The organism is Mucilaginibacter sp., assembly GCF_039925265.1.
GTDB lineage: Bacteria > Bacteroidota > Bacteroidia > Sphingobacteriales > Sphingobacteriaceae > Mucilaginibacter.
Genome location: NZ_JBDSZG010000015.1, coordinates 1 through 45,471 on the forward strand (window position 1 = coordinate 1; position 45,471 = coordinate 45,471).

Consider the following 45,471-nt stretch of genomic DNA (forward strand, 5'->3'; position numbering starts at 1 on the left):
CCCGAGCGAAGCTGCTCCAGGGCTTTCTTTTTCATTTGCTCGTACTCGAGCGACTCTTCTTGTTTCATCTTAAACTATGTTAAAGGTAATTAATTACACTTTGACACAGTTTATTTTACACCCTCAATTCGTGAGAAAAAGACGAAAGGTAGTTGATTCCCCCGCTCCGTCAGGCGTCCACGCTGACGGGTTTAATAAATAATTCAGCCCTTGGTTGGTGTTATAACTGCATCACCTTCATTTAAGCCGTGTAAAGTATAATACCAACCCGGCTAAAGACTTATTGTATTAGCTTATATCTATTTTCATCATCACCCCCCCCCAGCTCTTTAATCAAACTTTCTGTCATCGATTTCTGTGTTTCGTTATTTGCGAGTTGCAGTGCAGATTTGGCGAATTTTATAGCCTTTGCTTTTTGCTTGCTCTCTGCATACATTTTGGCTAAACTATAATTAGTGACAAATACAGAAGGATATTTATTGTAGTTCAGTAAATAAACGGCAGTAGCTTCGTTCGTTTTTTTCTGTGCCATTAGCGAATTGGCATAGCATTCAGCTGCGGGAAGGTACCATAACTTACGGCTTCCCCGCCTGACTGTAAATGTTTGTCAGCGTCCGCGCTGACGGGTCTCGATAAATTAATCCTCCCCCGGATGGGCGGAAAAAGTTGAATGATTCGGTACCTGGCTGTTGAATTATTAAATGCAATGTTATTATTTAAATAAGTTATGTACATTTATTTATTTATGAGGTAGCTTACCGCGAGATACACCCCTTCTCTCCGGATGCTCCTGGTTCACCTAAATCGCTTTTATGAACAACATCTTCCTGGCACCCGACAAAGAAAAGAACTATCAAAGCTATATGGTTTACGCGTTGGCCATTATTTGGTTGATGGTAACCGGATTGGTTGTTTTTATAGAGTTCTTTTATTTCCCTCAATTGTGGTTGCGATGGGTGTTATTAATGAGTATCACCCTTTTTATAGCCGCCTTTAACCTTACCCTGAACCATCTTGGGCGCACCCGCACTGCAAGTTGGTCGCTAACTGTTATGCTGTGGCTATACATTACTATTCCCTGTTACTCCGCCGGAGGGATCTTTGCACCGGGCATTCTATCGCAAATGAGCGTGGTACTCACCGCCGGGTTTTTACTTGGCCGCAGAGGTGGGTTGATCATCGGCTTATTAACGATTGCTACGGACTTGGGACTGGCCTACCTGGAGGTAACCGGTCATTTGCCGGCCGCTACAGTAGTACATGATCCTATCAGCCGCTGGTTTAGCGCCATTATTCCTTTTGGTACCGTCCTTGTATTGCAGTATTACGCTATCAATCACCTGCGCACCAGTTTAATTTCACTGCAACGCCAAATTATAAAGCGGAAAGAAGCGGAAGCGGTAACGGACCAAACCGTTCATGATCTTAGAGAACGGGAAAAAGAACTGAAAGATTATAAGTATGCCTTAGATATTTCTTCTATTGTAGCGATCTCTGATGTGGACGGCTCCTTTACTTTTGTGAACGAGAATTTCTGTAAGATCAGCAAATACAGCCCCGAAGAATTATTAGGCAAAGAGCATAGCGTTCTCTGGTCGGGTTACCACCCAACTGAGTACTTCACCGAGTTAGGAATTGCCATGCAGGAAGGGAAGTTTTACAGGGGAGAATTTTGCAATAAGGCAAAGGATGGCTCCTTGTATTGGGTAGATACCACCATTGTGCCGTTTTTGAATGACGAAGGAAATGTATACCAGTATATGTCCATCAACCGCGATATTACACGGAAGAAAGAAGCCCTGGAGAAACTAAGGGCAAGTGAGGAACGCTATAAATCTATTATCGCGGTTTCAAATACCGGCGCGTGGGAGTACGATCTGGATACGCAACGGGTGTGGTACAGTGCACAATATTTCGCGATGCTTGGCCTGGACAGGCCCGATGGCGTTTGGGAGGATACACAGGGCATGTCCTGGGTAGAGCGGCTCCATCCGGATGATCGCGAACGTGCTGTAAAGATCTTCGATGACTTTTTAATGGGTGGCACAACAGAGTTATATGAAAGTTTTTTCCGGATGCGCCATCAGAACGGCGACTGGGTTTGGATCTGGTCTCGTGCCAGGAGACTGCACGACAATAATGGAAATATAACCAATGTAAGCCTGGGTACCCACACCGATATTTCTGAACGGATAAAAGCGGAGGAAAAAACCAGGGAAAGTGAACAATTGATAAAAAAGATCACCAGCCAGGTTCCGGGGGATACGTATATGTTTGAAATTGAGGAGAGCGGGCAAACCAACATCATCTTTTGCAACCGTGGAACGGATAGATTGAACCATTCGCACAATCCGGAGAACCCGGCCACAGACCCTACTAAAATAAGGGAAATAGTGCACGATGATGATAAGGCTAAATTTGATGAAGCGATGAGGGCAGCCTGGCTGACGGGGGCTATAATTAGTTTTCAATACCGAGTAGTTATAAATAGCCATGTAAGTTGGCGCTGGATGCAGGCTGTTTCCGAAAAAAGCACGAATGGGAAGATATTGTGGTATGGAGCTATAAGCGATATTACGCCGCTTGTGGACTACATCGTATCTATTGAGCAGATCATTTTTGATATCGCGCATGTTATTCGCAGGCCTATCGCTTCTATGATGGGCATAACCGCGCTAATTTCTGATAATGAATTTAGCGAGGAGGAAATTAAGGAGCTTTCGGAGAAACTGCACCTGATCTCAGACGAAATGAACAAATTTATTCTGGAGTTGAATCGTGTTTATCATGAAAAAAGGGAAAATACGGCGCTTAATATTGACATCTCGTCGTTAATTGATGAAAGGAATTCTTTGTTCAATTGAAAATCAATTCTTTTTAAAACATACGTACACCTGGTGCAATTTCATTCTTACTTCGAGTAGATCTTTCGCAAGTTAGTCGTTCTACTTATCATCAATACAGGAATGCTATCCCGATAGTCTATCTTGAAACCGGATATCAGTTTGATTTTTTTAAAGTCGAGGGCGTTGCCGGCTATCAGGTTGGTTTGTAGTTGATGCCTTACCTTCTTTTCGGGGATAAACCTTGAAGCTGTTTTTATGTAATCATTCAAAGTTAAATTCGCCGTCGGGTTTGCAGTGTGTATCTGCTGGTTTATCTTAAATAACGCGAGCAGAAAGTCCCGTATCGACCTTTTGCCACCAGACGCAAGGCGGATCTGGTTGTCGAAATAGAACGCGTAAATAAAACCTCGTTTATACGGCAGGGTTTGATAGTTTTTATCCACCCAAAACTTCGCGGCGATGGAATCGTTCGGCGCATTTTTTACCTTGCTGCTGTAGTGCGCCAGCAAATTATCGTTATTTACGTAATCTAAAAACGCGGCCTTATCCTGTATGCCCGAACTTACGAGGTTGATCATGGTAACATAATCGTTAAAGCCTTCACCAAACCATTGGTTGTCGAACTCGTCGTTACCAATTTGCATACTGTTTCCTATCCAGGCATGTGAGGTTTCGTGTGCAAGTACCCGCTTTTTATTATTGTCGAATTTCCCGGAGTATCGCATCACAAAGCCATGTTTCTGACTATAACCCGTTGCCCAGGGTTTGTCGATAGATAGTAAGGGTAATACACTGATATAGTAATAGGGTGCATTGTCGTCTTTCCAGAAATTGCGCAGTCCGGGAAAGTAATCCTTAAAAAAGGGCTCCAGGTCGGCCTTTAAGTTATTCAGGGTATCAGCTTTAGAAGTAATGGCGTAATAAGGGATGCCATGCACTTTATAGGTATCAATTATTAGGTCTGCCCCCATCAGGATAAGCACATCCTGCTGTTTGTTTAGCGGTATGCTTTGTTTTACGTTAGGTGCCGTACCCGCGGCGGTTGAAATGAAGTACGGTAACCCGGGCGGGAACGAATCCCATTGGATAGTTGCAGCCGCTGCAGGATGCCCCACAGGGTTGATCATGAAAAACTGCGGCACCAGGTATAACAGATTCGGCGTTATCAGGGGCCTGAATAATTCATCCAGCGTTGCACGCTTTGGGTTACCAACCAGCTGTCCGTTAATGGTATAACTTATCTTTTTAGGCCCACCATCGGTATGGTACACCGTAATTTTCCTTTCGGTGGGTGTGAGTTTTATTTTGTCAGTGGTCTCGATATTTTGCAATACTTTAAAGATCTCCTTCTGCCCGCCAAATTTTAGGTCACCGTAAATAAATACGGTACTGTCTTTGGTTGCAGGCGTATAATCGAGGCTGACTTTTAGCAGTGATGAGGTTCCGTCCCAACCCAGGTGATAATTTAAGTAGGCAGCAGGTTGTATGCTTTTGGTTTGAGCGTTTGCAAATAACGTTATAGCGAGAAGCAGGCAAGTGGCGAGTAGAGATCGGGTCATGAGCTATAGATATGACCGCAATTTATGAAAATAGCGCCTGATTTGAAGGATTGCTAACTGAACCGTGTCACCTCTATAAAAAACAAAACCCGTATGCTTATGGCATCCGGGTTCGTTATTCTATTTGGGTGTTTTATCTGTGTCGGTGTTGGTGGTCATTTGTTTCGCGGATCCAGTTATCTGCCGAAAACTTGCCCGAGCCCACTATCCAAAACAATACCAGCAGCATGAAAACGATGATGGATAGCCATAGTTCGGTGTTCATGAACGATAAGCCTTTGGTGATGTTCACAAAAAATATGGCGCCTAAAACAATGGGCATCTGCATAACCACCACCATGCGGGTAAGCAACCCCGTTAGTATCAGCAGCCCTCCTATTACATGTACAAAGGCAATAATATGTATCAGCACTACAGCCATCAGGCCCAAACCACCAAAGGTTTTGTTCTGGAAGATCCAGTCCTGTTGCACGCCTGTACTACTAATGAAAATTACGCCCTTAGTAAAAATGATCAACCCCAGAAAAATACGTACAATATCCAGCCACCTCGGATGATGAAGATCACCCCAATGTTCTACTTTTTGGACCATATTCATGATGCCTCCTTTTTAAGAATGTTAATAATTGGTAATAATGAAGTTACAACAAATAAAACTGAAATTAAAATAAATTATTGTTCTTTTTTGATGACTTAAAACCAATAAACGCCTTGTATCGAAGGCGTTAAACCGGACGTTGCATTAGCCGGGGGGGGTAATTTTCAGCAATTGCATCTCTCCATCTTTTAACTGGTTTTATTTGATATTGTACAGCGGGTAATGGCTATTAAGGCTAAAACGCAGATTGAAAGCCCCGGCGGTGCCAAAACCCTCATTTACCATAAATAACCGATCAGGCCCGCGCCCTATTGATGGATGTAGCTGTGCAGCTGCTCTATGGTTTCCTGTTGCGAGTGGATGGTTTCGTACACCACATCGTTGATGGATATGATACCGCAAAGGCTATCAGCGTCGTCAAACACAGGCAGGTAACGAATGTTGTTCTCGCTCATGATGATCATACAGCTTTCTACCGACGATTTTGGCGTAACATGCGGCAGGTTTGTGCTTATGATATCGCCGGCTGTTGTCTCATCAGAATGTTTGCCCATCAGTATTATTTTACGGGCGTAATCGCGCTCGGTAACAAGCCCTATGTACTGGCCATTATCAGTAACCACCACCGAGCCGATGTTTTTTTCGGCCATAAGTTTAAGCACATTTAATACAGTGGTATCGGCAGGTACGGCAATAACCGCACTACCCTTACGGGCTAAGATGTGTTTTACGCTTTTCATAAAATAACAGGTTTATTTGGGTTTATGAATTTACGAATAACTATTTTAAAAACAATAGGTTGGTGTTATTAAATAATAAATACGCCGTGTTTTTATTTTACATCAGCTTACACTTTGTAGGTGCGCGGGAAAATATGGTAAGATTTTTCCTAAAGCAAAAAGCCCCAACTTAAAATAAGTCGGGGCTTTTTTTATTGGGCGGCGTTATATTACAAATAAGATTGCAATAAGTTCGCTTTTGAATTTTGCCTTAAACGCATCAGCGCTTTGTCTTTTATCTGGCGAACACGTTCGCGGGTCAGGCTGTATTTTTCGCCTATCTCTTCTAAAGAATGAGCTGCATTGTTATTCAAACCGAAGAACAATACAATAACCTGCCTGTCGCGTTCTGCTAAAATATTCAGCGAGCGTTTTATCTCCTGTGAAAGGGAATCGGTCATCAGTTCACTATCTGTGCTTGCATCAGTACTTTGCAAAACATCAAGCAGGGTGTTTTCTTCGCCGGTAATAAAAGGCGCGTCCATAGAAACCTGGCGACCTGAATTTGATAACGAATCAGAGATTCGCTCGGTGGTAGTTTCCAGGTCTTCGGCCAATTCTTCCGGAGTTGGCTGGCGCTCCAAAGTTTGCTCTAATTTAGAAGCAGACCTGTTTATTTTACTTAGCGAACCAATTTGGTTCAATGGTAAACGTACTATACGGCTTTGCTCTGCAACGGCCGATAAGATCGACTGGCGGATCCACCACACGGCGTAAGAGATAAATTTAAAGCCTTTTGTCTCATCAAAACGTCTTGCTGCTTTTATTAAGCCCAGGTTGCCTTCGTTAATTAAATCGCCTAAGGTAAGCCCCTGGTTTTGATATTGTTTTGCAACGGATACCACAAAGCGCAGGTTTGTTTTTGTTAAACGTTCTAAAGCGGCCTGGTCGCCCTCGCGGATCTTCTGTGCCAGTATAACCTCTTCCTGTGCGGTAATAAGGTCTACTTTGCCAATCTCGGTAAGGTATTTATCCAGAGATTGCGATTCGCGATTTGTAATGGATTGTGATATCTTAAGCTGTCTCATATAAAAAAATGTTCAACTGTTAAGCCAATATTAAAGCTGTATTGGCAAGTGAAAAAGAAATAAAAAAAGAAAAAATGTATTGAGCGATTCGGAGATAAGTTGTACTCATAAACGAAAAGAGCAAAAGTTTGTAATGTTTAATATATAAACCTAAATTAAGAAGTGTTTGTGTTTCGCTGCTCCAAATCAATCTGCGAAGATACACAAAGATTTGTAGTTACAGTGTAAAACAAACACTTATAATTTATTCACACGATGTTATTAACTATGTGTATGTAAAGTCATTTATAGTTTGTTGACAATTGTTACAACCCGTAAGATGTAATTTTGATTTGATAAATAAAAATTATGTCATCTACATTATCAAACATACTCTACTCCGTACTCGACCTTGCTACCGTTGTAGAAGGCAAAACGCCTATTGATACCTTTCCCAACAGCCTTGCACTGGCCCGGCTTGCCGAGGAATGGGGCTATACCCGCTATTGGTTTGCCGAACACCATAACATGATGAACGTAGGCAGTTCGGCCCCTGCTATACTTATTGGCTATATTGCCGGCGGCACAAAAAGCATCCGGGTTGGCTCGGGTGGCGTAATGCTGCCCAACCACGCACCGCTTGTAGTAGCGGAGCAATTTGGCACACTGGCCTCGTTATATCCCGGTAGAATTGATTTAGGCCTTGGCCGTGCGCCGGGCAGCGACCAGCTTACGGCGCTTGCCATCCGCGGCGAGAATATGAACGCCGCTTTTAACTTTCCGAGGGATGTGGAGAAGCTGCAAACTTATTTTTCTGCCGATAACGTGGACAGCAAGGTTCGCGCAATCCCGGGCGAAGGTTTGGAGATCCCTATTTGGATCTTGGGTTCCAGCACCGATAGCGCGCGTTTAGCAGCCGCGAAAGGTTTGCCATATGCTTTTGCCAGTCACTTTGCCCCTGCTCATTTTTTAGAAGCGATAGAACTTTACCGCCAAAACTTTAAGCCGTCGGAGTTTTTGGATGAACCTTATGTAATAAGCTGCATCAACGTAGTAGCGGCTGATACCGACGCGGAAGCAAATCGTTTGGCAACATCGGTTCAGCAATTTATAAAGGGTGTGGTAACAGGTAAAAGGCAATTGCTGCCACCTCCTATTGATACCATGGACGGTGCCTGGAATTATTTTGAACAGGAAGCCGTAGAACAAATGTTGGCTTACTCCATTTTTGGTAGCCCCGAGACTGTAAAAAACAAAATGCAGGCATTTGTGGAACTAACCAATATTGATGAAGTAATGGTAACCTCGCATATTTTTGATCACCAGGCGAGGCTGCGCTCATACGATATATTTGCGGAGGTGATGAAGGGCAACTAATGAGCGTTTATCCCAAATAATCGGGCGGGAAGAGTTTTTGTCCATACTTTTCGGCTACGGCTGCCATCTTTTTGGCGGTCTCCGGATCCATTGTTGGCGGCGGTAAAAATTCGCCCGATTTTACCGGCTGCCCCATTTCTAAAAACATTTCCTCCAATCCGGCAGGGACAACCATACAAAGCAAATGAGCCATTTTATCGCTTTTGTTTTTAAAGCCGTGCACAATGCCACCTTTGGGTATGCTCACAAACGCGCCTTTTGCAGCGATGTAGGTAGATGCTTCTGATTTTACCTCGACTTCGCCGTCTACAATGTAAAAAGATTCTTCAAATTGGGGATGAGCATGCGGACCTGGGCCGCCTCCGGGTGGTACCATCATTTCGATGGTAGCAAACGCACCACCTGTTTCTTTGCCCGATGCCAGTATGCGATAGTTACCGCCCATTACCGAAAGGGTTTCGCTATCTGTTGCTCCTAAAGTTTTTGGTGCCTTTTTTTCGTTTTCCATAGTGTTGATATAGATTACTGTAACAAATGTAAATGCCTATTAGTTTAAGTTAATAGCCGGAATACTTTCGGGGTAATATTTCGGTATTAACGCGACGAGTTCAGCTTTTTATTCACCACCCTATCGGCATAATCCTGTATGAATGCTTTGCAATCCATCATGCCTTTTTGCATTTCGGGGCTTAGTTCGCCCGTCATCAGGTTTTTTGCCAGTCCTTTATCGGCCGCTGCAAAAATTCCGGTGATGGTTTTTCCATCAAACAAATAAGTGTAATTGCCCTGCATAAACTGGTAAATATTACCGGTAGAATTGATCACCCGCGGTGTTTCTGCCGGCAGGTTGCTTATTAGGCTCCTCCCCCAGGAACGGAACGGTTTGTTGTAGCCTATCAGATCGGCAACCGATGGATATATATCCATTTGCGAAGCGAGATCGGTACGGGTGCCCTTTAGCGCATAGACCGGGTTGGCGCTGTAGAATAATACAGGTACCGCAAACCGGTTGATCGCCTTGCTGTATTCGGGGTAGTGGGTTTGGCTTGTATGGTCGGCAGTTATTACAAAAATGGTATTGTTGTACCAGGGTTGGCTTTTGGCATAATTGAAAAACAAGCGTAGCGCGTTATCAGAATATTGCACGGTTTTGTGTATCGGCAACGGCCCGCCGGTGAAACGCTTTTTATACTTTTCCGGCAGTTGGTACGGGTCGTGCGAGGATAGCGTGAACAGCGTGGCCATAAAGGGCTGTTTTTGTGTGCCAAGAGTTTTGCCCATAAACTGAAAGAACTGCTCATCCCAGATGCCCCAGATGCCGTCAAAATCCTTGTCGTTATTATATTCTGTACGGCCGTAATAGTTTTTAAAGCCCAAAATGCTGCCAAAGCCCTGGAAACCCATCGACCCATTGGCAGCGCCATGGAAGAAGGCAGTTTGATAACCCAGGCTATCACACACCGAAACGATAGACGCTATCTTCTGCTTGGCATAGGGTGAAGAAGTAAAGGCTGTTTGAAATGACGGTATCCCCGCCAAAACCGAGGACATGCCATGGATGGACTGCCGGCCGTTAGCATAGGCATTGGTGAAGATGAGGCTGTTATCGCTCAGCGAATCTAAAAACGGCGTGTACGATTTAAAATCGGCTATCGCGGTGCCTCGATTCATGCTGCCCCAGTACTCGCGGGCCATGCTCTCTAATATGATGATCACCACATTTGGTTTTGAAGCCGGGTGACTATTATATTGTTTTATGGGTTTAATATTACTATCAATGTAAGCTTCATCGGTAAAATGCTGCAGCTTAAAATTGTTGCTGTTAAGTGTACGGAAAATAGCAAAGGGTGTATTCAGCACCACATCGCCCTGGTTGGGGACGGTAACGTGTTTGTAAGCATCCACCATATTAATGGGGCGCGTACTGTGTTTAAAATCACCCCGTATACCGCCAATTATGAGGGCAACGGCGACGAGCAAAACCGCTATAGACGAAGCGAAATAAACCCAGCCAGGCTTAACATTAACAGGCTTAAGTTGTACACGTTTATACAGCCAAACCCACAAAACGCAGCATAAAAAGTAAATAACAATTACATACCAGTAAGCAAAGGCAAAATGACTGGCAAGCGCTTCCTTATTACTTTCCTGCGATACCACATCCAGCGTGGCCCTGGTAGAGCGTACCTGGCTGAAACGGTAATAAATAATATCGATAAAGCTGGTGGCGTAAGTCAGAAAGTTGGTTACGAAGTACAAAATGCATAGCCCCTTTTGGTAAGCTGGCTTAGTATTGATGGTTAGCGGGAGAATGCTTAATACGATGAACAGGATGTTGATATACATCAGCGCGGCGGTATCAAAGGCTACCCCATAGTAACATAGTTTTAGCAAGGTGCCCAGATCATCCACCGCAAGCAGGTTGGTGTTAAAAGCGAAGAACAATACCCTTGCGATAAAGTAGAAAAGATAGCCTAAAAAGAGGCGGTATAAAAGTGCTTTATATTCGGTCGGTCTGAATTTGGGATCCATTGGTGTAGCGCTTTTCCTTATATAGCTGCCGGTTGACGGAAACGAAGGTAATGAAAAGCAGATAATTGTTAAGTCAGGGTTAAGCCATTGTTTTGGCTTTTAAACTTAGTGTGGAAAGGGACTCAAACTCCAGGCCAGTAAATCATTAGGTAAATCACTCCGGGCCTAATTAATCAGTTTAACATATTCCATTATAAATTGTAACTTAGTGTATCATGAAACAGCAGGAAAAAACTTTGCCCACAGCTGAAAGTTTGACACTTATTAATGAAAGCGAGCGACTAAAAAGGGATATCGAAAGACCCGATATGGAAAAATTTCGCTTGTTTACACAAATGCTTCGTACCAATCTATTGCTCAAAAAGGCTATCATCCGCCATAAATAACTTATGGATATTTTGGATGATGAACTGCTGAAATTTTGGCGCTCCCTGAATAATAATCACTGAGGTATATTATGGTTGGTGGTTTCGCAACCCGTTTTCATGGCTTTAACCGCAGTACTGATGATTTAGACCTTTGGCTGGATGATAATCCGGTTAATCGGGGAAATTTGCGAAAATCATTCGTAAACCTTGGTTATGGCGACTTTCCCTCCCTTGAAACAATGGAATTCATACCCGGATGGACAAGTTTCTATATCGGCCAAATAATAGAACTGGATGTCATGACAAAGATGAAGGGGTTGGACGATTATACTTTTGAGCAATGCCTCGAAATAGCCTCTATTGCCGACCTGGATGGAATACATGTACCGTTTTTGCATATCGATCAATTAATCGCAAATAAAAGAGCCGTTAATCGCCCTAAAGATCAGGTTGACGTTTTAGAACTTGAGAAAATAAAAACGTTAAGGAATGAGGCCAACAAAAAAAGCCGTTAACTGAAAAAGTTAGCGGCTTTTAAACTTAAGTGCGGAAGAAGGGTTTTTTTAGAACCGCTTGAGTTATTTTATTCAACTCACGTGACTATGAAGAAAACTCTAACCATTTATTTTTTAGTCTTGATCATTAGTTTATAAAGATCAAGCCTCCTGTCCTTCAAGTTTCTTACAGCTCCAAAACTATGCAACTCCTTTAGCAGGTCTACGTCAACATCGGCAATCAGCGTCATCTCTGCATTCGGCGTAGCTTCGGCCTTAATGCCGTTACTCGGAAAAGAAAAATCAGATGGCGTAAAAACCGCCGATTGCGCATACTGGATATCCATGTTGTGTACTTTTGGCAAATTGCCCACGCTTCCGGCTATGGCTACATAACATTCATTCTCAATAGCCCGTGCCTGTGCACAGCAGCGTACCCGCGTGTACCCGTTCTGTGTATCGGTCATAAAAGGTACAAAAAGAATCTGCATACCCTGTTCGGCCAACAAGCGGGGCAGCTCCGGAAATTCTACGTCATAACAAATCAATATCCCTATCTTCCCGCAATCTGTATCATAAGTAGCCAGTGAATCGCCACCTACCATACCCCAGGCACTTTTTTCCGCAGGCGTTAGGTGTATTTTTCCGTACATCTCGTAAGAGCCGTCCCTTCGGCAAAGAAAACCAACGTTCCGCAAAACCCCGTCTTCCATATAAGGCATGCTGCCGGTGATAATGTTGATGTTATAGCTGATAGCGTACTCCATAAACTTGTCACGTAGGGGAATTGTGAACTTCGCTATTTCTCTCATAGCCTCCGCTCCGCTTAAATGATTGTAAGCGGTCATTAAAGGCGCGTTAAACAGTTCAGGAAACAAGACAAAGTCGCTCTGATAGTCGCTCACCACATCAACAAAAAACTCTATCTGCTCGCACAACGAGTCCAGGCTCGGGAACGGCCTCATTTCCCATTGTACCAATCCTAATCTGATAACAGACTTTTTAGAATTGATATGTACCGCCTCTTCATTATAGTAAATGTTGTTCCACTCTAACAACGACGCGTATTCGAGAGATTGAGTATCGCCGGGTAGATAGCCCTTTAAAATCTTTCTTACGTGAAAATCATTAGCGAGTTGAAATGACAAAGTGGAGTCGTGTATTTCTTTTCCTTTAACTTTCTCCAGGTATTGCTTGGGGCTAAGTTCGCCGGCATAATCTTTATAGTTAGGGATCCGCCCGCCTGCAATAATGGCTCTCAGGTTATGCCTTTCACATATTTCCTTCCGGGCATCATAAAGCCTTCTCCCTATGCGCATACCGCGAAAATCAGGATGTACAAAAAAGTCGATACCATATAGTACGTCTCCTTTAGGGTTATGGGTAGAGAACGTATAGTTTCCGGTAATTTGACCATACGTGTGATTATCTCCAAACTGATCGTAATCTACTATTAACGATAAGGCACATCCTGCTATGGCACCGTTTACTAATATACAGATCTGCCCTTCCGGGAATATCTCCACCAGTTTGCTAATATGTGTCTCTCCCCAAACGGACGCCCCGGCCCAGTCCGAATAGGCTTCCATCATGGATGATTTTAAGCCCAGGTAATCATCTTTAGTGAGTGTGCGCAGTTCTATCTTTAAGTCTTCGTTCTTTGTTTCTTTTTCCATTTTTGGTAACTATTCCTGGTTATTAGTATATAAATGACCATCAAAATTAAGTAAAAAAAAAGCACCCCCCATTTGGAGAATGCTTTACAATAAATTTATAATAGGTATTAAGCTACTTTTACATTTACGGCATTAGGGCCTTTACGGCCTTGTTCAACATCATAATCAACAACGCTATTTTCGCGAATGTTGTCGATCAGACCTGAAGAATGAACAAAGATTTCGCTGCCACCGTCGTTAGGTGTGATGAATCCGAAACCCTTAGCTTCATTAAAAAATTTTACTGTTCCTTGTTGCATTATATTAATTTAAAATAAGTCTACAAGGTACGCATAAATAATGGAATATCTGGCTTTTTGTTGAATTACTTAGAAGCGCCCAGCATAACATATTCAGAGAGAGTGGATTTTGGCGGGGCGAAATAAATTCATTGAATAAAAAAAGCCGTTAACTTTTTCGGTTAACGGCTTTTAAACTTAGTGCGGAAGAAGGGACTCGAACCCCCACGCCTCGCGGCGCCAGATCCTAAGTCTGGTGCGGCTACCAATTACGCCACTTCCGCGTTTTGGTTTTTTAGAGTGTGCAAAGATAGCTTTTATTGATAAATATTAAAACACAATTTTGGTTTTTTAGCTATCTGCCTCATTTGTTAGCTTTTAAATTTACCTATGCTTTCTACAAGGCCTGTAAAATAGGCCGGCACCTCCAGTAAGCGGCTTCCATACCACGAAAACATCTCCCCATCAACCAGCAAAACGCGGGCATTGGGTAACAGCGCGCTGATCTCAGCTATATGTTTTTCTGCAAATGGGTACGGTTCGGATGATAGCAACACTAATTCGGGGTGGGCGGCTATCAACGCTTCTGCTGTTATTTCTGGATAACGGGTTTGGCTAAACACATTTTCAAACCCGCATTGCTGCAGCATACAATCAATAAAAGTTTCTTTACCAGCCGCCATGTACGGTTTGCGCCAGATAAAATAAGCAGTGCTAATGGTTGCCGCCGGTGTTTTTAGTTCATCAAAGCGTTGCCGGATGATAGCATTAAGCCGTGAGGCCTCTTCTACCCTGCCGGTTATAGCGCCAATACCGCTTATCATTTGCATTGCCCCCGGCAGATCTTGGATATCGCTGATCCAAACCGGGTAATGCTTCATCAGCTCTTCTACCTGGCTCTGTTCATTTTCTTCCTTATTAGCGATGATAAGATCGGGGCGTAACCGATGGATAGCTTCCAGGTTAAGTTGCTTAGTGCCCCCTATTTTGGGCACCTGTAATACTTTAGCTGCCGGGTGGATACAGAATTTGGTAATGCCTGCTATTTCATCACCTAAGCCCATATAAAAGAATAGTTCCGTTTGCGACGGAACTATGGAGATTATTCTTTTTGGAAAAGCAGGTACCGAAACAGCCCTGTTCAGCTGGTCGTAAAATACGGGCATGGGTTATTTACCTTTACCTTGTACCATCACCTTAACGGTCTTCAGGATGATGTTCAAGTCTGAATTAAGGCTGATATTTTGCAGGTAAAGCAGATCGTAACGTACACGATCACACATCTGGTCAACGTTCTCGGCATAACCGTAATGCACCTGGCCAATGGAGGTCAATCCTGGTTTTACGCGAAGCAGTTTCCTATAGCTTGGTGTTTTCTCAACAATTTGCTCAATGTAGTACTGGCGTTCTGGCCGTGGCCCAACAACCGACATATCACCTTTCAATACATTCCAAAATTGTGGCAATTCATCAAGGCGTGCTTTACGCATAATCATTCCCCATTTGGTGATGCGCGGGTCGTTATCCTTTGATAGTTGCGGGCCTGCCAACTCGGCATTAACACGCATGCTACGGAATTTGTATATGTAAAATGGTTTTTCGTTTTTACCTATACGTTCCTGACGGAAAAAGGCCGGACCTTTAGAAGTAAGCTTGGTTATGGTGTATAATACAAAAAACACTGGTGCCCCTGTTACCATTACCGTAGTGGAGAACAATATATCGAAGCTTCTTTTCAAAAGCCTTATTTTTAAACCTATCTCGGGATGTGAATTTAAATGCAGAACCGGCACATTATCGTAGTTTACCAGCTGCGCATAATTATTACTCAAAATAAGATCAGACACCACCTTTATTTTTATCAGGTATGTATCTCCCATTTTAACAAGGCGGTTTAACAGTTCGGTATTCATTTGTTTGTAGCAAATGAATATCTCGTTAGGGCCTTTCTCTATGAGTAGTTGCATTAGGGCATCTTCGGTCATGCCGGCCATTTGTTCTTCCGATATAAAATCATTCAGGTCGTAACCATACTCCGGATGCTGAGAAAAAGATCTCACCAGCCTTTGCGCTATGTTTTGATCGCCAATAATAACTATCTGGCGATGATTGTATCCTTTTTTACGAATATAGTCCAGAAAAAAGAACAGTGCCGATCTTTGCGCAACTACCAATATAAAGAATATGCTATAGCTAAGCATTACTTCAGCGCGGGAGATATTAAATATTTTGAAGAAATAAATGATTCCGAAAACGCAAAGCAGATGATAAATAAGCGTAAGCAAAAACTTGTTGATGTTATCTCTAAGAAGCAAGGGCCTGAATACATAAAAACTTCTTGACAAGGCAGAAACCACCACCCACGCTATATTCACTAATAGAATAAAAGTTACAGATGTATTCTCCGGACGAAAAGTGTTGAATTTGATGAAGTGAGAATTATACAGCGCAACGTTTAGCAGCAGTAGATCACTCAAAAAAACAAACCCCGGAAGGTGTTTAGAGTAGCGTGTTGTCATAGATATTTATCCTGGTAAGATATTGCAAAAGTACATTTTTTATAACAATTTATTACAAAAAATGGGGTGATTAATAATTGTTAACAATTATATTACTAAAACAATGCCAAAATCTTAATCAAGAATATTTGAAGGGGCAATTAACCTGCTGCATTTTACTTATGTAAAATATTGTATGCCCGCTTAAAAAGCGTCGTCTACTGCGCCGCATATAATATGTCCTATCAGGATATGCATTTCTTGTACGCGGGCCGTTACATTTGACGGTATCACAATGTTTATATCGCAGCAGTTGTTCATCTCGCCGCCATCCCTGCCGGATAGCCCTATGGTTTTGCAGCCAGCTTCTTTACCCTTTAAAAGCGCCTTTATCACATTTGGGCTGTTGCCGCTGGTAGAGATCCCGATCAGTACATCGCCTGCAACTGCAAACCCTTCCACCTGTCGCTCAAACACGCGATCGAACCCATAATCGTTACTGATAGCCGTTAAAGCCGAGGTATCTGTTGTAAGCGCTATTGCCGGCAGCGAGCGGCGTTCTTTCACAAACCTGCCTATAAATTCAGCGGCGATGTGCTGGGCATCAGCAGCGCTGCCGCCATTGCCAAATAGCAATACTTTTTTGCCGCTCTTGCTGCAGGCTACTACAATTTCGGCTGCTTTTGCGATATCATCTTTTAAGTGCGCGAGTGTTTTTTGCGCTACCTCTATATGTTCTTCAAAAAGCGAAGTGATATATTGTTCCATCTTAGTAAAATGCTTGTGTTGATAGATAGTTGCGCACATAATCGTCTACGCCTTCTTCCAGTGTGTAAAATTTATCGTTGTAACCGGCCGCGTGCAGTTTTTGCATGTTGGCTTCGGTAAAATATTGATACTTGTCGCGGATATCTATCGGCATATCAATAAACTGCACTACCGTTTCTTTATCCAGGCCGCTAAAGGTGGCGGCAACCAGGTCGTAAAAGCTGCGTGCCTCGCCGGTACCTAAATTATAAAGCCCGTTTTGGCTTTCGTTCCATTGGCCGTCAACCATGGTTACGGTCATCCAGTACATTACTTTTAGCAAATCTTTCACGTAAACAAAATCGCGAAGCTGTTGCCCGTCCTCAAAATCATCACGATGACTTTTGAACAGCTTTACCACGCCGTCTTTATTGATCTGGTTAAAGGAGTGCCATATCACGCTGGCCATGCGGGCCTTATGATACTCGTTGGGGCCGTAGATGTTAAAGAATTTTAACCCCGTCCAGTTTGGTGGTTGTGCTTCCTGTTTAAGCGCCCATTTATCAAATTCGTTTTTGCTGATGCCGTATGGGTTCAGCGGTTTCAGGTCCTCCACTACCTCGTGGTTGTCGTCGTAACCCAATTCGCCGGCACCATATGTCGCAGCAGATGAAGCGTATATTAAAGGCACCTGCTTGGCAGTACAATAATTCCAAACATCGGTAGAGTAGTCTACATTGAGTTTTTGGTGTACGGCGTAGTCGAACTCGGTAGTATCGGTACGGGCGCCCAAGTGTATAATAGCGGTGATATCGCCTTCGTACTGATCCAGCCAGCCGAAAAGCTCTTCCCTGTCAATAAGTTCCGAATATTTTTTTGCTTCCCAGTTACTTCGTTTGCCTGGGGTATCAAAATCATCTACTAAAATAAGGTTGTTAAAACCTTTCTCGTTTAAGTACTGCACCATGCACGACCCAATGAATCCTGCGGCGCCAGTTACTATAATTGCAGAATTACTATCCATTTATATAAAAATTAATCTTCAAATTTTTCTTTTACTTCGGCAAGAGTAGCGGTTGCGCTGCCTACCTTGTTTACTACAACAGCCGCCGCGTGGTTGGCAAAATCGCAGGCATTATACAGCGTGTTGCCCGATGCCAATGCAACGCCAAGTGATGCTAATACAGTATCGCCCGCACCGGTTACATCTACTACATCAAGCGCCTTTGTTGGGATGATCTCTAATTTCCCGCTGTTGTACATGGCAATCCCATCTTCCGACATGGTGATGACCACGCTATCGCAACCCGTAATTTCCTGTATTTTTATGCAGGCTGAGGTAAGGCTTTCTGTATCGGTTATGCTGATGCCTGATGCAATTACCGCTTCTTTACGATTCGGCTTTATTACATTTACGCCTTTGTATTTAGAGAAATCGATCCCTTTAGGGTCAACAATGGTTTGGATGTTTTGCTCGCGGCAAATGCTGAAAATACCGTTAAGCAGCGTAGGTGTAAGCAGCCCCTTGTTGTAATCGGATATTAAAACAATATCGTGCTGCGCCAGGTACTGCTTTAAATAAGCCAGTATCTCCTGTTCTTTGGCGGGTTGCAGCGGTTTGGTTATCTCGCGATCCAGCCTTATCAACTGATGATTGGTTACCAAAACTCTCGATTTCATGATGGTGCAGCGATCTGTGTCTTTTATAACGCCATGGCCACTAATATTGTTAGATGCCAGTTCATCAAATACGATGGCTGCATTTTCGTCATCGCCTACAACGGCAACAATATCGGCTTCGCAGCCGAAGGTTATCAGGTTTTCCAACACGTTGCCCGCGCCACCAAGCGTGTACGATTCCCGGGTGATCTCTACCACGGGTACTGGCGCTTCCGGTGAAATGCGGTTACAATTACCATAGATGTAGTGGTCAACCATCAGGTCGCCTATCACCAGTACTTTTAAACCATCTTTAATATCAAAATTCATATTTTTATTTAAAGGACGATCACTCATCCATTATAGGTCTATTCAAAAAACTCTTTAACCCAGTTATTTACAAAATATTTGTCAAACGCCGGGTTGATTGTTAAAATGCTGCCCTTTAATGCCGCGGTTTTACTTTCTATTTCTTCGATATTCTTTACGTCGTTAATATCATCAACCACCACGATGTAATTAGGGTCGAAAAACTCCGCCTGGCGGATAGATGTATTCGTAGTTACTAAAACAGCGCCCGCGGCCAATACCTCAAAAGTACGCATTGTTAAACCGCTTTGTCCAAAGCGCTGAATATCCAGCACGCTTTTAGATTCGCCGAAGATCTCCGCCACATCCTGCTGGGTAAGTTTATTAAAGCTTACATCACTCCATTGTATTTTGTTGTAATAGCTTTTAAACGTTTTCTCAAACCAAAAGAACCATTTGGCAGGCGAAAAAAAGAACACAAATGTATCGGTAAAGTTGGCGAACAGCGCTTTTATTACCGAATAGCGGTTGGAATGCAGCGTGCCCACAAACGAGATGGTATACTTCCGCTTCTCCGGTGCCTTTGTTTGTTGTTGGTATTCCCTGGTGTAGAACAGGTGCTTTAATTTCAACACGGGGTTAGCTGCTACGTCCTTAAAATCGAAGCTAAAGCACTTATCAAAATGCTTTAAAATATACACCGAGTTCTTGTTGTTGTTATTAATTGAATCGTAGGTGTAGTAGATCAGCTTCGCATTGGGGTTATTCTTTTTAAAATCACTAATAAAGCTTTGCGGTACCACCTCCCCTTTTATCAGAAAAAAGAAATCGTACTTTTTATCTTTTATCTGCCGGGTTATGTTTTTGTAATACTTTTCTACTATGGTGGTCAGCAAGCTCTTCTTCACCCTAAAAACCGCCTTCATCAGCGAGTTATTGGAGGTGCGCTCATCAAAAAAATCCACGCCGAAACCATTAGCCTCCAGAGCGTCGCAGATAGACACTTCGTATCCAAAAAACCTGGGGCCAATAAAAAGTACGTTTTTGGTAGCGGCTGCCATTATTTAAATAAGCCTTTATCTTTCATTTCCTGTAATGACTGCTGGTACTTGTCCGTTTTAATTTCCTGCGTATTTACCCATGCGGCAAATTTAGCTATCCCGGTTTTAAAATCAACCTTAGGCGCAAAACCTAATACCGATTTGATCCTGGTAAGGTCGGCATAATTATGCCTGATATCGCCCAGGCGGTAATTACCCGATATGGTTACCGGTACCGTGCGGCCGTAATTTGCCATTAGTTCTTCTACCACGGTATTCACCTCTATAGCTATCCCGGTGCCCACGTTAAATACCTGGTTATTGGCTTCGTCTTTTTCTATACCGAGGATGGTAGCATCAACCACATCATCAATAAATACGAAATCGCGGGTTTCTTTGCCATCTTCAAACACGTTAATATCCTTATCGTTTTTGATACGGGTAGAGAAAATAGATAAGATACCGGTATACGGGTTAGAAAGCGACTGGCCGGGGCCATAAACATTTTGGTAACGGAAAGCAACCGGCGCAATACCAATAGTTGGGCAAACCGTCATGATCATTTGCTCCTGGTTTTGCTTGGTGATACCGTAAACAGATGACGGGTGGATCTTCGAATCCTCATCAGTAGCTACCAGCGTAAGCGGTTTTTCGCAACCGGCGTACTTCACTTCAAAATCGCCGGCTTGCATGTAATCATCGGTACGGTGTTTTGGGTATACGTAACCAAGCTCTTCGCTCAGGTATTTACCCTCGCCATAAATAGAACGCGACGAAGCGATAACGATCTTTTTAACCTGATGAGGGTTGTTCGCCAAAATATCGAGCAATAAAGCCGTACCGCCAATGTTTACATCGGTGTAGCGTTTTATTTGGTACATAGATTGGCCGGTGCCGGTTTCTGCTGCAAGATGTACTATTACATCTTGCCCGTGGATGGCCGCAACCAAGTCGGCTTCAGCTTCTACGGTGCCTTTTATAAATTTAACCTTATCGGCTATTGATTTATATAGCGGAGATTCTTCCTCCGGGTTTTCGCCGTGGATTTGTTTCGAGAGGTTATCAAGAATGGTAAGGGTATGCCCTTTTGAGATAAGTTTTAGCGCGAGGTTTGAGCCGATAAAGCCTGCCCCGCCTGTAATTAGTATATTCATTTGGTAAAATTGCCTTTTGAGTCTGTTTTCTCCCAAACCAGTGTTTCGGGATTGTATCGTTTTAAAATTTTTGCCGGTGCGCCTGCTATCACACAGTAATCGGGGAATGTTCCCCTCAGTACGGCGTTAGAACCCACAATGCATTGTTTGCCCAGTATGGTACCCGCCTGCAATACGGCACCGTAACCAATAAAGCAGTTTTCGCCTATGCGGGTGGTTTTTACAAGATATTTTTGTTGAAGGATGTGCACGGCAATATCCTGGTAATCATGATCTACATTGGTAATAAATACGTTGCCCGATATGGTGGTATGGCTGGCTATTGTTAAATTTTCGCCCGAACTGATGATGTGAAAATTTTGCCCTATGGATACATCTTCCTCAATAACGATTTTACCACCATGGTGGGTTTCGGCGCGCAGCCCGGGGAATATGCGCACTTTGTTGCCTATGCTTATGCCCCTGCCCCCATAAATTAATATGGGTTTGCCAATGTAGCTTACCAGGCCTATACGCCTGATGAGTAATCGTAGAAATTGGGTATTGATGGCCCAGCTAAGCTTATATAACATACAATTAAACAAGGGTTTTACTATAACCTACAATATCCATCACTCCGTTGTAAACCTCATCTACGACAACACTTTTAATGCACAAATTGTGGCCAAACTTACAAAAACTTTGATAACAAGGTTTACATTCCATTTGGTGAGAAATAATTCTACGGATGTCTGCCCCGTACGGTATTACATACTGAGGATCCACATTTCCGAAAATAACAACCGTAGGTATGGCAAACGCACTTGCTATATGCGCGGCACCGCTATCATTACAAATTACTAAATCACAAGCGCTTAACATCAATATGTACTCGTGCAGGGTTTTATTTATGATAATGTAGCCAACATTATTTGCTTTTAATTCGTTTTCTATTTGGGCTACGGTGTTGCGTTCGTTGGGCCCTTCGTATATAATAAAGGTGGCATCGGCGTTTGCAGCAGCCAGCTTTATCATTAGTTCGCTGTACTTTTGCTCGTCCCAGCGCTTTACTTCCTGGCTTGTGCCCGGATGAACACCGATAACCAATTTGCCCTTTAAATTGTTTTGAATTTTATAGTTTTCTACATAAGTACTGTCCGCCTGGGATGATGTTAATGATGGCAGCCTATCGGCATCACTAAAGGTGCAACCCAGCTGTTGTAAAAAGTAAAGCGACTCTTCTGTGAAATGCACAATATTGTTATTGGGCGTAACAATATCGGTAAGCATATATTCGCCGCCGGTGAAATTATAACTGGCTTTACGGCTGGCCTTAATAAAATTCAGGTAAAAAATATTGCGCCAGTCGCCACGGAAATCTATCGCGAAGTCGTATTTTTTTTGATTGATGATGCGGATCGCAGAAAAGAAATTAAACAGATTTTTAAACGAGTAATTCACAGGCGCTATCCAGGGGCATTTAATAATCACAAAATCATCTATCACGCCCTGCTCTTCCAAAATGGTTTTCACGGCTTTTTCGCAAACCAGGGTAATTTTGGCATTAGGGAAGTTTTTACGGATGATACGGAAAGCAGGCAGGTACATAATGGTATCGCCTATTAATAAAAACCCCAGGATAACCAGGTTAAATATCTCATCCTTTTTTATAGACGGGTAAACCTTTTTGTTTTTGGGGAACAGGTAAAACGCCTTGAATATTTTATCTATCTTTTTAAGCTTCTCTGTTTTCTGAAGATTAAATGTTGGCATATGTATTATTAAAGTGCTATGGGCGTTTAACGCGGGTGCAAAGTTACAATAAACCGGGTATTAAAACGCACCTGAATATTTGGGTTTGTTTTGTACTGCTTTACTATTATTAAGTGATGCTGAAACCATCTTTAAAACCGCGGAACATTTCTTTCTTTTGATCTTGTTTATAGTGGAGGTAGCGCAATCCGCGGGTTAAAACCGTGTAAGCCAGTGCCACCTGCTTAACCGGGAAAGAATAATTTTTACGGATAAAATAAACCCGGTTACGATTAAGGTAATAGATAGAAAACAGCGATTCGCCCCCGCCTGTACTGCTCGATACCTTGTGGAACACCTCCAGTGTTGGCATATAAAATATTTTGTAGCCGGCTTTTATCAGCCTTACTACAAAGTCGGTATCATCATAGTAAACAAAGTATTTTTCGTCCATCAGGCCAACTTTATCGAAAACCTTACTGTTTAGCAGCATAAAGCAGGTTGGCGCGTAATCAAAATAGCCTTCTTTGTTAAATGCTTCGGTATCCTGCTGGTTATCGCCAACATGGCCGGTATAGCCTTTGTATTTTAGCATAGTGCCGCCGGCCATCCATATAGTGCGGGTGCCGTGGTAAAATATCTTGGGGATGATAACAGCCTCATTTTTTTCTTCGGCACATTTTACCATGTCTGCCAGCAAAAAATCCTGCGGAAAATCAATGTCGTTATTTAATAACACTACGTAAGCGCTATTATCTTTTAAAGCCAGTTCTATCCCCTGGTTATTTCCTTTAGCTACCCCGTAATTGCCGGGGTTTTTTATATGGGTGATATGGCAGATTGGGTACTTGTTTAGTAATTGGTTTACAACAGCGTCCGTTTCGGCACCGGGCGAATTATCAATAAGGTACAGATGATAATCCTTAAAAGTTTGGACGGAAAGGCTTTGGAAAAACCCTTCCAGCACATCATCACTTTTGTATAAAACGGTAACTAAACCTACTTTTGCCATAGCTATTTTTTCTCTTATTTATGTGTTAAGCTTTTTTTGACGAAGCGCCGCTTAACTTTTTTCCAATTTTTATAAAGGGTTTTTCTATTAAATTATAGGTGATCACCGATACCGAAATGGTAACGCCTATCCATATAACCGCTGTAACCGCCGTATTGCCAATGGCGGGTATAATAACAAGTATCGTGCCCTGAACAAGGTAAAGCGAGTAACTTATGGTGCCCATATAAACCAAATACACCGGGAATTTTATATTACGGAGCGATACCGCTGCAAAAAACACTAAATACGCTGCAAGTATGGCCAGTGTAACAGGTAAAAAACTTTTATCGCCACCCAAGGCAGGCTGGTCTTTTCCGTATAGGTTTGTATAGGTATTAAACAGCAGTACCATTAAAACCAATAACATCATGCCGGCAAATGCCCGGGCCGATAACTCGCCGTTTACAAGGCGGTAAAACAGCGTACCAACAAACATGCTGGTCAGGAAAAAGATCATCCCCCATCCCCCGCCGGCTAAATGAAGAATACCGATGGCTACGCCCCCCGCAAAAAACGATAACGCCAAAAAGGCCAGTGCTATCCACATCGTTTTTTTGATGAACCCAAAAAAGAAAATTGCAGATATAATGAAGTAAAAGAGCAGTTCGAGGCACAGTGTCCAATATAACGGCATTACATCTGGTACACCCAAAAAATGCTGGAACATAAATATGTTAATGATAATGGTTTTTGCCGCCGGGAAGCCCGCCGGGTATAGCCCTAACCGGATACTAATTAACACCGATACGATACTGAGCAGATACAAGGGGAAGAGCCTGAAAATACGGCTTATCCAAAATGTTTTAAGAGAAGCACCTTTTTCTAACGAAACCGGGATAATGAAACCGCTGGTGAGGAAAAAAACCATTACACCAAATAATCCGCATTGAAAATAATAGGTGGTAAAATGTTTGAAAGCGGGCCATATGTTTTCAAAAACGTGCTGAAATAATACAGCGAAAGCGGCTATAAAACGTAAGAAATCCAAGAATCCGAGCCGGTGCTTTTTTGGATCCGCTATGCGGGTTGTATGTGATTGGTTAGACAAAGTTATGGGTTAAGATAGTTGTGTGACTGTATCGGCGCCAGGCGATAAATTATCTTGCATTGCAAAATAACACCTGCCCAAATAAAAACCGTAAATAATTATAACAAACAATTCTACACCATTAAAAAATAAAAACGCAATTAAAAACGCATAGTACTTATTCTCGAAGGAGGTAATAATGGGCGAATTGAATTTCCTTGTGAAATAACAAAGCCAGGTGAAGAAAATGACGAGCCCAAATTCGCAAACAAAATAAAACCATCGCATATCCAGATTATAGGTTAACGTGCCAAGCGGCCTGGAGCCTTCCACGTTGTAAACAAAGTAGCGGGTTGGTATGTAGCCGCCATTTTTTATACCATAACCGGTTAGGTATAACCACGGTTGGTCCTCGAAAAATTTATATACGGGCAATTCAGAGTCTTTTTGTAAAGGCAATCCCCCTACCTGGCTATCGGCGGCGTTAAGGTCCTGCACGTCGTACCGTTCAATGGCCCGCGATAACACCAGGTTAACAACGTAATTATCGCTGTGCGCCAAATAAAAATCAAATAACACCTGCTTTAATATCGAAATACTGTAAACTGTAAGCAATATGGTAGCAAGCACTAAAGCAATGTTCAGCCGTATGTTTTTTATCCTCCGGAACAGGTAAAATACCACTATGGCTATTATTACGCCTATTACAAATGTTTGCGATGCGGTGAGCAGACCAACCATCAAAACAATTGCTATAGGAATTAATTTTTTGTCTCTCAAAAATAAGGGAAAAGAAAAAACCAGGAAGGAGGCCAAGGTTTTAGGTTCCACAAAAAAAGCGGATATACGAGCACTGCCGGCCTGTACATCATTGGCTGTGTAACTTAAATACTGGCTGCGTAACCCAAAGATCCGCAGGAGTAATGAATTGCTGGTAGCAGTTGACAAGAACAATTGGAACAGCCCAATATAACAAGAGATAAGGGCTACTTTTTTTACCACGTCAAAAAAATACTCGGTACTTTTTACCTGGCCTTCTTTAAACATACGGGTGCCCAGGAATACCAGGGGCAAAAAGAATTTACCATAAAAGAAAAAGCCGTCGTAATACACCCGCGCTATTGGCGGGTTGCTGCCTTCAAACACGTCAAAGCCCGCTAAAACTAAAAGAGATATTATGATGGATGATAAAAATGGCAGAAAAAGGATAATGAGCATAGATAACCGCAATAATAGCCTGCCCCGTATAAGTGCGATAGCTTCCGATGCAAAAAAGTAGGTTGTTACAAAAAATAGCGGAGCTATGGTATTACTAATAAATGATATGATAAACGTTGAACTGGCAACGCTATAAAGTATCAACTCGATAGCACCTATTTTGCGCTTATTGTACATCCAAAATAAAAAGGCTGTAAACAGTATGCATTCTATGCTTACAAAACCCTCTTCTATAATTGACGTGGCCTCCATTTTTATGAATGCTGCTCGTTAATTGGTTTTGTTGCGGGCACGCTTTCCCAAACACCGTTATCGAAAGAATACTGTTTTATAATACGTGCCGGCGTACCCGCGAGCACGCAATAATCGGGATAGGTTTTACCTAATACTACCGAATTTGCCGCAACTACGGTATGCAATCCAAGCACAGTGCCTGGTAAAATAACCACGTTGTTATATATCTTACAATCGTTGCCTATGGTTACGCTGCTTACCTCCAGGGGCTGGCGGTCTGGCGCAAGGGTAATATCGGTGTAAGGGTGGTTTATATCGCTGATGGTTACGTTTGCTGCAATGGCAGTATTACTTCCAATTATAATTTTATTAGCGCAGGTAAGGTGTAAATTTTGCTCTATAGATACATTGTTGCCAATGGTTATTAAAGGGTTGTATTGTTGGTTAAGGTGCGCCGGTACGCCTTCTATTCTCGCCCCATCGCGTATAAAAACCTTATCGCCGGTAGCTAAGTATTGGTAAGTTATCAGTAGTGGGTTAAGCACTATGTTTTTTTTACCGCAGCTTTTCATTTTAAAGCGGTTAAAGAAAAGCAATAAAAAATAGTAGTAATAAATTTTAAGGCGATAGCTCATCAAATGCAAATATCAAATTAAATTTTGGTGTTAGGGTCAACGTTTAACTCCATATAATCTTTAACGTTCCATAACAACGGCGCGTTTTTTTCTAACCATTCGGTGTCTTTATCCCACCATTTAGTGGCGAGCAGCTTTTGTATCTCTTCGGGTTCGAACCTATACCTGATGTGCCTGGCAGGTATACCGCCAACAATGGAGTAAGGGTCCACATTTTTCGTAACCACCGCATTAGAAGCAATTATGGCCCCATCTCCTATGGTGATCCCATCAGAAATAACAGCGTTTGCACAGATCCAAACATCGTTACCTATTGTTACCTTACGGTAAGGGTTGTGTTTGTCATCAGGCGAAAAGTTTTTTAAGCAATAGGGCGGGTTTGAGTATATGGCCGGATGCGTACTTACAATGGTACGCGTAGGGTGTTTACCCGGTGCTATGCGAACGTTTGGCCCTATCGAACAAAATTTACCTATTTCGGCTTCCAATATCACGGTACCGTCTGAAACATAACTAAAATCGCCAAGGCTGGAGTTTGCTACAAAAGCGTTTTCCGCCAGCCAGTTATATTTCCCAAAAACCACATTAATTGCCCTGCTTTTGTAGCCAATACGTAAATGACTTCCCCAATATTTAGTTTGGTAGCGAATCTTACCGGCCAACCATTTAAAATACGCTAATAAAGGGTTGCTAAGAAAACCGGTGTCGATGTACTTTTTAAACATGATATCTGTATTGCATATCGCTAAGGTAAAGCTAAGGCTACCTGTTGCGTATATCTGCTATTTTAAATTTTAAAAAATAATAACAAACAATGGCGGTGGCTATTACCAGGCAGGCAATATCTGTTATCAGGGTATATGCCTTTACAAAGTTGCAAACATTAAACAACACAACCACAAAAAGTGCCAACGCATAATAAATGTCCGATCGCCTTAACAGCACGTTTACATTTACACTAAAACGTTTGCCAAAATGCAGCATAATATAAAATGAACCTATAATAACCGCCGCAAACCATCCCAAAACTACGCCATAACCACCTATCATGTACCCGAGCAAAAAACTAATGGCGGCATTAGCCAGGCCAAGTAATAAATGTGTTTTTATCAGCACATTTAAATTAGCCTTGGCCATATAATAAAAGTACGATGGCGTTATAAGCAGGTTTACAAATAAACTACAGGCCAGTATAATAAGTGTATAGTAAAACACGGGCTGATAGTTGCCTATCCATAACAACGCAACCAAACGGCCACCCAATATAATGAAAGCCGTGCTTGCCAGCGAGAAGAACAGCACATTAGAAAATATTTTTTTATAGAACGTCTGCACTGCCGGTACGTCATCATTTAAATTCACCATAATGGGGACTAAAGATTGTGTGCTGTTTACAATAACGCCCCGCGCCTGCATTAGTAAGCGGTTAGCCATTTCGTAGTAACCTACAAACGCCATTCCGCCAAATTTGCCTAATAGTATTTTGGTTACCGGCTCGTTAAGCATGTTGGCCAACGAAATAAACTGAAACTTCATGCCGTAACTAAAAATCTGCTTAAAAATAGCTTTACTCCAATTCCATTTTAGGGGATTATAAGCCGTATGGATAATTACAAACACCATGCAGGCCGAAAGTGTAAATAAGGATTGTGCAACTTGTGCAAAGGCTACTCCCTGCAGCCCATAATGCGGAACAAGGAAATAGGTTGCTCCCAGCAATAAAAGAGATGATAAACTAAATAATATACTGCGGATGTAGTTTTTTTGTAGCCCATCCAACACCGAAGAAAACACGCCGTTCACCGCGTTTATAATAAGGCAAAGTAGCGAATAAGGCAATATCAGTAAACCTTCGTTTAAATACTTGAGAGGCAATACGTGCTTAAGTATCAGGTCTGCAAAAGGGTAAATGACACATGCGATGAGTAAAAACAGGCCCAATAAAAATAACGAAGCCGTAAAGATCAGCTCACGCATTTTGCTCCTGTCGTCATCTTTAGAATACAATGCCACAAACCTGATCACCGAATCGGCTACGCCAAAGTTGGCCAGGTTAGCTAACGAAGAGGTGGATAATACTACCGACCATACGCCGAGCAACTCAACACCAAGAGATTTTAAAAGGATGCGGTAAAGAAAAAAATAAACAAGCCCTATCAATAAAACCTGCGCGCCAGAACTTATTACGTTAATGAGTACGAGGTGTTTACCAGCCTTTTTAGTAGTATCGATCATATAAAAAATTGCACTCTTAAATAAGCCAATAGCTTTTTAAAGGGTGCAAATATAGGCTCAATTATTTATATAATCCTTAATAATGTCCAGTATATAATCATAATGGCTTTCGTTGAGGCCCGGCCAAACACCCAGCCAGAAGGACTGGTTCATGATGATATCCGTATTGGCAAGGTCACCTACAGTGCGGTGGTTAATGTTGGCATACGCTGGCTGACGCAATAAATTACCACCGAATAAAAGCCGTGTGCCTATCATTTTTTCTTCGAGGTGTTGCACCAGCATATGCCTGTCGGCAGCGTCTCCTTCACGTAGGGTAAGCAGGAAACCAAACCATGATGGATCGCTATGCTTTGTAGGTTCGGGCAGGATAAATATCTCCTCCAACTCTTTCATGCGCTCGTAAAGTGCCTTATAATTCTCGCGGCGGCGCTGCACAAAGTGATCCACTTTTTTTAGCTGCGATACGCCGAATGCAGCCTGCATATCGGTAACTTTAAGGTTGAAGCCAATGTGCGAATAAGTGTATTTATGGTCGTATCCGTAAGGTAACGAACCCAATTGCTGCGAGAAGCGGCATCCGCAGGTGTTATCTTTTCCCGGTTCGCAATAGCAATCGCGGCCCCAGTCTCTAAAGCTTTCGGCTACTTTGGCCAGTTCGGGGTTGTTTATTAAAACGGCGCCGCCCTCTCCCATGGTGATGTGGTGTGCCGGGTAAAATGAGAACGTGGAGATATCGCCGAATGTGCCTGTTTTTTGCCCGCGATATGTTGCGCCAAGGCTGTCGCAATCGTCCTCCACAACCCACAGGTTATATTTTTTGGCCACCCTCATTACCTCATCCAGGTCGAATGGGTTGCCGAGAGAATGCGCTATCATGATCGCTTTGGTTTTTGGCGATACAGCCGCCTCAATATCTTCGGCCTTTACGTTGTGTGTGGCTATATCCACATCCACAAATACCGGGATAGCACCAAACTGGATCATTGGGTTTACCGTGGTTGGGAAACCAGCTGCGACGGTTATAACCTCGTCGCCGGGTTTTACGGCGCGGTCGCCCAGTTTTGTAGAAGTAAGCGCGTAAAACGCTACTAAATTTGCCGATGAGCCGGAATTTACCAACAGCGCTTTATGTGCGCCGAAGTATTTGGCAAAGTCGTACTCAAAAGAATTTGCAAAACGCCCGGCGGTAAGCCAGCCGTCCAAGGCAGCATCTACCCCATATAAAATATCTTCTTCATCCATCACCTTGCCGGTAACCGCTATATAGTTTTTACCCGCGATAATTTCCCTGGTGGTGTTTTTTTTGATGACAGCCGCTAACTGGCTTTTTATACTATCGTCGATATTTTTGTAGGGGTGCATAGTGATATATTTAGTAGGTGCTAATGTCTTTCGTCTTTTATTTATTGTCTCTTTTTATACCACTCTATGGTTTTCTTCAGCGCGCTATCGAACCCAATTTGTTGCTTTACACCCAGAGTCTCTTTAATAGCCGAGGTATTTGGTATAGATATGGATGATTGCACGGGGTAGGCTTTTGAGTATTTCAGCAATACGTCAATTTTATTGGGGAAGTTGGCTGTTATTTTACCGGTCAGGTCCTTTAGTGAAATAGCCTCATCACCGCCAATATTATAGGTAGCCGCAGTTTTGCCGTTGGCAAGCGCCATCAGTAACCAGCAGGCTACATCGCTGCCGTAGAGGTAGCTGCGCATGGTGTTCTCGTTACCTAATATGCGGATGGGGCCGTTCAGGATGCTATCCCTGATGAAGTTGTTAATGGCCCATGGCTTCTCTAAATTTTGGTATGGGCCAATGAACGAGAACGGGCGGGTGATCACCACCGGCAGTTTCTGCTGGTTGCGGTAGATGGCGCAAACGGTCTCTGCCATGCGTTTTGCTTCGCTGTAGGCGGCGTTTACGGTGTTACTGTCAGATACGCCTATCTCACCTTCTTTGATACCTTGCGGCGATGATTGCAGCGGGTGGCCGTATATGGTATTGGAACTAAGGTGTACAAATTTATTTAGCCCCGGTAAACGTAAACAGGCATCTAATAAGGCTTGCGTTCCCTTATAAAACGTTTCGATGGTTTTTAGCGGGTTGCTTACGTGCGTACGGTTATCCGGCGAACCAGCGGCGTGAATGATCCAGCGGACATCCTCCGGTAAAACGCTCACATTGCGAATGTCCTGCTCTATCAGCGTAACGTATTTCAGCGCGGCCAAATGCGGAACCTCAGCGCGGTAATCTTCCATATCGCGCGCCAGCAGGTAAAGTTTTATGCCGAAGTTTTCGTCGTCGTTTAAAACGGAGGTCACTTCGGTAATCCATTTGCCAATAAAGCCGGTACCGCCGGTTACCAAAATGCTTTGCCCGCGCAAAACTTCGAGCGATGGTATGTACCCGCTTAGCGAAGCCCTGCAATCGGCTTTTATATCGTTTAATTGTTCTTTTTTCATTTTTCCCGGCGTTTAACAATATCCAAAACAACCTCTATGATCAGATCCTCCTGCCCCGCCACCACCTTGCGCCTGCCCAGTTCGAAGTATACATCGCGCTGGTCAACATTATATTCTTTGGAGATGCGGTTTACATGCTTGGAGAAACCCGAGAACACCCCCGCAAGCCCGCTCACCACGCTTTCAGATTTTATTACCGGCACCACAGGCATAATCTCCCGCTCGGCAATATCCGCAGCATCCAATATTTTATAAAGGTTTACGCCGGTTGAGTAGCCCATTTTTTCTAAAACGGCTATCAGTACTTCCAACTGAGCATTACCTGCCCCGGCACCAAAGCCACGGGCCGTTCCATCCAGCATAGTCGCTCCGGCTTCTATCGCAGCAATGCTGTTTGCAATGCCCATCCCCAGGTTATTATGACCGTGAAAGCCTACCGGGATAGCCAATCCGTCAACCAAGGCAGTAATACGTTCAGTAACATCAGATGGTAAATAGGCGCCCGCCGAATCCATAATAATAATGCCTTCGGCGCCGTACAGCTCCATCTTTTGGGCCTCTTCTACCAACAGTTCCGGCGATGCCATGTGGGTCATCATCAGTACACCATAGGTTTCCTTACCCTTTTCGCGGGAGTAGCCTATATGGCGTTGCGTAATATCCGCTTCGGTACAATGTGAGGCTACGCGGATCACATCAACACCCCATTCAATCGCCATCCTTAGGTCGCGCTGTATCGTGGCAAAACCCGGGATAACATGGATGCCCAGCTTGCTTTTGCTGAGGTGTTTGCGTGCTGTTGTTAACAATACTTCATCGCTTTCCAAACTCTCCCCTACCTGTAGTGATGAGGCACCCAGTCCATTACCATGCCCTACCTCAACAATAGGTACACCTGCGTTATTCGCCGCCTCGCAATACGTCGCTACCTGTTTGGCAGATAGCTGGTGCGATACAGCGTGGTTGCCGTCGCGCAGTGTAGGGTCGCTGATGAGTATATGTTGCTTCATTAATTTGCTAAAAAGTTCGTACCAGCCGGGTCGGACGCTTTTTTGGCGTACTCCTCTGCTACGGCTATTGCCGCGCAATTGATGATATCCAGATTACCCGCGTATTTAGGCAGATAATCGCCCAGACCCTGCGCTTTAACCATTACTACAATGCGGCCATTCTCATATATCGGCGATACCAGTAATTGATAGCCCGGCACATAAGAGTTTATATTCTTTACCATTGCTTCCACAGCAAGCGTTAACGCTTCGATGTTAGGGTTGGAAACCTTGGCAAATATGGTGGTTTGCATATCAATGCAGGGATTGGCCGGGTTCAAATTCAAAATAGCCTTTGCCCTTTTTGCACCAGAGAACAGCCTTACGCCCTCCTCGGTAGTTTCTATATATTCATCCAGGTTTAGCCTTGTTGCCGGCCCTGCGCTGCGCGATGCGATGCTGGATACTACTTCAATATACTCCACCTCCGGGTGTGTTTGCCCGATGAGGTAAGCGATGGGTATAGAGGCCTGGCCGCCACAGGTTACCATATTTACGTTTTGCTGCGCGATTGCATCATTCAGATTCACCGCGGGGATACACAGGCCGCCGATTTTTGCGGGGGTCATGTCCACAACTATCTTTCCTAATTTCTTCAGTATTGCCCAATGGTGCTGGGCGTCTTTTGCGGATGTAGCATCAAATACCAGGTCGCAGCAATCCGGGTCTTTTACAATGGCATTAATGCTTTGATCGGAAACTTTTACACCCAAACTAATAGCTTTTGCCATACCCGGGGAGGATAGGTTACGGCCAATAAAAAGCACGCACTCCAGGTATTCCGACCGCTGAATTTTGATCAGCAGGTCCGTCCCGATGTTTCCGCTTCCTAATATGGCTACCTTTAGTTTGCTCATGGTGTAAATTTTAGTTCACTTCTATCGTTTGCGATTTGGGGTGCAGGCCAGCCAGCATATGGGCTTTCAATTCCTCCCGCGGTATAAATGGCGACAGATCCTCCAGCGGCGGCGAGATCAGCGTACCATCTTTTTGGATAGCAAGTGATAGCTTCGGTACAAAAGTTTGGTGTGGGTGGGTAAACACCTCGCAGATGACCGGGCCATTGTGTGCCTGCACCTGCGGGATAATTTCATCGAAATCCTCCCAGGTACGGATCCTGAAACTCTTGAACTTAAAGGCATCAGCCAATGCCGAAAAATCCGGACAACTCACGCCCGATTTACGGTCGGTACCGGCAGCACGACCATTAAATAATGCCTTCTGCGTGTTTTTTATCATCAAATAACCATCGTTATTAAAAACGAACAGCTTGATAGGCAGGTTATGATGCACCATGGTTTGCAATTCCTGCAGGTTCATCATCATGCCGCCATCGCAATTCAAACACATCACCTCGCCATTATTGGTAGCGAAGGAAGCGCCGATAGCGGCTGGCAGTCCGTAACCCATTTCGCCAAGACCGGTAGAGGTCATCAGGCGCTGGCCTTTTTTCAGCTTTAACACCTGGTGTCCGCTTAGTAAGGCGGTACCCATATCAGTCACAATAATTTGGTCGTCTTTTAAATGGGCGTTCAGTTTATCCATAAACGGATAAGAATTGATAAAACCATCTTTATCCGGGTGGTCGAACGGATTTACCCATGGGAAATCCTCGCGGTATTTATCGCAGGTGGCAACCCATTCGCTGTAGTCAGTTGAAAGATCCTTGGTTTGAGCCAATAGCTCAGTAATGAAATCCTTAGCATCAGCCACAACGGTTGTTTTGTATCGCGAGGCATATTTTGCCAATTCGTGCTCGTCTATATCCACAACGGCTATTTGTGCTTCACGCGCGAGTTCGTTTATCTCATACCCTATCTGCGGGATAGCCATACGCGTGCCAATACACAGCAGGTAATCACAGTTTTGTACTACAAAGTTTGCGCAGCGCTGGCCATAAGTACCCGCCCTGCCATAAACCAGCGGATGATACGAATCTACCATATCTATGCCTGCCCACGTAACCAAAGCAGGTGTGCCCAACTGTTCCAATAAAGGTTCCAACAGGTCCACTGCATCAGCCAATCTGATACCGTGGCCAAGCCAAAGCACGGGGCGCTTAGCCGCCTTTAGATCAGCAACTATGCTGCTTACCTGTGTTGGCAGATCTTTTGATGGGATGGCTGCCGCAGGTTTTTCATAGGGTAGTATCGCGCTTTCATCAATCACAGATGATTGGATATTCATCGGCACGTCCAGCCAAACCGGCCCCGGGCGGCCTTCTAAGGCGATGTCCCAACATTTGTTTAACTCAACGGTTATATCTTTTGGTTCGAGCACCCGACCAGCGTATTTCGTTACCTTTTCTACCATCAGGGGGCTGTCGTAACCCTGTACGCCCCACATCCTTACATCTTTATGCAGGTCGATGAATTTAGAATTTTCGTTACCGGAGATCACAATGCAGGGGATAGAATCGGCCCAGGCGCTTACTACGCCTGTGCTGGCATTGGTAGAGCCTGCTCCTGTTGTGAGCAAAGCCGCGGTAACTTTGCCGGTAAGGCGGTAATATGTTTGTATAGCCATACAGGCGGCCTGCTCGTGGTGTACGCAAACTATTTCGGTGTAACCCTTACTGAATATCGAATCGAAGATGTGCGCGTTGCCCGCGCCAATTATTCCAAAAACATGCCTTATTTCTTTTTCTTCTAAAAAATCGGCTATAGCATCGCTTATTTTCATGGATAGTAAAAACTATTTATACAAGGTAACTGTCAATCGTGCGCTTAAATCCTGTCGCAATATTTGTTTGCGGGTGCCAGCCTAAAGTTAGCAATTTATCTACATTCGGGGTGTTGCGCAACAGCGGGCTCTTTAAATACTGGTCACCGGTGGAAGCTTCCACCTTAATAACCCTTAAACCGGCGTCGCTTAACTTTACAACAGTTTCGGCAAGTTCTAAAATACTATGTTCTTCATCCGGGTTGCCAACGTTATAAGCTTCGCCGGGTGTGCCGTTCAATAATACGGTAAAAAAACCGATGGTGGCGTCTTTTAAATAACAAAAAGCCCGCCGGGCCGATCCATCGCCCTTCATTTCTATATTTCGGGCGTTTACTATGTCGGCTACAAAATCGGCATAAACGCGGCCATCATCCAGTAACATCCCCGGCCCATAGGTATGAAACGGGCGCACCACTTTGGCACTGACGCCATATTGCTTATAATAACTTACACAGATGTTCTCACCCATCCGTTTGCTTTCACCATAGCAGGAACGTACCTGCATCGGGTCGAGATAACCGTAATAATCCTCTTTTACGGGGTTGTGCGCGTTGTCAATTTGCCCGTAAACCTCGCCCGAACTAAAATACAGGAAGGATTCTGTCTCTTTTTCCCTCGCCAAGTTCATCAGGTTCAACGTACCCAGTACATTGGCACTTAACGTCCCCACAGGGTCTGTACCATAGTATTTGGGGCTGGCCTGGCTGGCCGCGTGGATAATGAAATCAACCTTTTTACTTGTTTGAACCGGAAGGCTTACATCCTGCTCCATAAAGCTCAAACTCTCATTATCAGCATACGCAGCAAATCGCTTTTTCGCCTTCGCGATATTCCTTACGAGGGCAATAACCTTTACATCGATACCTGCTTTCGCGTTAACATATAGTAACGACTCCACCATATACGCCGGTAAAAACCCATTCGCGCCTGTTATTAAAACCGTTTTACCGCCAAAGCGTCCCCAATCAATAGCCGACTGGCGAATTGCTTCCAGGTCCTCTAAAACAATTTTATTGCTGGTCATTTAAACTATTTATAAATTCCAGGATCTGTTCTTCTGTGTATGCGTTAGCTTTATCCTTATCGGCATAATAATTCTTATACCAGTCAATAGTGTATTGCACCGCTTTTTCGGCGTTAAGCATAGGTGTCCAATTTAACTCGCTTTTTGCTTTGCTAATGTCCAGTTTCAGCAAACCCGCTTCGTGCGGCTGGCTGGTATCTATATTGGTAAAGTAATCACCGTGTCCCCAGCATTTGATAGCAAGCTCTACCATCTTCTGCACCGGAAAAGCATCGTTCACATCCGGGCCAAAGTTGTAGGCTTCAGAATAAGTTGTCGGTTGTCCGGCAAGTTTTGCTCCTAAAAGCAAATATCCAAACAAGGGCTCCAAAACATGCTGCCATGGCCTTACCGAATTGGGGTTACGGATCTCGATTTCCTTATCATCGGCCAAAGCCCGTACAATATCGGGTATCAGCCTGTCTTTAGACCAATCTCCCCCGCCTATAACATTACCTGCACGGCCCACTGCGATTGCTTTTTGATGCTTATCGTAAGTTTCTATATTAAAGAACGAGTTGCGGTACGAATTGATCACCAGCTCGGTACAGGCTTTGCTGGCGCTGTATGGGTCGTACCCACCGAGGCGGTCGGTCTCTTTGTAAGGGTAATTCGTTTCGTTGTTGTGATAAACCTTATCGGTAGTAATTAAAACCGCGTTGCAGGGCTTTTGTAACAGCCCCATGGCATCTAAAACATTCGCTGTGCCTATGGCATTCACTTCAAATGTTTCCGAAGGAATTTGGTAAGATAACCTAACCAATGGCTGCGCTGCCAAATGAAATATAAAATCGGGTTCGAAGCTGGCTACGGCATCGTTAAGCGCCTTTCGGTCGCGCAGATCTGCTATAACCGACTGGCAAATAGAATCGCCATGTATAACACTGTAAAGGTTCAATGCACCCTCCGGCGCTAAGGCATAGCCTTTAACATTGGCACCCAGCAAGCTGAATATTTTTACCAGCCACGAGCCTTTAAAACCCGTATGCCCGGTTAAAAACACTTTTTTGCCTTTATAAACTTCGGTCAGTTTGTTTAGCATAGGTTACCATATCTTCCAGGGAGCGTTGCCGGCATCCCACATTTCGTTAAGGTCGTGTTTATCTTTCAGCGTATCCATGGGCCGCCAAAAACCATTGTGTCTGTAGGCATCCATCTGGCCGTCTTTGGCGATGCTTTCCATCGGGTCTTTTTCCCAAATGGTGCTGTCGCCGCTTTTTATGTAATCAAAAACCTGCGGCTCGCATACAAAGTAGCCACCGTTTATCCAGGAGCCATCGCCCTTAGGTTTCTCAAAAAAGGAATGCACCTCGTTTTTTTCATTAATGTCCAGCACCCCAAACCTGCCCGAAGGCTGTACAGAAGTTACCGTACAATATTTGCCGCCGGTTTTATGAAATTCCACCAGGTCGTTTATGTTGATATTACCAACACCGTCGCCGTAGGTAAGCATAAACGGCTCGTTATTGATGAAGGGTTGAATGCGTTTGATACGCCCGCCGGTCATAGAATCATTGCCGGTATCTACCAGGGTGATCTTCCATGGCTCGGCCTGCGAATCGTGTACCTGGATGGAGTTGTCTGCAAGATCAATGGTAACATTAGACCGGTGCAGGAAGTAGTTGGCGAAGTATTCTTTTATTACATATCCTTTGTAACCGAGGCAAACCACAAAATCGTTAAAACCGAAGGAGGAGTATATTTTCATGATGTGCCAAAGCACCGGCATACTGCCAATTTCTACCATTGGCTTCGGCTTCAGTACGGTTTCTTCAGAAAGGCGCGTACCCAATCCGCCGGCTAATAATACAACCTTCATATTTTGTTTTTATTGATCAACTTGTATTTCAATATCATCTGTAAGCGGGAAACTGCTGCATAATAAACGCTCATCAGGCTGCAGTCCGTCGGGTAATTTTTCTACCCCTATCATCTTTACATCACCTTTTAGCAGGCGGCCCTTACAAACCAGGCAGTTTCCTGTTTGGCAGGAGTATGGCATATCAATACCGGCATCTAACGCGGCCTCCAGTATGCTTTTGCCCTTTACCGCCTCAATTACAGCACGTTCGCCATTGTTAGTAATGCCAACCGTACGGGTAACGATGCCCTTAAAATCGGCAGGGTTGCGTACCACTTCAAAATCTTCTGAATATACGTTTTTACCTTCAATACCTAAAGCGGAGAGTGCAGCTTTTACAGATTCTTTTAAACCGGCCGGCCCGCAGATGTAATGAATGGTATCGTCCAGCACCCCTTCGGTGTGCATTACCGCTAAAACTTTGTTAGGGTCTATCCGGCCCTGTACCAGGTATGGGTTACTTTGCGATACGGCCAACTGTGTATGAAAATGCCATGCAGAAAAGTTGCTGAACGATACAGAAAGCTCATTTATCTTATCCTGAAAAATCACACTTTCGGCGTTGCGGTTACCGTAAACAAGCGTAACATGCCCGCCAATACTTTTATGCAAAGCATACTTAGCTATAGAGATCAGTGGGGTGATGCCGCTTCCGGCTCCCCATAAAACGATATGCGTTTCGGTGGTAATAACCTCTTCGTTCAGTATAAAATCGCCCATAGGGGGCATTACTTCCACCAGGTCGTCCACCTTTACTTTATCAATAATATGGTTAGATACAATGCCGCCCGGCACGCGCTTTATGGTAACCTCTAAATTTGCATCAACAGCGGGTGCCGACGAGAATGAATACGGGCGGATATATCGCCGTCCGTTTATCCTGAAAGTAAGGGTAAGGTATTGCCCTGGCAGGTATTTAATTTTTTTTAGGCCGGGTTGTTTAAAGGATACCGTTACAGCATCCTCTGTTTCCTGATGTATACCAACAACCTTTAAAGTAAAAAATTGCAATGTTTCTAGTTTTTACGACATTAATTTTCCTGCTGCTTTTCTTGCCACAAGTGCTACAATCCCTAAAATAGCCCCTAATACAAAACCGATGACAATACCTTTAGCTTTGCCTATTTTATTAACGCTAAGCGGTAATACGGGCTGATCTATCACTTGTATCAAAGGCGTTTCCTGGCGAAGAGATATTTTGGAGATCTCGAGGTTTTTTACAATCTCGCTGTAAATGGCCGAACTTGCCTGCACATCTACCTGCCGCCTTTGTGATGGCACTTTTAAACTAAGCATGGCCGGGTTGGCGTTCGGCGCCGCATCAATAGCCGAGGCCACACCACTAATAGATGAATTTAAAACGGCCCGTACACTATCGGCCTGACGCTGTAAAACTTGTATGTTTTGTGCGCTTTTTTTGGTTTTTGTAAGGGTGTAAAAGTTATTTACGGTTTCTACCAATTTATTATTGAATTCTTTGGCAAACAGCTCATCTTTGGTCATTACATCAACCCTGATGATGCTTAGCTTTTTATCAAGCTTGGTTACCCCAAGCACTTTCCGGTTAAACTCTTCGGTAATATCGGTTATGATACTATCCTGTGTACGGCTAAACTTTGTCGGATCGCCATAAAAAGAAACAGACTCGATGGCATTCTTAGTCTTCCATTTCTCTCGAAGCTTATTAAAATCGATATACCTATCTATCAGCAGTTGTTTTCTGCCATTTATCTGCACTTCGCTCAGCAAGGCTTTTTCTATCATCACCCGCGATTTGTAGAGCTCGAGGATATTATCCCCCTGGAATATTCCGCCTCCATCTTTACCAAGGTCTATGCCAGCTAAAGACGCCAGCCCGGCATATTGGCCAAGTGCACCGCCTTTGCCGCCGTTCTCTTCTAACACGAAGGTTGATGTAGCCGTGTATACCGGCTTTTTAACTACCGAAAACGCGACACCTGCTATTGCGCCTACGATGCCAATCAATAAAATAATATACCATTTACGTTTGAGGTAATTGATCGCCGACTTGATATTGCTGACTATATCCCTAATGGATATCTCGTCTGCATTGTTGTTACTGGTGCTCTGGTTACCCGTATCCATACTATTTAGAAAGATTGATGATACCCAATATAATTGCCCCTAATGATGCCAGGCCGGTTGTAATGCCTATTACTTCCGGTGCCGATAAACCACGATGCTCGGGCTTTTTGGTAACGTATATCTCGCTCCCCGGTTTAACGCTGGGATGCAGATTAAAAAACAAGAATTTACTTGTCCCGCGTACCGTTCCGTTAGGATACACTACGTACGAACCTTTTTTTGATGCTCTTGATGAATATCCGCCGGCATTTAAAACATAATCGTTAAAGGATTTGCCTTTGCTGTAAACTACCGCGCTTGGGTAAAGCACTTCGCCGTTTACACGCACAAGTTGCTGCTGTTTAGGTACCCTGATGATGTCGTTATCCTCCAATCGCAGGTCGATGTTGGAACCGGGCTTTTCCAGGATCTCTTTCAGATCAATGCCCACAAAGTTATTGCGTAGCTGCGGTGTATCGTTTGCTGTAGAATCTTTGTTAGTTTGTTTTAACCGGCTCAGCCTTTCCAGCCGCTCTTTTTCTACCGCGTTGGTATCTATCCCGTTTTTGTTAATGCCCAAAATGGCAAAATTATCGCGTTTAAGGGTGCCGCCGTCAGCATCGGCAAATGCAGTTAAGCCACCCGCACGCGCAATTACATCTGATATTCTTTCGTTTTTCTGTTTAATGGTATAATAACCGGGGTAAAGCACCTCGCCTTCTATTTTGATAGTGCTCTGTTTTTCGTAACCCGGCAGGCTATATATCGATACGATATCAAATGGTTTTAACTTAAAACTTGCATCGCCATTTTTTAACTGCCCGTCAACATCAACATTAAAAACCTGGGCCAGGCTACTTGTTTTTGAGTTGGGGTCGCTGTCATTCACTCGTCTTGCCACTTCGATACGCTTGGCACTCGCACCTTCGGTAAAGCCACCTGCTTTTACGATCAGGTCTTCCACGCTCATGTTTTCGGCATAGGCAAATTCACCCTGGCTGCGCACTTCACCCTTAATGGTAACCCGGTATTCGTCCCTAAGATCGAAGATGGAAGAGATGCTTACCACGTCTTCGCGCTGCAATAAAATATCGGGTGTGGTTTTATTCAGTATACCATTTACATCAAAGGAGATCAGCTCCGTAGTATTATCGGGTTTAAGCCGGGTGATGCTACCACGCGCTGTGAACGCGTCCTCTTTTAGGCCTGCCGCGTTTTTAATCAATTGCGATAAGGTGAGTCCTTTTTGCAGTTCGTATTCTCCGGGACGAAAAACTGCGCCCCCGATCACCACGCGATTTTCATAACGATCGAGAATGCGCTCCACGGTAAATTTGTCGCCCCGCAGCGGGATGTAATTCTTGTAATCGGCCTCAACCACATCGCCTATACGGCGCTGCTGATCGTTTATTTGTGATACCTTGATGCGTGCGGTAAAAGCCTGATCGGTAAAGCTACCGGCAAAGCGTAATACATCCTGCAGGCTTTCACCTGCCACAACTTCAAACAAGGCCGGGTTTTTTACCTCGCCAACCAATTCTACACGTGTGCGGTATGTGGGTACCCGGATGATATCCTGGTCTTGCAGTGCAATATTATCTTTCTGATCACCTTTTACTAAAAAATCGTAAACATCCAGGCGCCTGATGATGCGGTTATTGCGGATGATCTCTATCTGGCGGAAGGAGCCGTTATCGTTTGGCCCGCCTGCCGAGTATAGGGCATTAAAAACGGTGGCCAACGATGGCAGCGTGTAGGTACCGGGTTTTACCACCTCGCCTACCAAAATAACTTTTATGCTGCGGATATTGCCCAGGCTCACCTGCACATTGGTGCCGCGGCCAACAGCGTAATTATTAGCCGCAAGCTTGCTTTTAATAGAAGCGGTTGCCTGTTCGATAGTTTTACCCGAAACATTTAAGATGCCCACCCCGGGGATATTGATATTCCCTTCCGGTGATACATCCAGCTTCCAGTTAACGAGTGACGCGCCGTATACATTGATATTTAGCTGATCCTCGGGACCTAAGATATAATTTACCGGCGTGGCTATCTTTAAGTTCGGCTCGAAGGTGATGTTGCTGTTACGAAACAAGTTAGCCCCGAATATTTTTGGTGTGAACGCACCATATAGGTTATCCCTTGATGATGTGTTAACGCTATCGGGGCGATAGTTTAAACTGCGCGTTGTTCCAGGGTCGGTTGTGGATTGCTGCTGATCGGTAGTTGAGTTACTCGCCTTACGGATGGTAGCCACCCGGTTTTGCAATATTTGTGCCTGCTCGGCAGATAAACCGCGCGCCTGCAGGGTTTGCAGTAGTTGCGCATCCGTCATACCGGTGGCTTGTGCCTGTTGTAAGATCTGGCGCAGTTGCGCGTCAGACAGGTCGTTGACGTTTACGCCGGATAAATTTTGCGGGATACTTTGTGCTTGTGCCGGGCTAATGGCCAACAGGCATAGTATGGTAAAAAGAAGTACTAAGTAAGGTTTTAAACGATTCATATGTGGATGACTAAATAGCGCAGCACTCAGTTGCATTTTTAACAAAATAAGCACCAGTTATGCAGTAAATATACTTGATTATTTGATTTGGGCGATGATCAAACATAGTAGCGGCAGCGTGTTTAAGTAGCAAATATATACTAAATTCCGAAGCTTGAATGCAAAAGTTAGTGACGCCTGTGTTAACCATAAGTAGCTTAAAATGTTTTACCGGCGTTGAAGAATGATAGTAAAAAAATACAAATGCCTTAGGCAGTGCATAAAAACATTAATTTTGAACGATGAATTATTTTGAATTTTACAACATCACCGAATCGTTCCACCCTGACCTGGCCGCGATAAAAAAACAATTTTACGCGCTGAGTAAAAAATACCACCCCGATTTTTTTGCCAACGAGGATGAGGTAAAACAACAGGAAATACTGGAGCTTTCCACCTTAAATAATAAAGCTTACCAAACGCTGTCCGACGCAAATAAGCTATCCGAATACATTTTAAAGCTGCACGGATTGGTAAATGAGGGGGCAAAACCACAGCTCCCGACAGATTTTTTAATGGAAATGATGGATATTAACGAACGCTTGATGGAAATTGAGAACGCCGAACAACTTGCCGGGGTTACTGCCGAAGTGCTTGCCATTGAGGGCGATATAAACGAAGAACTGGCAACTTTAACCACCGGATATGAGGGTTTGGGCGATACCGCGAAAGAAAGCAGGCTTAACGAAATTGCAAATATTTACTACAGACAAAAATATCTGTTGCGGATTAAGGAGAGTTTAAATACATTTGCATCCCGCTTCTGAGCAGCTAACGCGGCCTCAGAGTAAGCAAGCCCAGCTGGCGGAATTGGTAGACGCGCTGGTCTCAAACACCTGTGGGAAACCGTGCCGGTTCGACTCCGGCGCTGGGTACAGAGCCTTTCTGAGCAATCAGAAGGGCTTTGTTGTTTTAACGCATTTCGAGCTTCTTGTACTTAAAAATTAGAAGTGATGATAACACCTGCCACAACTAAAAGGAGTATTAATAGCAAATCTCAAGCTTATATCCTTTTCCGCGTATAACAACGATGTTGATATTTGGATCAAATTCCAATTTTTTTCTGAGTTTTGATATGAACATATCCAAGCTCCGCCCCACAATAACACCTTCATCTTCCCATATCTCCTTTTGCAGGCGGCTTCTCTCTATAGTCTCATTGGGCGACAACGCGAAAATGTGCAGCAGGCGCGTTTCAGTTCCGGTCAGGTCTATGCTGTTGTTATTTATTATCAACTGCCGTTCCTCCGCATTAAACAATACCGGGCCTAAAAAGAATGTCTTAGTATATTGATCGTTAGGTAAGGCTTTGCGCGGCTTTGATCTTGAAACAATAAAACCAACAAATGCTAAAATTGGCAGGCTGCTCAAAAGATAGCCACTCATTGCTGTGTTTATACCCGTCGGTTTAAATTTAATGTTAACCGCGTAACGTGCTGTAGGTTGCCTTCTTCCTCTGCATGGCACAATATCATCTTTTTTATTTTTGGATATAGCGTATCCATAGGCTACACTGGAGTTGCCACGGTTCAGAACGTTAACAACATAATCACCAGTTAGCGGGTCATTGGCCAACAAACGCCGGATAGTATTCACCAGCGAGTTCGATTGAAAAGTAAACTCATTCTCAAAGCTGATCTGGTATTCATTTTCTGCTATCCTTTTTACCGGGAGCACCCTTGATGTGCTGTCGCCCGATTGCAAGAGTAGTTCATGTCCTATCCTGCGGAGCAAAACTTCTCTTCTGGAGATATCAAAGTCGTCACTATCAGTCATACTGAAAGCTACGCAGATCACAGAAATAAACAAAAGCAATATCGCTCCAGCCAGGTACTTGCCTTTCCCGGACAGGAGATTTGGGCTATTAAGCATAGTGTAAAGTTTTTATTTACAAAGTTTACATTTTTATTTACAATCTAAGTTCCTCAGGCTGAATTATATCAAAGTATTTTTGTTGCACCAACTTTAAAAGGATATGAAAAATAAAAAGAATGCCTTAAACGGATCTGATTTATCAGCAGATAGATCTATGTTAATTAAACCTACAAAAAATATGAAAAAAGTTATTTATGCGCTGATCTTACCGCTGGTTGTGGTAAGCGGACTTGTATTTGCTAATGGCGAAATTAAAAATGAAACTTCTAAAAGGCCAACCCCAAAGCCACTCTCTGCTGCTGAAAGGGCAGCCGAACTGAAAAAATGGGAGGCTACCCCTGATGGTGTAAAGTTCAAAAAATGGGAAGCGTCTCCCACAGGTAAAAAAGTGTATGCCGGCGCTGCTAAAATAAGGAAGCATATAAGTGCTTTTACCAATATGGAGGCTGTTATAACCTCTCTTTCTCTTCCGCCAGGATCAAGATTAGGTTTCGGTGTGATGGCCAGGATTAATGGTGTAGATTACATTGTAAAATTTGAGCCGGAAAAGTCTCAACTTGAGCAATTAAATAGCCTGAAAGTTAACGACAAAATAATTATAAAAAGCCATAACGTATCGTACGCGCCCAAGTATTCATACCCAATAGTATCGGGCGAATATGTAGAACGAGATAGTAAAGTAATTTTTAAACGTGTCCCTCGCAAAGGCGGTTGCTGAGCAAATAAAAATGAAATACATATTGTATGGCTGA

The 45,471-nt window shown here is 43.7% G+C and carries 42 protein-coding genes and 2 tRNA genes; 7 read left to right on the forward strand and 37 right to left on the reverse strand.

The features are described from left to right. Positions 1-280 precede the first annotated feature (280 nt). Positions 281-532 (reverse strand): hypothetical protein, encoded by a 252-nt coding sequence (locus ABIX36_RS07670; RefSeq protein ID WP_348081580.1) that lies wholly within the window; start codon positions 530-532, stop codon positions 281-283. A 280-nt stretch (positions 533-812) separates the two neighbouring features. Here ABIX36_RS07670 and ABIX36_RS07675 point away from each other — a divergent pair, with 280 nt between their 5' ends. Continuing rightward, complete coding sequence (locus ABIX36_RS07675; RefSeq protein WP_348081581.1) at positions 813-2,864, forward strand: PAS domain-containing protein; 2,052 nt, start codon at positions 813-815, stop codon at positions 2,862-2,864. A 47-nt stretch (positions 2,865-2,911) separates the two neighbouring features. Here the strand turns inward: ABIX36_RS07675 and ABIX36_RS07680 are convergent, their stop codons facing one another. The 4 genes from ABIX36_RS07680 to ABIX36_RS07695 form a co-directional block, all read right to left on the reverse strand. Then, positions 2,912-4,405: a M1 family aminopeptidase gene (locus ABIX36_RS07680; RefSeq protein ID WP_348081582.1), complete on the reverse strand. Its 1,494-nt coding sequence runs from the start codon at positions 4,403-4,405 to the stop codon at positions 2,912-2,914. 133 nt (positions 4,406-4,538) lie between these two features. After that, positions 4,539-5,003 (reverse strand): DoxX family membrane protein, encoded by a 465-nt coding sequence (locus tag ABIX36_RS07685; RefSeq protein ID WP_348081583.1) that lies wholly within the window; start codon positions 5,001-5,003, stop codon positions 4,539-4,541. A gap of 308 nt (positions 5,004-5,311) precedes the next feature. Next, positions 5,312-5,743, reverse strand: a complete 432-nt coding sequence (locus ABIX36_RS07690) for a CBS domain-containing protein (RefSeq protein ID WP_348081584.1) — start codon at positions 5,741-5,743, stop codon at positions 5,312-5,314. Positions 5,744-5,952: 209 nt separating this feature from the next. Further along, entirely contained in the window at positions 5,953-6,810 is an 858-nt protein-coding gene (locus ABIX36_RS07695) for an RNA polymerase sigma factor RpoD/SigA (protein WP_128534940.1), read from the reverse strand. A gap of 348 nt (positions 6,811-7,158) precedes the next feature. Between ABIX36_RS07695 and ABIX36_RS07700 the strand changes: the two genes are divergently transcribed. Next, a complete protein-coding gene (locus ABIX36_RS07700) occupies positions 7,159-8,166 on the forward strand; it encodes an LLM class flavin-dependent oxidoreductase (RefSeq protein ID WP_348081585.1) in 1,008 nt (335 codons plus the stop codon). A gap of 7 nt (positions 8,167-8,173) precedes the next feature. Here ABIX36_RS07700 and ABIX36_RS07705 read toward each other — a convergent pair whose 3' ends face one another. Beyond that, a complete protein-coding gene (locus ABIX36_RS07705; protein ID WP_348081586.1) occupies positions 8,174-8,674 on the reverse strand; it encodes a cupin domain-containing protein in 501 nt (166 codons plus the stop codon). An 86-nt stretch (positions 8,675-8,760) separates the two neighbouring features. Then, positions 8,761-10,698 (reverse strand): sulfatase-like hydrolase/transferase, encoded by a 1,938-nt coding sequence (locus tag ABIX36_RS07710; protein ID WP_348081587.1) that lies wholly within the window; start codon positions 10,696-10,698, stop codon positions 8,761-8,763. 215 nt (positions 10,699-10,913) lie between these two features. Between ABIX36_RS07710 and ABIX36_RS07715 the strand changes: the two genes are divergently transcribed. Next, a complete protein-coding gene (locus tag ABIX36_RS07715) occupies positions 10,914-11,084 on the forward strand; it encodes a hypothetical protein (RefSeq protein ID WP_348081588.1) in 171 nt (56 codons plus the stop codon). Positions 11,085-11,155: 71 nt separating this feature from the next. Further along, positions 11,156-11,581: a hypothetical protein gene (locus ABIX36_RS07720; RefSeq protein WP_348081589.1), complete on the forward strand. Its 426-nt coding sequence runs from the start codon at positions 11,156-11,158 to the stop codon at positions 11,579-11,581. A 107-nt stretch (positions 11,582-11,688) separates the two neighbouring features. On the opposite strand, the gene ABIX36_RS07725 is transcribed toward ABIX36_RS07720, so the two are convergent. The 29 genes from ABIX36_RS07725 to ABIX36_RS07865 all read right to left on the reverse strand — a co-directional run bounded on the left by ABIX36_RS07725 (position 11,689) and on the right by ABIX36_RS07865 (position 42,805). Beyond that, entirely contained in the window at positions 11,689-13,236 is a 1,548-nt protein-coding gene (locus ABIX36_RS07725; protein WP_348081590.1) for a bifunctional GNAT family N-acetyltransferase/carbon-nitrogen hydrolase family protein, read from the reverse strand. A 107-nt stretch (positions 13,237-13,343) separates the two neighbouring features. After that, positions 13,344-13,535, reverse strand: a complete 192-nt coding sequence (locus tag ABIX36_RS07730) for a cold-shock protein (protein ID WP_348081591.1) — start codon at positions 13,533-13,535, stop codon at positions 13,344-13,346. Positions 13,536-13,716: 181 nt separating this feature from the next. Next, positions 13,717-13,798: transfer RNA gene (locus ABIX36_RS07735), tRNA-Leu, on the reverse strand. Between the two features lie 87 nt (positions 13,799-13,885). Then, positions 13,886-14,680, reverse strand: a complete 795-nt coding sequence (locus ABIX36_RS07740) for a helical backbone metal receptor (protein WP_348081592.1) — start codon at positions 14,678-14,680, stop codon at positions 13,886-13,888. 3 nt (positions 14,681-14,683) lie between these two features. Further along, on the reverse strand, positions 14,684-16,033 hold the full coding sequence (locus ABIX36_RS07745; RefSeq protein WP_348081593.1) for a sugar transferase: 1,350 nt from the start codon (positions 16,031-16,033) through the stop codon (positions 14,684-14,686). A gap of 183 nt (positions 16,034-16,216) precedes the next feature. Then, positions 16,217-16,780 carry a D-sedoheptulose 7-phosphate isomerase gene (locus ABIX36_RS07750; RefSeq protein WP_348081594.1) on the reverse strand — a complete coding sequence of 188 codons (564 nt, stop codon included), beginning with the start codon at positions 16,778-16,780 and terminating at the stop codon, positions 16,217-16,219. A gap of 1 nt (position 16,781) precedes the next feature. Next, the gene (rfaD, locus tag ABIX36_RS07755) at positions 16,782-17,783 is read right to left on the reverse strand and encodes an ADP-glyceromanno-heptose 6-epimerase (RefSeq protein ID WP_348081595.1); all 1,002 of its coding nucleotides are present in this window, start codon (positions 17,781-17,783) and stop codon (positions 16,782-16,784) included. 11 nt (positions 17,784-17,794) lie between these two features. Then, positions 17,795-18,748, reverse strand: coding sequence for a D-glycero-beta-D-manno-heptose-7-phosphate kinase (gene rfaE1 / locus ABIX36_RS07760; RefSeq protein WP_348081596.1), 954 nt, complete (start codon positions 18,746-18,748; stop codon positions 17,795-17,797). Between the two features lie 38 nt (positions 18,749-18,786). Further along, entirely contained in the window at positions 18,787-19,788 is a 1,002-nt protein-coding gene (locus ABIX36_RS07765; RefSeq protein WP_348081597.1) for a glycosyltransferase, read from the reverse strand. Further along, a complete protein-coding gene (locus tag ABIX36_RS07770) occupies positions 19,788-20,921 on the reverse strand; it encodes an NAD-dependent epimerase/dehydratase family protein (RefSeq protein ID WP_348081598.1) in 1,134 nt (377 codons plus the stop codon). The genes ABIX36_RS07765 and ABIX36_RS07770 overlap by 1 nt, the downstream gene beginning before the upstream one ends. After that, positions 20,918-21,493, reverse strand: a complete 576-nt coding sequence (locus tag ABIX36_RS07775) for an acyltransferase (RefSeq protein ID WP_348081599.1) — start codon at positions 21,491-21,493, stop codon at positions 20,918-20,920. Before ABIX36_RS07775 ends, ABIX36_RS07770 begins: the two co-directional genes overlap by 4 nt. A gap of 4 nt (positions 21,494-21,497) precedes the next feature. Continuing rightward, a complete protein-coding gene (locus ABIX36_RS07780; RefSeq protein ID WP_348081600.1) occupies positions 21,498-22,673 on the reverse strand; it encodes a glycosyltransferase family 9 protein in 1,176 nt (391 codons plus the stop codon). A gap of 109 nt (positions 22,674-22,782) precedes the next feature. Next, entirely contained in the window at positions 22,783-23,664 is an 882-nt protein-coding gene (locus ABIX36_RS07785) for a glycosyltransferase family 2 protein (protein ID WP_348081601.1), read from the reverse strand. Between the two features lie 25 nt (positions 23,665-23,689). After that, entirely contained in the window at positions 23,690-24,754 is a 1,065-nt protein-coding gene (locus ABIX36_RS07790) for an acyltransferase (protein WP_348081602.1), read from the reverse strand. 9 nt (positions 24,755-24,763) lie between these two features. Continuing rightward, complete coding sequence (locus ABIX36_RS07795) at positions 24,764-26,203, reverse strand: hypothetical protein (RefSeq protein WP_348081603.1); 1,440 nt, start codon at positions 26,201-26,203, stop codon at positions 24,764-24,766. Positions 26,204-26,205: 2 nt separating this feature from the next. Next, positions 26,206-26,757 (reverse strand): acyltransferase, encoded by a 552-nt coding sequence (locus ABIX36_RS07800; RefSeq protein ID WP_348081604.1) that lies wholly within the window; start codon positions 26,755-26,757, stop codon positions 26,206-26,208. 80 nt (positions 26,758-26,837) lie between these two features. Then, positions 26,838-27,545: a CatB-related O-acetyltransferase gene (locus tag ABIX36_RS07805; protein WP_348081605.1), complete on the reverse strand. Its 708-nt coding sequence runs from the start codon at positions 27,543-27,545 to the stop codon at positions 26,838-26,840. Positions 27,546-27,582: 37 nt separating this feature from the next. After that, complete coding sequence (locus ABIX36_RS07810; protein WP_348081606.1) at positions 27,583-29,055, reverse strand: oligosaccharide flippase family protein; 1,473 nt, start codon at positions 29,053-29,055, stop codon at positions 27,583-27,585. 57 nt (positions 29,056-29,112) lie between these two features. Next, complete coding sequence (gene rfbH, locus ABIX36_RS07815) at positions 29,113-30,420, reverse strand: lipopolysaccharide biosynthesis protein RfbH (RefSeq protein ID WP_348081607.1); 1,308 nt, start codon at positions 30,418-30,420, stop codon at positions 29,113-29,115. Positions 30,421-30,461: 41 nt separating this feature from the next. Beyond that, positions 30,462-31,520: an NAD(P)-dependent oxidoreductase gene (locus tag ABIX36_RS07820; RefSeq protein WP_348081608.1), complete on the reverse strand. Its 1,059-nt coding sequence runs from the start codon at positions 31,518-31,520 to the stop codon at positions 30,462-30,464. Then, entirely contained in the window at positions 31,517-32,530 is a 1,014-nt protein-coding gene (dmpG, locus tag ABIX36_RS07825; protein ID WP_348081609.1) for a 4-hydroxy-2-oxovalerate aldolase, read from the reverse strand. Before dmpG ends, ABIX36_RS07820 begins: the two co-directional genes overlap by 4 nt. Further along, on the reverse strand, positions 32,530-33,426 hold the full coding sequence (locus tag ABIX36_RS07830; protein WP_348081610.1) for an acetaldehyde dehydrogenase (acetylating): 897 nt from the start codon (positions 33,424-33,426) through the stop codon (positions 32,530-32,532). Before ABIX36_RS07830 ends, dmpG begins: the two co-directional genes overlap by 1 nt. Positions 33,427-33,436: 10 nt before the next feature. Further along, positions 33,437-35,251, reverse strand: coding sequence for a thiamine pyrophosphate-binding protein (locus ABIX36_RS07835; RefSeq protein ID WP_348081611.1), 1,815 nt, complete (start codon positions 35,249-35,251; stop codon positions 33,437-33,439). A 16-nt stretch (positions 35,252-35,267) separates the two neighbouring features. Further along, positions 35,268-36,317 (reverse strand): NAD-dependent epimerase/dehydratase family protein, encoded by a 1,050-nt coding sequence (locus ABIX36_RS07840; protein WP_348081612.1) that lies wholly within the window; start codon positions 36,315-36,317, stop codon positions 35,268-35,270. Beyond that, positions 36,304-37,398: a CDP-glucose 4,6-dehydratase gene (gene rfbG / locus ABIX36_RS07845; protein ID WP_348081613.1), complete on the reverse strand. Its 1,095-nt coding sequence runs from the start codon at positions 37,396-37,398 to the stop codon at positions 36,304-36,306. The genes ABIX36_RS07840 and rfbG overlap by 14 nt, the downstream gene beginning before the upstream one ends. A gap of 3 nt (positions 37,399-37,401) precedes the next feature. Next, positions 37,402-38,175: a glucose-1-phosphate cytidylyltransferase gene (gene rfbF, locus ABIX36_RS07850; protein WP_348081614.1), complete on the reverse strand. Its 774-nt coding sequence runs from the start codon at positions 38,173-38,175 to the stop codon at positions 37,402-37,404. Between the two features lie 9 nt (positions 38,176-38,184). Then, positions 38,185-39,228, reverse strand: coding sequence for a ferredoxin--NADP reductase (locus tag ABIX36_RS07855; RefSeq protein ID WP_348081615.1), 1,044 nt, complete (start codon positions 39,226-39,228; stop codon positions 38,185-38,187). Positions 39,229-39,240: 12 nt separating this feature from the next. Further along, positions 39,241-40,323, reverse strand: a complete 1,083-nt coding sequence (locus tag ABIX36_RS07860; RefSeq protein WP_348081616.1) for a Wzz/FepE/Etk N-terminal domain-containing protein — start codon at positions 40,321-40,323, stop codon at positions 39,241-39,243. Position 40,324: 1 nt separating this feature from the next. Further along, on the reverse strand, positions 40,325-42,805 hold the full coding sequence (locus tag ABIX36_RS07865) for an SLBB domain-containing protein (RefSeq protein WP_348081617.1): 2,481 nt from the start codon (positions 42,803-42,805) through the stop codon (positions 40,325-40,327). Between the two features lie 281 nt (positions 42,806-43,086). Here ABIX36_RS07865 and hscB point away from each other — a divergent pair, with 281 nt between their 5' ends. Beyond that, positions 43,087-43,611, forward strand: a complete 525-nt coding sequence (gene hscB, locus ABIX36_RS07870) for a Fe-S protein assembly co-chaperone HscB (RefSeq protein ID WP_348081618.1) — start codon at positions 43,087-43,089, stop codon at positions 43,609-43,611. A 28-nt stretch (positions 43,612-43,639) separates the two neighbouring features. Next, positions 43,640-43,719 (forward strand) — tRNA-Leu (locus ABIX36_RS07875). Positions 43,720-43,828: 109 nt separating this feature from the next. On the opposite strand, the gene ABIX36_RS07880 is transcribed toward ABIX36_RS07875, so the two are convergent. Further along, on the reverse strand, positions 43,829-44,716 hold the full coding sequence (locus tag ABIX36_RS07880; RefSeq protein WP_348081619.1) for a winged helix-turn-helix domain-containing protein: 888 nt from the start codon (positions 44,714-44,716) through the stop codon (positions 43,829-43,831). A 103-nt stretch (positions 44,717-44,819) separates the two neighbouring features. On the opposite strand from ABIX36_RS07880, the gene ABIX36_RS07885 reads away from it, so the two are divergent. Continuing rightward, positions 44,820-45,437, forward strand: a complete 618-nt coding sequence (locus ABIX36_RS07885) for a hypothetical protein (protein ID WP_348081620.1) — start codon at positions 44,820-44,822, stop codon at positions 45,435-45,437. Positions 45,438-45,471 lie beyond the last annotated feature (34 nt).

What these genes read in the sequence shown, in the direction of transcription:
- ABIX36_RS07670 (WP_348081580.1), bottom strand. Translation starts at nt 532, where the DNA reads ATGGCACAGAAAAAAACGAACGAAGCTACTGCCGTTTATTTACTGAAC.
- ABIX36_RS07675 (WP_348081581.1), top strand. Translation starts at nt 813, where the DNA reads ATGAACAACATCTTCCTGGCACCCGACAAAGAAAAGAACTATCAAAGC.
- ABIX36_RS07680 (WP_348081582.1), bottom strand. Translation starts at nt 4,405, where the DNA reads ATGACCCGATCTCTACTCGCCACTTGCCTGCTTCTCGCTATAACGTTA.
- ABIX36_RS07685 (WP_348081583.1), bottom strand. Translation starts at nt 5,003, where the DNA reads ATGAATATGGTCCAAAAAGTAGAACATTGGGGTGATCTTCATCATCCG.
- ABIX36_RS07690 (WP_348081584.1), bottom strand. Translation starts at nt 5,743, where the DNA reads ATGAAAAGCGTAAAACACATCTTAGCCCGTAAGGGTAGTGCGGTTATT.
- ABIX36_RS07695 (WP_128534940.1), bottom strand. Translation starts at nt 6,810, where the DNA reads ATGAGACAGCTTAAGATATCACAATCCATTACAAATCGCGAATCGCAA.
- ABIX36_RS07700 (WP_348081585.1), top strand. Translation starts at nt 7,159, where the DNA reads ATGTCATCTACATTATCAAACATACTCTACTCCGTACTCGACCTTGCT.
- ABIX36_RS07705 (WP_348081586.1), bottom strand. Translation starts at nt 8,674, where the DNA reads ATGGAAAACGAAAAAAAGGCACCAAAAACTTTAGGAGCAACAGATAGC.
- ABIX36_RS07710 (WP_348081587.1), bottom strand. Translation starts at nt 10,698, where the DNA reads ATGGATCCCAAATTCAGACCGACCGAATATAAAGCACTTTTATACCGC.
- ABIX36_RS07715 (WP_348081588.1), top strand. Translation starts at nt 10,914, where the DNA reads ATGAAACAGCAGGAAAAAACTTTGCCCACAGCTGAAAGTTTGACACTT.
- ABIX36_RS07720 (WP_348081589.1), top strand. Translation starts at nt 11,156, where the DNA reads ATGGTTGGTGGTTTCGCAACCCGTTTTCATGGCTTTAACCGCAGTACT.
- ABIX36_RS07725 (WP_348081590.1), bottom strand. Translation starts at nt 13,236, where the DNA reads ATGGAAAAAGAAACAAAGAACGAAGACTTAAAGATAGAACTGCGCACA.
- ABIX36_RS07730 (WP_348081591.1), bottom strand. Translation starts at nt 13,535, where the DNA reads ATGCAACAAGGAACAGTAAAATTTTTTAATGAAGCTAAGGGTTTCGGA.
- ABIX36_RS07740 (WP_348081592.1), bottom strand. Translation starts at nt 14,680, where the DNA reads ATGCCCGTATTTTACGACCAGCTGAACAGGGCTGTTTCGGTACCTGCT.
- ABIX36_RS07745 (WP_348081593.1), bottom strand. Translation starts at nt 16,033, where the DNA reads ATGACAACACGCTACTCTAAACACCTTCCGGGGTTTGTTTTTTTGAGT.
- ABIX36_RS07750 (WP_348081594.1), bottom strand. Translation starts at nt 16,780, where the DNA reads ATGGAACAATATATCACTTCGCTTTTTGAAGAACATATAGAGGTAGCG.
- rfaD (WP_348081595.1), bottom strand. Translation starts at nt 17,783, where the DNA reads ATGGATAGTAATTCTGCAATTATAGTAACTGGCGCCGCAGGATTCATT.
- rfaE1 (WP_348081596.1), bottom strand. Translation starts at nt 18,748, where the DNA reads ATGAATTTTGATATTAAAGATGGTTTAAAAGTACTGGTGATAGGCGAC.
- ABIX36_RS07765 (WP_348081597.1), bottom strand. Translation starts at nt 19,788, where the DNA reads ATGGCAGCCGCTACCAAAAACGTACTTTTTATTGGCCCCAGGTTTTTT.
- ABIX36_RS07770 (WP_348081598.1), bottom strand. Translation starts at nt 20,921, where the DNA reads ATGAATATACTAATTACAGGCGGGGCAGGCTTTATCGGCTCAAACCTC.
- ABIX36_RS07775 (WP_348081599.1), bottom strand. Translation starts at nt 21,493, where the DNA reads ATGTTATATAAGCTTAGCTGGGCCATCAATACCCAATTTCTACGATTA.
- ABIX36_RS07780 (WP_348081600.1), bottom strand. Translation starts at nt 22,673, where the DNA reads ATGCCAACATTTAATCTTCAGAAAACAGAGAAGCTTAAAAAGATAGAT.
- ABIX36_RS07785 (WP_348081601.1), bottom strand. Translation starts at nt 23,664, where the DNA reads ATGGCAAAAGTAGGTTTAGTTACCGTTTTATACAAAAGTGATGATGTG.
- ABIX36_RS07795 (WP_348081603.1), bottom strand. Translation starts at nt 26,203, where the DNA reads ATGGAGGCCACGTCAATTATAGAAGAGGGTTTTGTAAGCATAGAATGC.
- ABIX36_RS07800 (WP_348081604.1), bottom strand. Translation starts at nt 26,757, where the DNA reads ATGAAAAGCTGCGGTAAAAAAAACATAGTGCTTAACCCACTACTGATA.
- ABIX36_RS07805 (WP_348081605.1), bottom strand. Translation starts at nt 27,545, where the DNA reads ATGTTTAAAAAGTACATCGACACCGGTTTTCTTAGCAACCCTTTATTA.
- ABIX36_RS07810 (WP_348081606.1), bottom strand. Translation starts at nt 29,055, where the DNA reads ATGATCGATACTACTAAAAAGGCTGGTAAACACCTCGTACTCATTAAC.
- rfbH (WP_348081607.1), bottom strand. Translation starts at nt 30,420, where the DNA reads ATGCACCCCTACAAAAATATCGACGATAGTATAAAAAGCCAGTTAGCG.
- ABIX36_RS07820 (WP_348081608.1), bottom strand. Translation starts at nt 31,520, where the DNA reads ATGAAAAAAGAACAATTAAACGATATAAAAGCCGATTGCAGGGCTTCG.
- dmpG (WP_348081609.1), bottom strand. Translation starts at nt 32,530, where the DNA reads ATGAAGCAACATATACTCATCAGCGACCCTACACTGCGCGACGGCAAC.
- ABIX36_RS07830 (WP_348081610.1), bottom strand. Translation starts at nt 33,426, where the DNA reads ATGAGCAAACTAAAGGTAGCCATATTAGGAAGCGGAAACATCGGGACG.
- ABIX36_RS07835 (WP_348081611.1), bottom strand. Translation starts at nt 35,251, where the DNA reads ATGAAAATAAGCGATGCTATAGCCGATTTTTTAGAAGAAAAAGAAATA.
- ABIX36_RS07840 (WP_348081612.1), bottom strand. Translation starts at nt 36,317, where the DNA reads ATGACCAGCAATAAAATTGTTTTAGAGGACCTGGAAGCAATTCGCCAG.
- rfbG (WP_348081613.1), bottom strand. Translation starts at nt 37,398, where the DNA reads ATGCTAAACAAACTGACCGAAGTTTATAAAGGCAAAAAAGTGTTTTTA.
- rfbF (WP_348081614.1), bottom strand. Translation starts at nt 38,175, where the DNA reads ATGAAGGTTGTATTATTAGCCGGCGGATTGGGTACGCGCCTTTCTGAA.
- ABIX36_RS07860 (WP_348081616.1), bottom strand. Translation starts at nt 40,323, where the DNA reads ATGGATACGGGTAACCAGAGCACCAGTAACAACAATGCAGACGAGATA.
- ABIX36_RS07865 (WP_348081617.1), bottom strand. Translation starts at nt 42,805, where the DNA reads ATGAATCGTTTAAAACCTTACTTAGTACTTCTTTTTACCATACTATGC.
- hscB (WP_348081618.1), top strand. Translation starts at nt 43,087, where the DNA reads ATGAATTATTTTGAATTTTACAACATCACCGAATCGTTCCACCCTGAC.
- ABIX36_RS07880 (WP_348081619.1), bottom strand. Translation starts at nt 44,716, where the DNA reads ATGCTTAATAGCCCAAATCTCCTGTCCGGGAAAGGCAAGTACCTGGCT.
- ABIX36_RS07885 (WP_348081620.1), top strand. Translation starts at nt 44,820, where the DNA reads ATGAAAAATAAAAAGAATGCCTTAAACGGATCTGATTTATCAGCAGAT.